Origin of the sequence: Arthrobacter sp. B6 (assembly GCF_001663775.1) — a bacterium.
Classification (GTDB): domain Bacteria; phylum Actinomycetota; class Actinomycetes; order Actinomycetales; family Micrococcaceae; genus Arthrobacter.
The window spans coordinates 140,858-198,528 of record NZ_KV467168.1 but is presented as its reverse complement, the minus strand read 5'-3'; the positions used below and the strand labels follow the sequence as shown (position 1 = coordinate 198,528).

Annotated in this window: 50 protein-coding genes and 1 pseudogene (1 of these 51 cut by a window edge); 15 read left to right on the top strand and 36 right to left on the bottom strand. The window is 63.4% G+C overall.

Features of this window, described 5'->3' with window-relative positions; translation table 11 throughout:
* On the bottom strand, nucleotides 1–1,369 hold the 5' portion of the coding sequence (locus tag AU175_RS00840) for an APC family permease (protein ID WP_331711947.1). It extends 122 nt beyond the left edge of the window; 1,369 of the gene's 1,491 nt are visible here — the first part of the coding sequence; it begins with the start codon at nucleotides 1,367–1,369; its stop codon lies off the left edge, out of view.
* Between the two features lie 290 nt (nucleotides 1,370–1,659).
* Nucleotides 1,660–2,264, bottom strand: a pseudogene (locus tag AU175_RS00835) (TetR/AcrR family transcriptional regulator).
* 121 nt (nucleotides 2,265–2,385) lie between these two features.
* Here AU175_RS00835 and AU175_RS00830 point away from each other — a divergent pair.
* Nucleotides 2,386–4,332 carry a primary-amine oxidase gene (locus tag AU175_RS00830; RefSeq protein ID WP_066285156.1) on the top strand — a complete coding sequence of 649 codons (1,947 nt, stop codon included), beginning with the start codon at nucleotides 2,386–2,388 and terminating at the stop codon, nucleotides 4,330–4,332.
* Entirely contained in the window at nucleotides 4,316–4,789 is a 474-nt protein-coding gene (locus tag AU175_RS00825; protein ID WP_231938408.1) for a hypothetical protein, read from the top strand. Before AU175_RS00830 ends, AU175_RS00825 begins: the two co-directional genes overlap by 17 nt.
* Nucleotides 4,790–5,133: 344 nt before the next feature.
* Here the strand turns inward: AU175_RS00825 and AU175_RS00820 are convergent, their stop codons facing one another.
* The 8 genes from AU175_RS00820 to AU175_RS00785 all read right to left on the bottom strand — a co-directional run bounded on the left by AU175_RS00820 (nucleotide 5,134) and on the right by AU175_RS00785 (nucleotide 14,756).
* Entirely contained in the window at nucleotides 5,134–6,543 is a 1,410-nt protein-coding gene (locus AU175_RS00820; protein ID WP_066285155.1) for an aldehyde dehydrogenase family protein, read from the bottom strand.
* A gap of 151 nt (nucleotides 6,544–6,694) precedes the next feature.
* Nucleotides 6,695–8,203, bottom strand: a complete 1,509-nt coding sequence (locus AU175_RS00815; RefSeq protein ID WP_066285153.1) for an NAD-dependent succinate-semialdehyde dehydrogenase — start codon at nucleotides 8,201–8,203, stop codon at nucleotides 6,695–6,697.
* A 22-nt stretch (nucleotides 8,204–8,225) separates the two neighbouring features.
* The gene (locus AU175_RS00810; RefSeq protein ID WP_197496996.1) at nucleotides 8,226–9,041 is read right to left on the bottom strand and encodes an HpcH/HpaI aldolase family protein; all 816 of its coding nucleotides are present in this window, start codon (nucleotides 9,039–9,041) and stop codon (nucleotides 8,226–8,228) included.
* On the bottom strand, nucleotides 9,026–9,811 hold the full coding sequence (gene hpaH / locus AU175_RS00805) for a 2-oxo-hept-4-ene-1,7-dioate hydratase (protein ID WP_066285151.1): 786 nt from the start codon (nucleotides 9,809–9,811) through the stop codon (nucleotides 9,026–9,028). Before hpaH ends, AU175_RS00810 begins: the two co-directional genes overlap by 16 nt.
* Nucleotides 9,812–9,900: 89 nt before the next feature.
* The gene (gene hpaD, locus AU175_RS00800; RefSeq protein WP_066285149.1) at nucleotides 9,901–10,986 is read right to left on the bottom strand and encodes a 3,4-dihydroxyphenylacetate 2,3-dioxygenase; all 1,086 of its coding nucleotides are present in this window, start codon (nucleotides 10,984–10,986) and stop codon (nucleotides 9,901–9,903) included.
* Between the two features lie 39 nt (nucleotides 10,987–11,025).
* Entirely contained in the window at nucleotides 11,026–12,567 is a 1,542-nt protein-coding gene (hpaE, locus tag AU175_RS00795) for a 5-carboxymethyl-2-hydroxymuconate semialdehyde dehydrogenase (RefSeq protein WP_066285148.1), read from the bottom strand.
* A 43-nt stretch (nucleotides 12,568–12,610) separates the two neighbouring features.
* A complete protein-coding gene (locus tag AU175_RS00790) occupies nucleotides 12,611–13,297 on the bottom strand; it encodes a GntR family transcriptional regulator (protein WP_066285146.1) in 687 nt (228 codons plus the stop codon).
* Complete coding sequence (locus AU175_RS00785) at nucleotides 13,290–14,756, bottom strand: fumarylacetoacetate hydrolase family protein (RefSeq protein ID WP_066285145.1); 1,467 nt, start codon at nucleotides 14,754–14,756, stop codon at nucleotides 13,290–13,292. Before AU175_RS00785 ends, AU175_RS00790 begins: the two co-directional genes overlap by 8 nt.
* A gap of 222 nt (nucleotides 14,757–14,978) precedes the next feature.
* On the opposite strand from AU175_RS00785, the gene AU175_RS00780 reads away from it, so the two are divergent.
* Nucleotides 14,979–16,931, top strand: coding sequence for an FAD-binding monooxygenase (locus AU175_RS00780; protein ID WP_066285143.1), 1,953 nt, complete (start codon nucleotides 14,979–14,981; stop codon nucleotides 16,929–16,931).
* A 257-nt stretch (nucleotides 16,932–17,188) separates the two neighbouring features.
* Here AU175_RS00780 and AU175_RS00775 read toward each other — a convergent pair whose 3' ends face one another.
* The 3 genes from AU175_RS00775 to AU175_RS00765 all read right to left on the bottom strand — a co-directional run bounded on the left by AU175_RS00775 (nucleotide 17,189) and on the right by AU175_RS00765 (nucleotide 19,842).
* A complete protein-coding gene (locus AU175_RS00775) occupies nucleotides 17,189–18,160 on the bottom strand; it encodes a formylglycine-generating enzyme family protein (RefSeq protein WP_082978933.1) in 972 nt (323 codons plus the stop codon).
* A gap of 201 nt (nucleotides 18,161–18,361) precedes the next feature.
* On the bottom strand, nucleotides 18,362–19,156 hold the full coding sequence (locus AU175_RS00770; RefSeq protein WP_066285142.1) for a MoaF C-terminal domain-containing protein: 795 nt from the start codon (nucleotides 19,154–19,156) through the stop codon (nucleotides 18,362–18,364).
* 56 nt (nucleotides 19,157–19,212) lie between these two features.
* Nucleotides 19,213–19,842, bottom strand: coding sequence for a TetR/AcrR family transcriptional regulator (locus AU175_RS00765; protein WP_066290268.1), 630 nt, complete (start codon nucleotides 19,840–19,842; stop codon nucleotides 19,213–19,215).
* A gap of 198 nt (nucleotides 19,843–20,040) precedes the next feature.
* Here AU175_RS00765 and AU175_RS00760 point away from each other — a divergent pair, with 198 nt between their 5' ends.
* From AU175_RS00760 to AU175_RS00730, 7 genes are all read left to right on the top strand, one after another.
* A complete protein-coding gene (locus AU175_RS00760) occupies nucleotides 20,041–21,720 on the top strand; it encodes an amidohydrolase (RefSeq protein ID WP_066285140.1) in 1,680 nt (559 codons plus the stop codon).
* A gap of 26 nt (nucleotides 21,721–21,746) precedes the next feature.
* Entirely contained in the window at nucleotides 21,747–22,733 is a 987-nt protein-coding gene (locus tag AU175_RS00755; RefSeq protein WP_066285139.1) for an ABC transporter substrate-binding protein, read from the top strand.
* A 27-nt stretch (nucleotides 22,734–22,760) separates the two neighbouring features.
* Nucleotides 22,761–23,534: an ABC transporter permease gene (locus tag AU175_RS00750; protein WP_066285137.1), complete on the top strand. Its 774-nt coding sequence runs from the start codon at nucleotides 22,761–22,763 to the stop codon at nucleotides 23,532–23,534.
* Nucleotides 23,535–24,311 (top strand): ABC transporter permease, encoded by a 777-nt coding sequence (locus AU175_RS00745; protein ID WP_066285135.1) that lies wholly within the window; start codon nucleotides 23,535–23,537, stop codon nucleotides 24,309–24,311.
* Between the two features lie 107 nt (nucleotides 24,312–24,418).
* On the top strand, nucleotides 24,419–25,219 hold the full coding sequence (locus tag AU175_RS00740) for an ABC transporter ATP-binding protein (RefSeq protein ID WP_197497118.1): 801 nt from the start codon (nucleotides 24,419–24,421) through the stop codon (nucleotides 25,217–25,219).
* Complete coding sequence (locus tag AU175_RS00735; RefSeq protein WP_066285131.1) at nucleotides 25,216–26,799, top strand: sulfatase family protein; 1,584 nt, start codon at nucleotides 25,216–25,218, stop codon at nucleotides 26,797–26,799. The genes AU175_RS00740 and AU175_RS00735 overlap by 4 nt, the downstream gene beginning before the upstream one ends.
* A 162-nt stretch (nucleotides 26,800–26,961) precedes the next feature.
* The gene (locus AU175_RS00730) at nucleotides 26,962–28,371 is read left to right on the top strand and encodes an aldehyde dehydrogenase family protein (RefSeq protein ID WP_066285129.1); all 1,410 of its coding nucleotides are present in this window, start codon (nucleotides 26,962–26,964) and stop codon (nucleotides 28,369–28,371) included.
* 199 nt (nucleotides 28,372–28,570) lie between these two features.
* Here the strand turns inward: AU175_RS00730 and AU175_RS00725 are convergent, their stop codons facing one another.
* Nucleotides 28,571–28,957, bottom strand: coding sequence for a VOC family protein (locus AU175_RS00725; protein WP_066285126.1), 387 nt, complete (start codon nucleotides 28,955–28,957; stop codon nucleotides 28,571–28,573).
* 594 nt (nucleotides 28,958–29,551) lie between these two features.
* On the opposite strand from AU175_RS00725, the gene AU175_RS00720 reads away from it, so the two are divergent.
* Nucleotides 29,552–30,745 (top strand): Fic family protein, encoded by a 1,194-nt coding sequence (locus AU175_RS00720; protein ID WP_066285125.1) that lies wholly within the window; start codon nucleotides 29,552–29,554, stop codon nucleotides 30,743–30,745.
* An 80-nt stretch (nucleotides 30,746–30,825) separates the two neighbouring features.
* On the opposite strand, the gene AU175_RS00715 is transcribed toward AU175_RS00720, so the two are convergent.
* The 4 genes from AU175_RS00715 to AU175_RS00700 form a co-directional block, all read right to left on the bottom strand.
* On the bottom strand, nucleotides 30,826–31,617 hold the full coding sequence (locus AU175_RS00715) for a PIG-L deacetylase family protein (RefSeq protein ID WP_066285123.1): 792 nt from the start codon (nucleotides 31,615–31,617) through the stop codon (nucleotides 30,826–30,828).
* A gap of 128 nt (nucleotides 31,618–31,745) precedes the next feature.
* Nucleotides 31,746–32,558 (bottom strand): MBL fold metallo-hydrolase, encoded by an 813-nt coding sequence (locus AU175_RS00710; RefSeq protein ID WP_066285122.1) that lies wholly within the window; start codon nucleotides 32,556–32,558, stop codon nucleotides 31,746–31,748.
* Between the two features lie 66 nt (nucleotides 32,559–32,624).
* Nucleotides 32,625–34,256 carry a vWA domain-containing protein gene (locus tag AU175_RS00705; protein ID WP_197496995.1) on the bottom strand — a complete coding sequence of 544 codons (1,632 nt, stop codon included), beginning with the start codon at nucleotides 34,254–34,256 and terminating at the stop codon, nucleotides 32,625–32,627.
* Nucleotides 34,257–34,712: 456 nt separating this feature from the next.
* Nucleotides 34,713–35,375: a GntR family transcriptional regulator gene (locus tag AU175_RS00700; protein WP_066285118.1), complete on the bottom strand. Its 663-nt coding sequence runs from the start codon at nucleotides 35,373–35,375 to the stop codon at nucleotides 34,713–34,715.
* Between the two features lie 379 nt (nucleotides 35,376–35,754).
* Between AU175_RS00700 and AU175_RS22120 the strand changes: the two genes are divergently transcribed.
* On the top strand, nucleotides 35,755–35,997 hold the full coding sequence (locus tag AU175_RS22120) for a hypothetical protein (protein ID WP_231938621.1): 243 nt from the start codon (nucleotides 35,755–35,757) through the stop codon (nucleotides 35,995–35,997).
* A gap of 268 nt (nucleotides 35,998–36,265) precedes the next feature.
* Here the strand turns inward: AU175_RS22120 and AU175_RS00685 are convergent, their stop codons facing one another.
* The 6 genes from AU175_RS00685 to AU175_RS00660 all read right to left on the bottom strand — a co-directional run bounded on the left by AU175_RS00685 (nucleotide 36,266) and on the right by AU175_RS00660 (nucleotide 42,207).
* Entirely contained in the window at nucleotides 36,266–37,399 is a 1,134-nt protein-coding gene (locus AU175_RS00685) for an FAD-dependent oxidoreductase (protein WP_066285112.1), read from the bottom strand.
* 103 nt (nucleotides 37,400–37,502) lie between these two features.
* Nucleotides 37,503–38,909 carry an NAD(P)/FAD-dependent oxidoreductase gene (locus AU175_RS00680; RefSeq protein ID WP_197496994.1) on the bottom strand — a complete coding sequence of 469 codons (1,407 nt, stop codon included), beginning with the start codon at nucleotides 38,907–38,909 and terminating at the stop codon, nucleotides 37,503–37,505.
* Between the two features lie 38 nt (nucleotides 38,910–38,947).
* On the bottom strand, nucleotides 38,948–39,682 hold the full coding sequence (locus AU175_RS00675) for an SDR family NAD(P)-dependent oxidoreductase (protein ID WP_066285108.1): 735 nt from the start codon (nucleotides 39,680–39,682) through the stop codon (nucleotides 38,948–38,950).
* Nucleotides 39,683–39,766: 84 nt separating this feature from the next.
* Entirely contained in the window at nucleotides 39,767–40,870 is a 1,104-nt protein-coding gene (locus AU175_RS00670) for an alanine racemase (protein WP_082978931.1), read from the bottom strand.
* A 138-nt stretch (nucleotides 40,871–41,008) separates the two neighbouring features.
* Nucleotides 41,009–41,494, bottom strand: a complete 486-nt coding sequence (locus tag AU175_RS00665; protein ID WP_066285106.1) for a RidA family protein — start codon at nucleotides 41,492–41,494, stop codon at nucleotides 41,009–41,011.
* Nucleotides 41,495–41,511: 17 nt separating this feature from the next.
* Nucleotides 41,512–42,207 (bottom strand): haloacid dehalogenase type II, encoded by a 696-nt coding sequence (locus AU175_RS00660; RefSeq protein ID WP_066285104.1) that lies wholly within the window; start codon nucleotides 42,205–42,207, stop codon nucleotides 41,512–41,514.
* A 695-nt stretch (nucleotides 42,208–42,902) separates the two neighbouring features.
* Between AU175_RS00660 and AU175_RS21555 the strand changes: the two genes are divergently transcribed.
* Entirely contained in the window at nucleotides 42,903–43,292 is a 390-nt protein-coding gene (locus tag AU175_RS21555) for a hypothetical protein (RefSeq protein ID WP_156642099.1), read from the top strand.
* 75 nt (nucleotides 43,293–43,367) lie between these two features.
* Here AU175_RS21555 and AU175_RS22110 read toward each other — a convergent pair whose 3' ends face one another.
* The 10 genes from AU175_RS22110 to aztB form a co-directional block, all read right to left on the bottom strand.
* Nucleotides 43,368–43,787 carry an aminotransferase class III-fold pyridoxal phosphate-dependent enzyme gene (locus AU175_RS22110; protein ID WP_231938588.1) on the bottom strand — a complete coding sequence of 140 codons (420 nt, stop codon included), beginning with the start codon at nucleotides 43,785–43,787 and terminating at the stop codon, nucleotides 43,368–43,370.
* A gap of 58 nt (nucleotides 43,788–43,845) precedes the next feature.
* Nucleotides 43,846–44,034 carry a hypothetical protein gene (locus AU175_RS22105; protein ID WP_231938620.1) on the bottom strand — a complete coding sequence of 63 codons (189 nt, stop codon included), beginning with the start codon at nucleotides 44,032–44,034 and terminating at the stop codon, nucleotides 43,846–43,848.
* Between the two features lie 775 nt (nucleotides 44,035–44,809).
* The gene (locus tag AU175_RS21550) at nucleotides 44,810–44,998 is read right to left on the bottom strand and encodes a hypothetical protein (RefSeq protein WP_156642097.1); all 189 of its coding nucleotides are present in this window, start codon (nucleotides 44,996–44,998) and stop codon (nucleotides 44,810–44,812) included.
* Nucleotides 44,999–45,325: 327 nt separating this feature from the next.
* A complete protein-coding gene (locus tag AU175_RS00640) occupies nucleotides 45,326–46,813 on the bottom strand; it encodes an NAD-dependent succinate-semialdehyde dehydrogenase (RefSeq protein ID WP_082978930.1) in 1,488 nt (495 codons plus the stop codon).
* A gap of 16 nt (nucleotides 46,814–46,829) precedes the next feature.
* A complete protein-coding gene (locus AU175_RS00635) occupies nucleotides 46,830–49,742 on the bottom strand; it encodes an FAD-binding and (Fe-S)-binding domain-containing protein (protein WP_066285096.1) in 2,913 nt (970 codons plus the stop codon).
* A 115-nt stretch (nucleotides 49,743–49,857) separates the two neighbouring features.
* Nucleotides 49,858–50,514: a GntR family transcriptional regulator gene (locus tag AU175_RS00630; protein WP_082978929.1), complete on the bottom strand. Its 657-nt coding sequence runs from the start codon at nucleotides 50,512–50,514 to the stop codon at nucleotides 49,858–49,860.
* A 151-nt stretch (nucleotides 50,515–50,665) separates the two neighbouring features.
* Entirely contained in the window at nucleotides 50,666–51,883 is a 1,218-nt protein-coding gene (gene aztD, locus AU175_RS00625; protein WP_066285093.1) for a zinc metallochaperone AztD, read from the bottom strand.
* A gap of 30 nt (nucleotides 51,884–51,913) precedes the next feature.
* Nucleotides 51,914–52,807, bottom strand: coding sequence for a zinc ABC transporter substrate-binding protein AztC (gene aztC / locus AU175_RS00620; protein WP_066285092.1), 894 nt, complete (start codon nucleotides 52,805–52,807; stop codon nucleotides 51,914–51,916).
* A 20-nt stretch (nucleotides 52,808–52,827) separates the two neighbouring features.
* Entirely contained in the window at nucleotides 52,828–54,048 is a 1,221-nt protein-coding gene (locus AU175_RS00615; protein ID WP_066285091.1) for a hypothetical protein, read from the bottom strand.
* Nucleotides 54,029–54,973 (bottom strand): zinc ABC transporter permease AztB, encoded by a 945-nt coding sequence (gene aztB / locus AU175_RS00610; protein WP_066285089.1) that lies wholly within the window; start codon nucleotides 54,971–54,973, stop codon nucleotides 54,029–54,031. The genes AU175_RS00615 and aztB overlap by 20 nt, the downstream gene beginning before the upstream one ends.
* A gap of 56 nt (nucleotides 54,974–55,029) precedes the next feature.
* Between aztB and aztA the strand changes: the two genes are divergently transcribed.
* Complete coding sequence (aztA, locus tag AU175_RS00605; protein WP_231938407.1) at nucleotides 55,030–55,746, top strand: zinc ABC transporter ATP-binding protein AztA; 717 nt, start codon at nucleotides 55,030–55,032, stop codon at nucleotides 55,744–55,746.
* A gap of 55 nt (nucleotides 55,747–55,801) precedes the next feature.
* On the opposite strand, the gene AU175_RS22100 is transcribed toward aztA, so the two are convergent.
* Nucleotides 55,802–56,077: a thermonuclease family protein gene (locus tag AU175_RS22100; protein WP_156642094.1), complete on the bottom strand. Its 276-nt coding sequence runs from the start codon at nucleotides 56,075–56,077 to the stop codon at nucleotides 55,802–55,804.
* Between the two features lie 551 nt (nucleotides 56,078–56,628).
* On the opposite strand from AU175_RS22100, the gene AU175_RS00595 reads away from it, so the two are divergent.
* Entirely contained in the window at nucleotides 56,629–56,976 is a 348-nt protein-coding gene (locus AU175_RS00595; RefSeq protein WP_066285085.1) for a cupin domain-containing protein, read from the top strand.
* 160 nt (nucleotides 56,977–57,136) lie between these two features.
* Here AU175_RS00595 and AU175_RS00590 read toward each other — a convergent pair.
* Nucleotides 57,137–57,671, bottom strand: a 535-nt coding sequence (locus AU175_RS00590) for a glucose-6-phosphate dehydrogenase assembly protein OpcA (protein WP_197496993.1), incomplete at its 5' end; no start/stop codon positions are given.

The window sequence follows — 57,671 nt, the reverse complement described above, 5'->3', positions numbered from 1 at the left end:
CCAGGCCGGCAAGGCCCGGCATAAGTATCAGCGCTGGCAAAATCCAGGACAGAGCAGAATCACCTTCGGCGCCGATCAGAACGTCAAAGTTGGCCAGGATTACGGCGAAAACTGCTCCAAGGAGGACTGCCGACAGTGCCGGCGCCACTGCTCGTGTCCATGCAGTGTGCTGCCGGACGTGACGGCGGAAGTACCCGATCACGGCGACGGAAGTCATCACGAGCAGAAGCACGAGTCCCACCGCCCCTGCGTTGGTGAGCCAGGTGAAGAGGGTCAGGACGGGGAAGAGCGGACCCAGGTCAGAGCCTGACCCCGCAAGAGCGAAACAGACCAGAACAACCAGGGCGAAGACGGACTGTGCGAGGGAGCCGGCCACGGGGGCATGGGTCCGGGGATTCACCCCGGCCAGCCACTGGGGCAAAACGCTCTCCCGCCCCAAGGAAAAGGAATAACGGGCAACAGCATTATGGAAGGCAATCAGGGCAGCAAGAAGACTGGTTATGAACAGCAGCTGGGTGATGTCGGTGATTACCGGGCCGGCGTGCTCTGCCAAAAAGATAAAAATGAGGTCAGGCCCTGCTTCCTGTGCACTGGCTACGATCTGGGTCGGGCCGGTCGCCACAGTCATGGCCCATGATGACACTGCGTAAAAGCTGGCGACAAGGCCGACTGCCACGTAGGTCGCCCGCCCGATAGCGCGTTTGGGGTCCTTGACTTCTTCGCTGTAAATGGCTGCCGACTCGAATCCCATGAACGCGGCGATGCTGAATGCCAGGACTGCTCCCAGTCCGGGAACCAACAGGTTGGATGGATCCAGGCCAGCTCCGGTGACACCCACAGGTGCTACCGAAAAGGCGAGTGCATCGAAAATCACCACGGCCAGGAATTCAAGCCCCACAAGCACGGCAATGACCTTCACTGACAGATCAACTTTGTTTATTCCCAGCCACCCGACAATGAGAAACCCAATCAGCGCTGCCGCCCACCAAGGTAGGTCTACGCCGGTCTTGCTGGCGACGAAGGATGCGGTGGCAAACCCGAAAAGCCCGTATATACCTACCTGCATCGCGTTGTAGGAGACAAGGGCAATCCATGACGCTCCCACACCGACCGCGCGCCCGAGTCCTTGCGCTATATAGGCGTAGAACGCGCCTGCGTTACGAATGTGGGCACTCATGGCCGCGTAGCCCACCGTAAACAAGGCAAGCACTCCTCCGAGGAGGAGAAACGAAAGGGGCACACCCACGTTCCCAGTTACAGCAAAGTTACTGGGAACGCCGCCTGCGATAACTGTAAGGGGCGCCGAAGCAGCGACGATCATGAAGATCAGCCCCGGAACACCTATGGTCTGGCGGTCGAGGGTGGGCAACGCATCGGCCGTCAGCGGTGACGAAATTTTAGGTTGCAAGTAAAGCTCCAAAAAGAAGAGCAGGGGAGGTGGCCCTGCGAACGGGGTGGGACCTAACGCGTTCTGCACGCATCAAGCGCGGGCAACTACAGGTATGAAAGGAATCGGCTTGCTATTCCCGGCCCTGGGTTTCTCAGTGGCCTACCAACCAACCTGTGTCGCGCAACACATCCACCTCAGGCTAAACCCGGGAACACCCATCTGTCATCTTTTTTCCACATGCGTCGAAAAAACCTGGCATGTGAGCTGGATTATGCGTCGCAGGCGTGCGGGCGCAGCAGGGCGAGATAGCCCTCCAGCTGGGGATGTGTTGAGATTCGCTGTTGCCGGCAGGTGTCAGGGCGGCCTCAATCTGTGCGCCGAGAAGCATGTTCAGCAACTGGACGGCGAGGATGGCGTCGTCGACGGTGGTGCTGACGTCGCCGGCTTGCCTTGCCTCGCTCAAGCACCGCCGGATGGCGCCGAGCCATTCGGTCATGGAGTCATGGTGAATCAGCGCCTTTCGAGGGTCGTTGACTGCCTTCTGCCAGAAGGCAATAACAATCCGCGCTTCGTTAACACGCTCCTCGTCTAAAGGGAGAATCTCAAGGCACAACGCCCGCAGGGCGGCGACGCCGGACTTGCCGGCGGTCACGTCGGAAATTCGCTGGTTGGTGCGGTTGAAGACGTGACCGAACGCGAATTCCAGGAGCGTCTCCTTCGTTGGAAAGTAGGGTTTCAGTGCTCCGTTGGCGAAGCCCGCCTCCATCGCTATTTCCCGCATGGTGGCACCCTCAAGGCCGCTGCGCGCGATGATCCGCCATGTGGCATCCAGCAGCTCCAAGCGCCGCTCATCGTGGTCAACAATCTTCGGCATGGCTCCCCTTCCAGGAATCAGCTTGTTTTTAGGTCTTGTGAGTAATCTAACCTTACGTTTATTATCTACAACTAGAGAAAAACAAAATTCCGGCCGGAAACGGTCTTGAGGAAGGTCGACGATGACACTCGCACATGCAGACGCAAGCACCCAGTACCGCCTCACAACTGGCGGCGAAATCACACAGGTCCAAACCATCCTCCGGGCAGCCGGCCACCTCGAACCCCATCACCGCATCGCCTATCTGGGCCTCCTGGAACCTCCCCGCGGGACCGCTCCGCACGAAGCCGACCGGCGCTTCCGCATCTTCATCCACGATATTTCCGGCGGCGCTCCGCACGACGTCGTCGTCTCACTCACCAAGCAGGCAGTGGAGTCAGCCACCATTTTGGACACTGCCCGCACCGGCGAACTGCCGGTGCTCGAAGAGGAGTTCGAGGTCGTGGAGACCCTGCTGGCAGGCGATCAGCGCTGGCTGGCCGCGCTGGCGGCACGGGACCTGGACGTCAACAAGGTCCGCGTTGCGCCGCTTTCGGCTGGCGTATTCGAGTACGCCGAAGAAAAGGGGCGCCGCATCCTGCGTGGCCTGGCATTCGTCCAGGAATTTCCGGAGGACAGCGCCTGGGCGCATCCGGTGGATGGACTCGTGGCCTATGTGGACGTGGTCAACAAGGAAGTCACCCAGGTGCTGGACCTCGGTCCCATGCCGATCCCGGCCGAGCACGGCAACTACACCGATCCGGAACTGACCGGACCGTTGCGGACCACACAGAAGCCCATCAGCATTACCCAGCCGGAGGGGCCAAGCTTCACTGTCACCGGCGGCAATCACGTGGAGTGGGAGAAGTGGAGCGTGGACGTCGGGTTTGATGTCCGCGAAGGGGTTGTCCTGCACAACCTCGCCTTCCGGGACGGGGACCGGCTGCGGCCCATCATCAACCGTGCCTCCATCGCCGAGATGGTGGTCCCGTACGGGGACCCCTCGCCCGTCCGGTCCTGGCAGAACTACTTCGACACCGGCGAATACCTGGTGGGCCAGTACGCCAACTCCCTGGAACTCGGCTGCGACTGCCTGGGCGAGATCACCTACCTGAGCCCGGTCATCTCGGACCCTTTCGGCAACCCCCGGGAGATCCGCAACGGCATCTGCATGCACGAGGAGGACTGGGGCATCCTGGCCAAGCACTCCGACCTCTGGACCGGCATCAACTACACCCGCCGCAACCGCCGCCTGGTGATCTCCTTCTTCACCACCATCGGCAACTACGACTACGGCTTCTACTGGTACCTCTACCTGGACGGCACCATCGAATTCGAAGCCAAGGCCACCGGCGTCGTCTTCACCTCTGCCTTCCCCGAAGGCGGCTCGGACAACATCTCCCAGCTCGCCCCCGGTTTAGGCGCCCCCTACCACCAGCACCTGTTCAGCGCCCGCCTGGACATGGCAATCGACGGCTTCACCAACCGTGTCGAGGAAGAAGACGTCGTCCGCCAGCCCATGGGCGAAGGGAACGAGCGCGGCAACGCCTTCTCCCGCAAGCGCACAGTGCTCACCCGCGAATCCGAGGCCGTCCGCGAGGGCGACGCCCGGGCAGGCCGGACCTGGATCATCTCCAACCCCGAATCCCGCAACCGCCTCGGCGAGCCCGTCGGCTACAAGCTCCACGCCCAAAACCAGCCCACCCTGCTGGCCGACCCGGACTCATCCATTGCACGGCGCGCCGCCTTCGCCACCAAGGATGTCTGGGTCACGCGCTACTCGGGCGACGAGGAGCGCTACCCCACGGGCGACTTCGTCAACCAGCATTCCGGCGGTGCAGGTTTGCCGGCATATGTTGCCCAGGACCGCGACATCGATGGCCAGGACATCGTGGTCTGGCACACCTTCGGCCTGACCCACTTTCCCCGGGTGGAGGACTGGCCCATCATGCCGGTGGACACCGTGGGCTTCAAGCTGCGGCCTGAGGGCTTCTTCGACCGCAGCCCGGTCCTGGACGTTCCGGCCAACCCGAACATGCAGGCCTCCGCCTGCCATAGCGAGGGAACCACCGGTGGCTCCTGCCACTAGCTCGCCACCGACGTGGAAACTGGCTACTGCAGGACGGGACCGCGCCACCGGTCCCGTCCTGCACCCCAGGCTCTGCGCGGTTATCACCTCGGTCTCCTGCGCGGTGCACCTGTGGTTGGCAGTCTTCGGTCAGCACGGCGCGTGGCTGAGCGTCCTCATGTTCGCGCTTGCCGCCGTCTGCGTCCCTTGCAGCGTGCATATCTGGCAACACAGCCGGGTGGGCGCTCTCCATCAGGTGACTCTGTCGGCCCTCGCCATGGTTGCCCTGCATGCCGCTTTACTGCTGGGAGCAGGAGGTGCCGGGCACGCCCACCGCGGGGTCCCGCCAGCAGCCATGGCGGTGACCTCCGGCAGCACGCAGTTGCTGCTCGTCATCGCGCTGGAACTGACGACCGGGCTGCTGGCCGCCACTCTGATTGCCCGGCTGCGAAGTTATGACACACGCACGTCAGCTTGAAGCCGGCTAAGGAACACGAGTGCGGAGACACCGGAAAACGCCTCCGGCGCATCAGGACTTTTCCAGTCAAGGGGGCCGTTCGGAACGCTTGGCGGGTTTCCGTTTGCACTGGGCACCGCCGGGGCGGACTCTAGACGGTGCGCATCAGGGATAGGAGGCGCGTGGAAGACGCGAGCGCCAGGAGTAGCCTCCGCGGTGGCCCTCAAGGTGTCCTGTGGGGACATGGCCAAGGCCAAGACGGTAGATTCAGCCATACCTATGCCCGGGGCTGATGGACCGGCCACCTAGACAAATCAGGGGTACTGCACGCCGTTGCGTCCAGTACCCCTGAGCTACAGGAAGCTTCAGCCGTTGATGACTTGCGGAATGCCGAGAGCCTTGAGGCCTTCAACGCCGAACTCGAGGCCGTAACCGGACTGCTTCGCTCCGCCGAACGGGATGCGTGGATCTACTACGCCGTGTTTGTTGATCCACACAGAACCGGCCTGAATCCGTGTTGCCACCTCACGGGCGGCGGGGAGGTCCGAGGACCAGACCGAGGCGCCGAGTCCGACGTCGAGGGCGTTGGCCATTTCCACGGCGTCATCGACGCTGCTGTACTTGATGATGGGCAGTGCGGGGCCGAACTGTTCTTCGGCCACGAGCGGGTTGTCGTTGTCGATGTCCGCGACCAGGGTAGTGGGGTAGAAGTAGCCGGGCTGGCTGGTGTCGGGGTTTCCGCCGAGAAGGATGCGGGCGCCGGAGTCCTTCGCTGCCTGCACGAGGTTGGCCACGATGTCGTACTGGGACTTGTTCTGCAGGGGGCCCAGGACGTTGTTCTCGTCCAGGCCGTTGCCCATGGGCATCGCGGCAGCCACGGCCGTGAGTTCCCCGCAAACGGCGTCGTAAATGTCTTCGTGGACGTAGAGGCGTTTGAGGGCGGCGCAGGTTTGGCCGGTATTGATGAAGGCGCCCCAGAACAGATCCTCGGCAATTGCTTTCGGGTCGGCGTCGGGAAGGACGATACCGGCGTCGTTCCCGCCGAGCTCCAGGGTGAGCCGCTTGACCGTGTCGGCGGAGGACTTGATGATGGCCTTGCCCGCAGCAGTGGAGCCGGTGAACATGATCTTGCCGATGGCCGGGTGGTTGGTCAGTCGGGCGCCGACCTCGCGGCCGCACGAGACCACTGACAGCAGACCTTCGGGCAGTTCTTCGTTGATCACCTTGATCAGGGCCAGGACGCTCAGCGGGGTGTTGCCGGAGGGTTTGACCACAGCCGCGTTGCCCATGCGGAGGGCGGGTGCAATCTGCCAGACGGTGATCATCATCGGCCAGTTCCACGGACCGATGGCCCCGACGACGCCGATGGGCTTGTAATGCAGTTCGGCGCGGGTCTGGCCGTCATCCACGATGGTTTCCGCCTCCAGCGGGATGGTGGCGGCTGCGCGGAGCCAAGCAGCGCAGGCCCCGACTTCGAAGCGGGCGTTGGGCCCGTTCAGCGGTTTGCCCTGCTCGCGGGAGAGCAGCTGCGCGAGCTCTTCGGCGGAGCGTTCGACGGCGTCGGCTGCCTTCAGAAGCGCAGCGGAGCGGCCTTCGTGTCCCAACGCAGCCCATGCCGGCTGGGCCGCGACAGCAGCGGCAACAGCGTTCTCCAGGTATTCGAGATCATGAAGGGGAGCTTCGCCCACCGTCTCGCCCGTTGCCGGGTTAAGGATGGTTTTCGTGGGGCCGAACGACGGGGTGATGGACGCGAGAAGCGCATCATAAGATTCCAAGAGATACTCCACTTCGAGTAGTCGTTTGAGTGCAGCCGGAATGGCTGGACGGATTATCCGCAGTTTCGTTGACTGCGAGTTGCTTGCCTTGCGAAGGCCTCTTGTCGCAGGAGGGAGAACGACAAGACCCCGGATGATCGAGGTGATTAGGTCAGCGGGCGTAGGGGTCGGCGATGCCGATGTATTGGGTGGTGGTGTATTCGGCGATGCCTTCGGTTCCGCCTTCGCGGCCGAGGCCTGATTGCTTGACCCCGCCGAAGGGGGCGGCGGCGTTGGAGATGACGCCGGCGTTGAAGCCGACCAGGCCGAATTCGATCTGTTCGGCCATCCGCAAGAGCCGGTTGAAGTCGCGGCTGTAGATGTAGGACGCGAGGCCGTATTCGCTGGCATTGGCGAGGCGGATGGCGTCAGCCTCGGTAGCGAACGTCGTGACCGGGGCGACGGGTCCGAAGATTTCCTGGCCCAGGATCTCGGCACCGTTTGGCACATTGCCGAGCACCGTCGGCTGGTAGAAGTAGCCGGGCCCATCCACCGGTTTGCCGCCGGTCACGGCAACTGCTCCGGCGGCGACGGCGGCGCTCACCAGGGCGTGCACGTCCTCGCGGGCACCGCCATCGATCAACGGCCCTACCTGGGTGGCGGGGTCGGTGCCGCGGCCAGTGGTCAGGGCGGCCATGGCGCTGGCGAACTTTTGGGTGAACTCCTGTGCCACGGATTCGTGGACAAGGAAGCGGTTGGCGGCGGTGCAGGCTTCGCCCATGTTCCGCATTTTGGCGGCCATGGCACCTTCGACGGCGGCATCGAGGTCGGCGTCCTCGAACACGATGAAGGGTGCGTTGCCGCCGAGCTCCATCGAGGTCCGCAGCACGTTCTGCGCCGCGTCGGCCATGAGGCGTTTGCCGACCGGGGTGGAGCCGGTGAAGGAGACCTTCCGCAGCCGGGAGTCCTTCAGCAGCGGTCCGGAGATCCCGGACGCGCTGGAGGAGGAGACGACGTTCAGGACTCCGGCGGGCAGCCCGGCCTCCAGCATGGTCTGCGCAAACAGCTGCGAAGTCAGGGGAGTCAGCTTCGCGGGTTTGAGGACCATGGTGCAGCCGGCCGCCACTGCTGGCGCTACCTTGCGGGTGGCCATCGCCAGCGGGAAGTTCCACGGCGTGATGAGCAGGCACGGGCCCACGGGCTTGTGCTGGACCAGGATCTTGTTCTTTCCCTCAGGGGAGGTGAGGTAGCGGCCGTAGTCCCGGGCGGTTTCTTCGGAGAACCAGCGCAGGAACTCCGCGCCGTAGGCGACTTCGCCGCGGGCTTCGGCGAGGGGTTTGCCCATCTCCAGGGTCATCAGCAGGGCAAAGTCCTCGGCCCGTTCGGTCACCAGGTCAAACGCCCGGCGCAGGATCTCCGCCCGCACACGCGGGGCGGTCCTGGCCCAGGAGGCCTGCACGGCGTCGGCGGCGTCGAGCGCCGCGACGGCGTCTTCGCTGGTGGCTGAGGCGAGGGTGGCGATCACCTTCCCGGTGGCGGGGTCATGAACGTCGAATGTGCCGCCGTCGGACGCTTCGCGCCACTGCCCGCCGATCAGCAGGCCGGTAGGCACGGACGCAAGCAGCGCCGCTTCACGCTGGGGGGAGGCGGAAGAGGTGGTCACAGCAGATATAGCAGTCATAAGAGAAGTCCTAAAAAGAATGTCAGTAGCTGGCGGGGGCTTCGCCGTCGGACGGTTTGATGTACTGTGCGGCGAGGGCTTCGGAGCCGCGGGCCAGCAACGAGACGTCGGCGCCCACCAGGATGAAGTTGGCACCGTTGTCCAGGTAGTGGCGTGCGGTGTCCGGGTTGAAGGCGTTGACCCCTGCCGGTTTGCCAGCTTTCCTGGCGGCAGTGAGGCAATGTTCGACGGCGGCGCGCACCTCGGGGTGTTCCTGCTGTCCCAGCAGGCCCATGGACGCGGCGAGGTCGGAGGGGCCGATGAAGACGGCGTCGACGCCGTCCACCTTAAGGATGTCCTCGACGGCGTCCACGGCCGCCGTCGATTCGATCTGGACGGTGACGCTGATAGTCTCGCTGGCCCGGGCCAGGTAGTCCGGGACCCGGTTCCAGCGGGCCGCGCGGGCCAGGGCAGACCCCACCCCGCGGACGCCGTGGGGCGGGTAGCGCGTCGCCGCCACCGCGGCCTCAGCCTCCGCCGAGGAGTTGACCATGGGGATGAGCAGGTTCTGCACGCCCAGGTCCAGGTACTGCTTGATCACCACTGTGTCGTTCACCGGCGGCCGCACCAGGGTGTGGACCGGGTAACCGTGGATGGCCTGCAGCTGGGCAAGGATGGACTCAAGCCCGTTGGGGCTGTGCTCGGCGTCGACCAGGAGCCAGTCCAGGCCGGAGCCGGCACAGAGTTCGGCGACGAGCGGGCTGCCGGAGCACACCCACATCCCGGCCAGCGGACGGCCTGCTTTACCGTTTTGATTGCGGAGCGCGTCGCGGAAGGTGTCGTCTATTCGAAGCGGCATGTGACACTCCCGAGGGGTCCGTAGTCGGCATGGACGGTGTCACCCTTGTAGACCCACATGGGCCGGGTGAAGGATCCGGCGAGGATGATGTCGCCGGCTTTCATGCCGTCTCCGTGGGCGGCGATCTTGTTGGCCAGCCAGTGGACGCCGTTGGCGGGGTGGTCCAGGACGCCGGCGGCTACACCGGTTTCCTCAACGGTCTGGTTCTTGTAGAGGATGGCGGAGACCCAGCGGAGGTCCACGGCGTCGGGCTTTACCGGGTTGCCGCCGATCACCATGGCGCCCATTGCCGCGTTGTCCGCGATGGTATCCACGATGGTCCGGCCCTCCATCTCGATCCGCGAGTCCAGGATCTCCAGGGCCGGAACCACGTAGTCGGTGGCCTTCAGGACATCGAAGATGCTGCAGCCCGGGCCTTTGAGCGCGTCCTTCAACACAAACGCAAGCTCCACCTCAACCCGCGGATGCGTGTACTTGTCCCAGTCCACGGAACAGCCGGTTTCGAGCACCATGTCATCGAAGATGGCACCGTAGTCCGGTTCGGTGATGCCGGTGGCGGCCTGCATCGCCTTGGACGTGAGGCCGATCTTCCGGCCCACCAGGGTCCGCCCGGCCTCCTCGTTCCGCCGCCGCCACAACTGCTGCACGGCATAGGAGTCCTCCACCGTCATCTCCGGGTACCGGGAAGTCAGGCGCGGCACCGGCGTGCGGGAACGCCCGGCTTCCACCAATTCATCGGCGATGGCCTCAATCGTCTTCGGGTCAAGCATGCGTAGCGCTCCTCAAGGGGATGGGGCGGTCAGTTCGTGATGAAAGCGGCCGGCCACGCAAAGTAGTGCGGGACCGGCCGCTGCCTTGCCTAGAGTTGAGCGCCGAGCTTGAAGCCGGTCCGGTCCTCTTCGGGGGCTCCGTCCTTGCGGGTGTAGGAGAATCCGTCGGCGCCGACGGTGACGGCCATTTCGCTCTTTTCCTCGCGCTCGATGACGGGCTGCGGGTTGCCGTCGAGGTCCAGGACGAGGGAGGCTTCGGTGTACCAGGAGGGGACCACGGGGTTGCCCCACCAGTCGCGGCGCTGGTTGTCGTGGACGTCCCAGGTGATGGTGGGGTTGTCGGGGTCCCCGGTGTAGTAGTCCTGGGTGTAGATCTCGATGCGGTGGCCGTCGGGGTCCAGGATGTAGAGGTAGAAGGCGTTGGACACGCCGTGCCGGCCGGGGCCGCGTTCGATCCGGTCACTGATCCGCAGGGCGCCCATCTTGTCGCAGATCTGGATGATGTTGTGCTTCTCGTGGGTAGCGAACGCGACATGGTGCATGCGCGGGCCGTTCCCGCCGGTGAGGGCGGTGTCGTGGACGGTCTGCTTGCGGTGCATCCACGCGGCGTACGTGACGCCGTCGGAGTCCTGGATGTCCTCGGAGACGCGGAAGCCGAGGTCCTCGAGGTATTTGCGGCCGCGGGGGACATCCGGGGTGACCTGGTTGAAGTGGTCCAGGCGGACCAGTTCGCCGGCGGAGTAGAGGTCGTAGCGCTGTGTGAGGCGCTCCACGTGCTCCACGTCGTAGAAGAACTCGTAGGGGAAGCCCAGCGGGTCCTCGACCCGGACGGAGTCGCCGATGCCCTTGGTGAAGCCTTCCTTGCGGCGCTCCACCCGGCAGCCGAGCTCCTTGTAATAGGCCTCGGCGGCGTCCACTTCGGCGGGGGACTTCACCCGGTACGCGAACGCGGCGACGGCGGCGACGGGTCCTTTGCGAAGCACCAGGTTGTGGTGGATGAACTCCTCGAGGGAGCGCAGGTAGATGTTGTTCTCGTCTTCCTCGGTGACGTGCAGGCCCAGCAGGTCTACATAGAACGCGCGGGATTTGGCGAGGTCGGTGACCACGATTTCCATGTAGGCGCAGCGGACGATGTCCGGGGCGGGGACGGTGGGGGTGGGGACAAAGTTGGTCATGATGTTCTCTCTTCTTTGAGCAGGTAAGGGGAGTACTTCTTAGCCCTCGTTGGCCGCAGAGTCTTCGATGCTGCCGAACTTGGGAGTGTGGACGCTGCCGAGGGTAATGTGCACGGCCTGCTGGTCGGTATAGAAATCGATGGAGCGGTAGCCGCCTTCGTGGCCCAGGCCCGATGCTTTGACGCCGCCGAACGGGGTGCGCAGGTCACGGACGTTGTGGCTGTTCAGCCACACCATCCCGGCCTCCACGTTCTGGGAGAAGTTGTGCGCCCTGGTCAGGTTCTGGGTCCATATGTAGGCCGCCAGACCGTAACGGGTGTTGTTCGCCAGGGCCAGGGCCTCGTCGTCGTTCTCGAACGGCGTGATCGCAACCACGGGGCCGAAGATCTCCTCCTGGAAGATCCGGGCGTCGGGGGAGACGTCGGCAAACACCGTGGGTGCGATGTAGTTGCCTTCCGGGAGTCCCTCGGGCCGTCCGCCGCCAGCCAGGAGCCGGCCTTCGGACTTGCCGATCTCCACGTACGAGGCCACTTTCTCGTAGTGCTCTGGGTGGACCAGGGCACCCACTTCGGTCTTGGGATCGTGCGGGTCACCGACCACGATGCTCTTTGCCCGGGCGGCGTACTTTTCGCAGAACTCGTCGTAGATGCCGCGCTCTACGAGGATGCGGGAACCGGCCGTGCAGCGTTCGCCGTTGAGGGAGAACACGCCGAACAGGGCCGAGTCGATCGCGGCGTCCAGGTCGGCATCGGCGAACACCACGCAGGGTGACTTGCCGCCAAGCTCCATGGACAGGCCCTTGAGGTTCGCGGCCGCGTTGCGGAAGATCGTCTGCCCGGTGGTGGTCTCGCCGGTGAAGGAGATCAGCGGCACGTCCGGGTGCTTGACCAGCGCGTCACCGGCTTCCTCGCCCAGGCCGTTGACCAGGTTGAACACGCCGTCGGGCAGGCCGGCGTCCTTGAAGATGGTGGCCCACAGCGAAGCGGAGAGCGGGGTGAACTCGGCGGGCTTGAGGACCACGGTGTTGCCCGTGGCCAGGGCCGGGGCGAGCTTCCATGACTCCAGCATGAACGGGGTGTTCCACGGTGTGATGAGGCCGGCGACGCCGATCGGCTTGCGGTTCACGTAGTTGATCTGCGAGCCCGGGACCTTCATGGCGTCATCGAACTGCGCCACGATCAGGTCCGCGAAGAACCGGAAGTTCTCCGCGGCGCGCAGCGCCTGGCCCTTGGCCTGGGTGATGGGCAGGCCGGTGTCGAAGGTTTCCAGCTCGGCGAGCCGGGCCTCCTGCGCTTCGACGGCGTCGGCGATTTTGTTCAGGACGCGGGCGCGTTCGCGGGGCTTCATCTTCGGCCACGGACCGCTGGTAAACGCTTCGCGGGCGGCAGCGACGGCGAGGTCGATGTCTTCCTTCTGACCGGCCGCGGCGGTGGCGTAGTTGCTGTTGGAGACAGGGTCCAGAACGTCGAAGGTCTTGCCGCCGACGGAGTCAACGAACTGGCCGTTGATGTAGTGCTGGATATGGGTGGGCAGGTCCTGCGGGATGTAATGCGTCTTGGTTTCCGGGGCAGTGAACGTCATTGTTGTTTCCTTTACTGCTTGGTGTGGCTACTTGGGGGATCGGTCAGACAGTTTTGGCTTGGCTCAGGTAGGCATCCAGGGTCGCGGACCGGTGCCTCCGTGCAGCCTTCTCGATCTCATCGGCGTCCGCACTGGCTTCGATGAGCTGCAGGAGTGCTTCATGCTCGTCCACGGACGCACGGGCCCGGCCGGGGACGAAGCGGAAGGTGGAGGACCGGAGCGAGGCGAGCCGGTTCCAGCCCCGGTGCACCAGGTCCAGGATGTGCGGGTTGGGGCAGTGTTCGAACAGGACGCTGTGGAAGTCCTGGTTCAGCCGGGTGAAGCGCACCGGATCAAAGTGCTCCAGGCACTCGCGCATTTCCTCATTCACGGCACGGGCCCGGGCGATGTCCGCTTCCCCAATGAGCGGTGCGGACAGCGCCGTGGCAGCGCCCTCCACAATGCTCAACGTCTGCATCGTGTAGAGGTACTCGGTGGGGTCGATCCCGGACACGGTGGCTCCGACGTTCCGCTCGAACTTCACCAGTCCTTCGGCTTCGAGCCGGCGGATGGCTTCCCTGACTGGAACCACGCTGAACCCCAAGTCCTTGGCAATAGCGGCCAGGACAAGCCGGTACCCGGGGGAGTAGGACCCCTCCACGATCCTGGCTTTCACAGCCTGGTATGCCTGCTCAGACTTACTCCCGGCAGTGGTCAAACCCGGGAGGTCGGTAACCGCTGTTTCAGTCATTGGCTTGGCCTGCTTCCCATTCCTTGTAGCGGGCCTGCCAGTCAGCATTCATGGGGTAGAGGCCGTCCACGCTGTTGCCCTGCTTGACCATTTCGAAGATGAAGACTTCTTCCTGCTCCTGCTGGATGCAGTCATCCACGAGTTCCTCGGCGATGGCCGGGGGGATCACCAGGATGCCGTCAGAGTCCGCCACGATAATGTCGCCTGGCTGGACGGTGGCACCCCCGCAGGCGATGGTGATGTCCGTGTCCCACGGGATGTGCCGGCGGCCCAGGACTGCGGGATGCGGGTTCGCAAAATAGGTGGGCATCTCCAATCCGGCCACGGCTGTGTAGTCGCGGACGCCGCCGTCGGTGATGATGGCTGCGGCGCCGCGCACCTGGGCGCGCAGGGCAAGGATGTCACCCACCGTCCCGGTGCCTTTCTCGCCGCGGGCTTCCATGACCAGGATCTCGCCCTCGTTGACGGAGTCGATGGCGCGCTTTTGCGCGTTGAACCCGCCGCCGTGGGTCTTGAACAGGTCCTCACGGTTGGGCACGTAGCGCAGGGTCCGGGCCAGGCCAACAACGCGGCGGTCCGGCCGGGTGGCCTGTAGGCCGTCGATGCTGACGTTATTAAGGCCCCGTTTGCGCAGCTGTGAGGACAGGGTTGCCGTGGCGACGCTCTCCAGCTTGGCTTTGAGCTCGGGGGACAGCGCGGGTGCGGGTGCGGGGATGCCGGCGGCTTCGCTTGAACCGTATGCCTCCTCACGCTGCAGGTCATCAACCTTGGGGCCGGCACCAAAGTCAGCGAACGGCGTCGTGCCTTCCTCCACCCGGGTGACCAGGCGGCCCGTTGACAGGGTGCCGTCAATGGTGCCCACCTCCACTTCCAGCACGTCCCCCGGTTTGGCCACGGAGGCGCCGGCGGGGGTGCCTGTGAGGATGATGTCCCCCTCTTCGAGGGTGAGCAGCTGGGACAGGTCAGCCACCAGCCGCGCGAACGGGAAGAGAAGGTCCTGCGTGGTGTCATCCTGGACGAGCTGCCCATTGTGCCAGGTGCGGATCTGCAGCCGGGCGGGGTTGACGGCGTCTGCCGGGATCAGTGCCGGGCCCACCGGGGTAAACCCGTCGCCGCCCTTGGACCGGAGGTTGGAACCCTTGTCCGCATAGCGGAGGTCGTACACGCCCAGGTCGTTGCTGGCGGTGATGGAAGCTACATGGTTCCAAGCGTCCTCAACAGTCACCCGCCGTGCGGCCTTGCCGATGATCAGTGCGATCTCGCCCTCGTATCCGAGCAGTTCACAGCCTGCCGGCCGTTCCACCGGACTGCCGCTCAGTGCGAGCGATGACGACGGTTTGAGGAAGTAGGACGGCTGGGCAGGGGTGCGCCCCCGCTGCGCTGCACGGCTGGGGTAGTTGATGTGCACCGCGATCACCTTTCGCGCCGCTGCCAAGGTGTGCCCGTTTACCTGCTCCAAAGCCGTCTCCTCATCAAGTACGAAATCGTATACGAACCACTATGAACTGCCGCACTGGATCCGTCAAGCCTCGGGCTTGGCCTTTTTTCTATGCTCTTGTCGTTCCCGCTCCAGGTGCCGTACAGTATTTGCCTAGCCCATACGTTGCGAATATAGAATCGCAAATTCGTATATGGAACACCAGTCGGTGAATTGAAGCCCACAGTGAAGTGAGGAAAGCCCGTGCAGTTCCACCACCACGGTTATGTATCCGGTGACCCTCGGGTGCAGCCCGCCGCCGGGGTCGGTATTAACCGCCCCGCAGAGCTCCCCGATGAAGTAGACGTACTTATCGTCGGCACCGGCCCAGCCGGCATGCTCGCCGCAGCACAACTCTCGCAGTTCCCGAACGTCACTACCCGTATCGTGGAGCGCCGCCCCGGTAGGCTCGCCATTGGCCAGGCCGACGGAATCCAGGCTCGCAGCGTCGAAACCTTCCAGGCCTTCGGATTCGCCGAAAGGATCATCGCCGAGGCGTACGCCATCACCGAAATGGCATTCTGGAAGCCCGACGTCAACGACCCGTCGCGCATTGTCCGCACCGCCCGGGCCCAGGACGACCCCGCAGGTATCAGTGAATTCCCGCACCTGATCGTCAACCAGGCCCGGGTTCTGGACTACTTCGCCGAGTTTATGGCCAACTCACCCACCCGGATGGCGCCCGACTACGGTTACGAGTTCCGTGGCCTTGAGGTGGGGGAGGGGGAGTACCCCGTCACGGTGACGCTTGGCCACACCTCCGGGCCAAAGGAAGGGCGGGAGCGCATCATCAAGGCGAAATACGTTGTCGGAGCAGACGGTGCCCGAAGCAAAGTGCGCGAGTCCATCGGCTGCACCCTCGCCGGCGACCAGGCCAACCACGCATGGGGCGTCATGGACGCACTCGCAGTCACTGATTTCCCCGACATCCGCACAAAGTGCGCCATCCAGTCCGGCTCGGGCGGCAGCATCCTCTTGATTCCACGTGAAGGCGGCCACCTCTTCCGCATGTATGTCGACCTCGGCGAAGTGGACCCCAACGACAAGGGCGCAGTCCGCAACACCACCATCGAGGAAATCATCCAGAAGGCCAACGAGATCCTTCACCCCTACACATTGGATGTGCGCAACGTCGCGTGGCACAGCGTGTACGAGGTCGGCCACCGCCTCACGGACAGGTTCGACGACGTCCTGCCGGAGGACCGCGGCACCCGCACCCCGCGGGTGTTCATTACCGGCGACGCCTGCCACACGCACAGCGCCAAGGCCGGCCAGGGTATGAACGTCTCCATGCAGGACGGGTTCAACATCGCCTGGAAGCTGGGGCACGTCCTTGAGGGCCGCAGCCCGGAAAGCCTGCTGGCCACGTACTCGGCCGAGCGCCAGGTGGTGGCCAAGAACCTCATCGACTTCGACAAAGAGTGGTCCACGCTCATGGCCAAGAAGCCCGAGGAGTTTGAAAACCCCTCCGACCTCGAGGATTTCTACGTGCGAACCGCCGAGTTCCCCGCCGGATTCATGACCGAGTACGCGCCGTCCATGCTGGTGGCCACTGCCGAACACCAGGACCTGGCCGCAGGCTTTCCGGTGGGCAAGCGCTTCAAGTCGGCGCCCGTGGTGCGGGTGGGCGACACCAACCCCCTGCATCTCGGGCATCACGCGACCGCAGACGGCAGGTGGCGGATTTACGTGTTCGCAGACCCCGCGCTTCCGGGCACAGGGTCTGCCACGGACAAGTTCGCCGAGTGGATCGCGAACTCGCCGGCATCACCGCTGGCTGCGACGCCGTCTGACGCTGATCTGGACGCGTGGTTCGACGTGAAGGTGATTTACCAGCATCCCCACGCAGCCCTGGACATCAACGCCGTTCCAGCTGTTTTCAAGCCGCAGGTGGGCCCGTTCAAACTGACCGACTACGAGAAGGTGTACGCCACTGACCCCGCCGCGGATATTTTCCATCTCCGCAGCCTGGACCGTGGCGGCGTGGTTGTAGTGGTGCGCCCCGACCAGTACGTGGCCAATGTCCTGCCGCTGACAGCGACGGCGGAGCTGGGAGAGTTCTTCGCACCCCTACTCACCGCGCTTCACGCGGCACCGTTGACAGAAGTCGTGGGCGGGCCAACCGCGCACTCATCCCTCGTCAGCAGCGAGGCTTAGTGAAGGGCGGTCCGCCGGGGGACAGGCCCCGGCAGACCGCCCTACGTGGGTGCTCGGGCGGCCGGTTGGGCGTCATGCGTTCAGTGCCAGGGGATGAAGACCAGTGCGATGGCGGCGGCGAGTCGGCCGGCTGCGGCCAGCAACGGAGCAACCAGCGGAATCTGAAGGGGCGCCTTATTGCGCATGCTGCGCTCCACCCGTAGCCACCGTAGCTCTTTCCGCGAGGAGGCGGAACGGGAGCGTCGCCCTTCGTGATGTCACCTTGCACGGTCATCCGCGGCCGTTCGGAATCCGCAATTGCTGCTGGAGGAGTCGGGTGTGTTGGAGCTTCTGGCCGCGACCCGGTAGCGGTTGCAGTAGGAGTCGTGGCAGAGGTATGACCCACCGCGCATGACACGGCCTGTGCCGATGGTGGGCCCCTGTGGGTTGGCGACTGGTGAGTTGCGGTAGTACTTGGGCAGGAACCAGTCCGAGCACCATTCCCAGACGTTGCCGCTGACCTCGTATAGCCCGTAGCCATTGGGCGGGAAGCTGCGGACGGGCGCCGTTGACGGGAAACCGTCTTCTTCGGTGTTGACTTCGGGGAACTTGCCTTGCCAGATGTTGCACCTGTGGGTCCCGTCAGCGGCCAGCAGTTCGTTTCCCCAAGGGTAGCGCTGTTGTTTGAGCCCTCCCCGGGCGGCGTATTCCCACTCGGCCTCGGTGGGCAGCCGCCGGCCTGCCCACCGGCAATAGGCCATTGCGTCATCATGGGAAACCTGAACGACAGGGTGGTCAGGGATATCTGACCAGTGGTGTCCCGGGCCAGCCGGGTGGGCCCAGTCAGCTCCCTTGACGGTGAGCCACCACGGGGAACCGGAGGCGACACCAACAATGTCGCCCGTCTGGGCTTGCACTACCAGGTGGAACACTGCCGACGTTCCGTATTTCTCGGCTTCCGTACGGTATCCCGTGGCATCCACGAAAGCTGCGAACTGTTCATTGGTCACAGCCGTCGTGTCCATCCTGAACGCTTCGAGTTCAACGGTATGGACCGGGGCTTCGCCGTCCGCTGGGTAACCTTCGTCGAAGCTGTCGCCCATCTGGAAACTCCCGGCCGGAATCAGCACGTCCTCGTGTAACGGAGGATGTTCTGCGATGGATCCGAGAGCCTCGTCCGGTTCCGGCGGCGTCGCTGCCGTGCGCGTGGGGGCGCAACAGCTTTCTGGCAGGTGGTCCGGCTTCTTCATGGTTACGTAGTCATCCTCATATCGACTTTGATTGCCTGTGCTTTACGCTGTCAACGCCCGCCCTTTTGATTCAAGTGCGTGCTCTGTTTCCAGCGCTGCGCTTGCGGCCGGGCAACCTCGGTCATGTTCGTCCCGTACTGTTGCGCGAAAGCTCATCGTCCAGGGGGAGGGCCTGACCCGCCGCCCGTGACCCAAGGGGGCTTAGTAGGTAGTCATGTTTAGTACGTCGGCGACGGCGCCTACTGGGAAGTTGGTGTAGGTTGAGAAGTCGAAGCCGCTGTATCCGAAGATTTTTCCGTCTGTTTTCATGCGTTTCAGGTCGATGAGGATGACGCCGAGTGTGGGGACGATTTTTTCTCGCCAGATGAACAGGTATAGCTGTTCGGATATTGCGATGTAGTGGCAGCGATCCGTGTCTGCCAGGCCGGATTCTGAGCCCTTTATACAGTGCCAGGTGTAGAAGTTTTCATTCAGGTAAAGGTGTTCGTACGCCTCTTCCGGGCTGTAGTGGTAGCGGTTCCGAAGGCCGATCAGCTCCTTTGTGGGAGCGTGTGCCATCCCGCCCTGTACCCCGTTGAGGGATCCGTGAAGAATGGTTGCATCCACTCCGGTCAGTTCCATGCCTTGGCGTGCCCGGTCGTAGGCGCTGGCGGACGCGGTCTCTTCGTTCGGCAGTGATCCTCCCACCAAAGTCACTTGCCCGTTGGCGTCGTCCAGTACAACGCTCAATGACTCCTTTGCCTTCTCACCCGTAAGGAAGTCCACAAAGTAGATGCCTTCCCTTATCGACGTGACGCGGGCTTCGTAGGTACTGCCGTCCCAGATCAGACTGGTGCTGCCCAGGATCCGGCAATCATGCGTTTCTCCGTCGGCGAAGGTGAGGGTGAAGCTGCGGCCGTTCAGGCCCTCGTGCACGTCGAGTACGTTGCTGTTGGCGGCGAATCCTTCTCCCAGAGCCCCGACGGAGATGAAATTGGGTGTTTTGGTGTTCTTCAAGCTGGAATTCCTTTTGCAGTTTCGTTTGGGAACGGCTCTGGCACCAGGCGTGAGACCTATTGGGCCGAGACCGTGGAGTCTCGAATAATGAGGGATGCCAGGCCTTCAGACAGGAGATCCACCAGGGCGGCGGAACGTTCCGGGTCGGGATCGGCAAGATGCTGCATGCTGATGCCGTCGATCCCGGAGATGAAGAGTCTGGTGATCAGCTCGAGGTTTTCGGGGATGTCCTCGCCGGCGACGGCCGCTGCCTCGCGGAAGAGTTCGATCGTGGACTGGATCCAGCCTTCGTACATGATCCTGTTCTGCGCCCGGACGGCGGCCTCGCTCTCGGGCTTTTCCCGGAAGCGGCGAAGCAGCAGTTCGAACGTGGTCACCTGTTCGTGCGGATTCAGCAGCATGCGCTCCCAGATGCGGTGTGCATGGGCCCGCATCACGTCCGTTAGCCCACCGCCGGCCACGTTCACCGGCGGAAGGGCTTTGGCGTAATCGCGGCTTAGGAACGCGTAGACCTCTTGGAGCAGTTCGTCCTTGTTCCGAAAACAGTAGTGCAGGGCAGCAAGATTGGCGCCGGCCTCGGTCGCAATCCTCCGGGTGGTTGCGGCGGCAAGACCGTCATTGGCTATGACTCGTGCAGCTGCCTCAACGAATTGCAGCCGCCGGGCGTCTGCAGAAACTCTGGCCATTTTCACCGCTCTCCCTTCTCTTGTTGATCCTAGTGCTCCCCACCAGCTGAGGTCCCAAGCGGCCGGGATGCACACGCTTTAGAAACTCCAAGAAAAATTTTACGGCAAAACCTAGTCAAATGACCCAGTCAGGCGACATACTTTTTTCATGGCGTTATCCGGATCACACTTTGTGGCCGCGAATTGGAAGGAGTGCCGGTGCAGGACACGGCAGATTTGGTGATCATCAGGGCGCAGGTCCTGACGATGGACCCGGCGAACCAACGGCGGATGACTGACGCCATCGCAGTCCGCGGCGATAAGGTGTTGGCCCTGGGAAGCGAGCCCGTCGGTGCGGTCACCGGCCCTGGAACCAAGGTCATCGACGCCGGGGGAGCCGCTGTCATTCCCGGCATCAATGATGCCCACCTGCATTTCGTCTCGGCCTCCATGGCTGCCTTTGGCTACCTCAAACTTGACCGGGCATCAACCCCGGACCGGGCGGCAGTAGTTGCCCGTGTGGAGCAGGCCCCGGTGGGAGAAGACGGTTGGATTCGTGCCCATGGCTGGGACGACACCGCCGTTGGCTCGGGTGCCGGTCTGTTACTGGACTGCAGGCCCGACGTGCCTGTCGTGGCCTTCGACAGCACCGGCCATCAACTTGCTGTGAACCGCGAGGCGCTTCGCCGGGCCGGTATCTCCACAACTACAACCGATCCAGCGGGGGGAGCCATCAGCCGTTCCGCGGACGGTGAACCGAACGGGCTTCTGCAGGATGGTGCCATGGAGCTGCTCTCGCGTTCCTTGCCGCCGCTCCCGGAGGAGATGCTGCGCGGCTCGCTGCTGTCCCTGCAGCAGCGCCTGCACGGCGAGGGCATCACGTCATTGACCGAACCCGGTCTTGGTCCTGCCAGTCCCGGCCTCCTTGATGGGGCTGGGTCAACCGCCGCACTTGAGCTGCTTGGGAAGCTTGCCCTGGAAGCCGAGCTGACCCTGCGGATTAACGTCCTGATGCTGTTCGCAGGCACCGGTGGTGCAAATGCCGCCGCGGTCCAGCACGGCCTGGGCAGTGGCCTGGCTGCTACCTACAGAAACCGGGGGATAGATGACCAGCAGCTGCGGATAGCGGGTGTGAAAGTCTTCGCCGACGGCATTCCGCGAAGTGGAACGGCCTGGATGTCGGAACCCTATGGTGCTGCCTGCTCGCACGGCAGCCTCGTCATTAAGGGCATGAACGATGCCGATAAAGTTGCCGAATTGAACCGGATCCTGGCGTTGATTGACGACGCCGGACTTCAGGCCGGAATCCACGCCACCGGAGATGCGGCCACCGACGCAGCCGTGAACGCCCTGGCCACCAGGAACGGCTCCTCCAGGAACCGCCACTACATCATTCACGGCTCCTTCACTGGCACCGGAACGCTCAAGAAGATGGCAGCCCATGGCATCGGTTACAGCACCAATCCCTTGATCCGGGCCGAGGCAGGTGACGCGATGCGCCGCTTGCTGGGTGAAGAACGCTTCGCGAACCATCAACCCCTTCGTTCAGCCCTGGATGCCGGTGTCCACTTCAATATTGCATCAGATGCGCCGGTTACCAGCACCGATTGGCGGCGCACGGTGCTCGCCGCCGTCCGCCGGCCCACCCGGACCACGCCCGGTTCACCCACTGACCCCCAGCGGCTGGGCGGCCTGGAAGCCCTCGCCGCGATGACCGTTCAACCGGCGTGGCAGGACCGGGCCGAACACTATAAAGGAGCGCTGATCCCCGGCATGAAAGCCGATCTTTGCCTCCTCTCCGATCCCTGGCCCGATGACAGGGACATCGAAAAAATCCTGCACAACACTGCCGTCCTCACCCTCAGCGGCGGCCGCATAGTCCACAACGTCACTTCCTGACCATCCGCTAGACCTAGGAGTATTCCATGCGACGCAGTATTCCCCTTGCATTCGCCGCCGTCATTTCCCTCGGGCTCACCGCTTGCGGCGGTGGACAAAGTTCCGCGCCGGAAGCCGGCGGCGAAGCCACCCTCAAAGTAGGCACCATTGGCATTGGTTCCGACGCGGCTATCCGTCTCGCAAGCGATAAGGGTTATTTCAAGGAACAGGGCCTCAACGTCGAGTTCAGCGTTATCGCCAACCCGCCGGCGGGAATTGCGGCGGCCCAGAGCGGCCAGCTTGACCTGACCTACGCCCCGTCCATTCCCGTCCTTAATGCCCTGAGTCAAAATGTCCCGTTGAAGATTGTTGCTGCGGCAGACGGCTACGAAGAGGGTGCAGCCAATAGCGCCGACCTTAATCGTGTTGATGATACCGGGCTCCTTGTTCCGAAAGGTTCGGATGTTACCCGGCCCAAGGACCTTGAAGGCAAGTCAGTCAGTGTGCCGGCTCGCAAAGCGCAGATGGAGGTCACCGTCACCAAGCTCATCAAGGACGACGGCGGCGATCCCGCCAAGGTCAACTGGATGGTCCTGGATCCTTCCTCGGCGCTGCAGTCCCTGAACTCATCCCGCGTCGACGCCGCATCACTGATAGCCCCCTTCACCTCCCAGGCAGTTTCTGACGGTAACCGGCTGCTGGCATCACCCGGAATCAACTTCTTCAAGGAAGGAGCTGTCGGACTCTGGGTGGCAGGAGCCAACACCGTCAATTCCAAGCAGGATCAGATGAAAAAGTTCCAGGAAGCCATCTATAAGGCCAACGCCTATGCTAACGCCAACCTTGAAGAAGCCCAGCAGCTGAGTGCTGAAATCACCAAGACCCCGCTGGAAACCGTCAAAGCGGGTGCCGAGAACTACTGGCCGGAAAGTGTCGAGCAGGAAGACATCGAGCGCACTAACCAGGCGTTGGCCGAACTGGGATTCCTCAAGGAGCCGGTCAAGCTCCCAGCGGACCTCATCCTCGAAGACTGACCCGGCAACCGTGATGGGAACTTTACGATGAATCAGTCAACCAAGCCGATGCTGCTGAGCGCCGCCGGTGTTGCGGCCGCCTTGCTCGTGTGGCAGCTCATGGCAGTAGGAAAAGTGGCGGGCGAGGCACTTCCGCCGGTCACGACAGTCTTCGCAGCGCTTTTCACCACCCTCGGAACAGGAGCGTTCTGGTCATCGCTGGGCGCCACTGTAGGTATCTCGCTCCTGGCCCTGGCCCTGTCGGCGGTGGCTGGCGTGGTGCTGGGCATCCTGATCGGTAGCTTCGACCCGGTCCGGTACGCCACCTTGGCGGTGCTTGAGTTCCTCAAGCCCGTGCCGCCTATCGTTATCCTGCCGCTGGCTGTTCTGGTCTTCGGTCCAACCCAGGAAATGTCACTGTTCCTGGTGGCGTTCGGATGCCTGCTTCCGATAGTGATGCAAACGGTAGACGGCGTCCACGGCACCGACCCCGTAGCCCGCGACACAGCACGCTCCTATGGGCTCAAATCACCCGAAATCCTGTTCCGGGTTGTTCTGCCAAGTGCCATGCCCTACATCGGAACCGCGATGCGGGTTGCCGCCCCGGCCGCCCTCGTCATCACGGTCGTCGCAGGACTCCTCGGAGGCGGCCCAGGCCTGGGCCAAAGCATCTACCAAGCGCAGTCCGGCGGGGACTACGCCTCGCTATACGCCCTGGTTATCGTGCTCGGGGTACTTGGCCTGATCTTCCAGGGAGCCACCCGGGCCGCCGAACGCCGGGCCCTGCATTGGCATCAATCATTCCGGGAAGTGGTGCACTAAATGAACCGCACAGCACGTAACTCACTCATCGGCGCCGGAACCCCCGTGGTCCTGCTGGCGCTCTGGTGGGTCCTGTCCGACCAGTCAACGAATGCATTCTTCCCGCCGCTGCGGATCATTCTTGAACGTTTCCAGCAACTGTGGCTGTTCCAGCACTTCCAGTCGGACATCCTGCTGAGCCTGGCCAACCTCTTCACGGGATTCGCGATCGCAGCCGTCCTAGGCATCACCATCGGTTTTGTAACCGCCCTCGTTCCAACCGTCCGCTGGCTCATCGACCCGTTGATTCACTTCCTCCGCGGCATCCCACCGGTCGCGCTGGTACCGATCTTCATCTCGCTGATCGGCTTCGGTACGGAGATGCGCGTGACCAGCATCGCGCTGGCGGCACTGTTTCCCGTCCTGATCGCCACGGTCGATGGAATCCGAAGCGTAGACCAGGACATCCTGGACGTGTCCCGGGTGTACCGGCTGTCCCGCCGTGAACGGATAACGAACGTGATACTGCCCTCAGCCGGCCCGCAGATCTTCTCAGGGTTGCAGGTAAGCCTCCAGGTCGCGTTCATCGTGATGATCGCGAGCGAAATGCTGGGTTCTTCCCAAGGCATCGGGGCCATGACACTGCTGGCCCAGCAGAGCTTCATGATCGCGGACATGTGGGCCGGGATCCTGCTGCTCGGAGTCATTGGCTTCGCCGTCAACATGATCTTCAACCTGGTCCGACGCAGAGTCCTGGCCTGGTACATCGGCTCCCGACGATTGGCTAAATCAGCATGAAAACTACACCCTCCACCCCGAAGCAGGACCCCACGATGCAAACCACCAATGCCCCGGATGCTTCCGTCCCGGACAAGAACGTCCCTCCCCAGTCCAGGAAAAAAGCCATGGCACAGCAACCAGACAGCCCCGAACAGTCCGTTCCGCGCCTCAATGTGGTGCACCTGGCGAAGACCTACGGATCCGGCGAGAACGCCAAGACAGTGATCGAGGACCTGACCTTCAGCGTCGAGGCCGGTGAAGTCGTCTGCATCGTCGGCCCTTCCGGCGTCGGCAAGACCACCCTGCTTAAATGCCTGGCCGGCCTTCATCCCGTTTCCAGCGGCAGCGCTGCAATTGACGGCCGGACCATCAGCGGACCGCCGCCCGAGATGGCCCTGGTCTTCCAGGACTACAACCGTTCCCTGATGCCATGGCTCACGGTGCGGAAAAACCTCGTCCTCCCGCTGCGGCATATGCGCTTGCCCGCCGCCGAAGTCAAGGAACGCTGCGACAGCGCACTGGAAGCTGTCGGGCTAACGCACGCCGAGCATCAGTATCCATGGCAGCTCTCCGGCGGGATGCAGCAGCGCGTCGCCATCGCCCGCGCCCTGGCCTACCGGCCCGAGATCCTCATCATGGATGAACCCTTTGCCTCGGTTGACGCCCAGACCCGGTTCGACCTGGAGGATCTGTGCCTGAAAATCCGCCGTGACTTCAACATGACTATCCTGGTGGTCACCCATGACATCGACGAAGCCGTGTACCTGGCCGACCGCGTCGTCGTCCTGGGCTCCAAACCCGCACGGGTCCTGAAAGTGATCGACATTGATCTGCCGGCCCCCAGGGACCAGATCACGACGCGCTCCCTGCCGGACTTTGCCCACCAGCGCACCGACGTCCTGTCCCTGATCAAGAGGCCGGCATGACCACCAGGCGTCCCAACGTCCTGTTCATCATCGCTGACCAGCTGCGTGCAGACCATTTGGGCTTCGGCGGCAACAGCATTGTCCAGACCCCGAACCTGGACGCGCTGGCCGCGCGGGGCACAGTGTTCAGCAACGCCACCGTGGCCAACCCCACCTGCATGCCGAACCGGGCCAGCCTCATTACAGGGCGCTGGCCCTCAACCCACGGGACGCGCTGCAACGGGATCCCTTTGGATCCCCAGTCGCGGACCCTGGTCCGTTCACTCGGTGAAGTGGGCTATCACGCGATCGGCGTGGGGAAGCTACACCACCAGAACATGGGGTGGGACTTCGAGCCGGAGCAACAGCAGGAGATCAACGCCACCGATCCGCTGCTGCTGGACCCCGCCGCCGGCAATGCCCGGCGGGAAACATCCGGATGGGACGGCTGGGAGGACCGGGCCGCACACGAAGAACGTTTCATCGAGTTGCCCCCGGATTACTACGGGTACGACCACGTCGACCTCGTAGTGGGTCACGGCGACCACCCGGGCGGCCATTACCTGCACTGGGCCCGCGAACGCGGCGTCGATCCCGACGTCATCGGCGGACCTGAACATTCCGAGAACCTCTACCCCGGCTGGGACCAGGTATACAGGACAGCAGTCCCCGCCGAGCTCCATCCCAGCACCTACATCGGCGAGAAGGCAGTGGAGCACCTTAAGGACGCCGGGGGCAAAGACCGCCCCTTCTTCATGTTCGTCTCCTTCCCCGACCCGCACCACCCCTTCTCACCGCCCGCCGGCTACGACACCATGTACGACCCCGCCCTGCTCGAGTTGCCGATCGGCTTCGAGCAGGACCACACCAAGTCACCGGCACACATCCAGCACATGATCGGGCACCGAGGCGAGCCGGGCACCGATCCCACGATGACCTGGGCGCCCACTGAACAGCAGTACCGGCACGCCGCCGCGGCGCAGTACGGGCTGATCACGCTCATGGACGAACAAATCGGCAGGATTCTGACCGAACTCGAAACCCAGGGCCTGTCCGAAGACACAATCGTGGTGTTCACCAGCGACCACGGAGATCTGTTCGGCGATCACGGACTGATGCTGAAACATTTCTGCCACTACCGGGCGGTGACCAACGTGCCGCTGGTCATCGCGGTGCCCGGCGGCACTCATCGGCGCAGCGACGCGCTCGTGTCCAGCCCGGACCTGGTGCCCACCCTGTTGGAGCTCAGCGGCGCACCCGCCTTCCGCGGAATTCAGGGCCGTTCATTGATCCCGCTGTTGCGGGGCGAAACCGGCGAACACCGCCACGCCTTGCTGGTGGAAGAGGAACAACCCTTCGGCCTGCCTGGACTCCCCGGGCCGGTACGGATGAGGACAGTCATCACTCCGGAAGGGCGCCTGACCCGCTTCTTCGGAACGGAAAACGCCGAGCTCTACGACCACCGGACCGATCCGCATGAACTCCACAACCTGGCCGGCTCGGCACAACACGCCGACCTGGAGAACAGGCTCACATCGGTCATGCTGGAGGAAATGGCAGCCCTGGCCGACGAAGGGACCGCTCCCACAGCCGCGGCCTAAGACAGCAGAAGGAATGCTGCCGTTGATGCACGAGGACCAGGTCGCGGCATTCCCACTAACGAACTGGTACTCGCTCTTTGCCACTAGCAAGCCCGGTACCGAGTAGGCACAGAATCATCAGACATATTCCCCGGGCAACCAACTACCTGATGTGGAGTGATCATGGAAAGCTACGATGCACTGTTGGCCGCGGTTAGCGGCGGCACTGGTGAGACCAGGACGATGCTCGATCCTGCGACCGGTGGTGTTGTCGGTGAGGCGCCCGTTCATAGTGTTGCGGACCTGGACCGCGCTGTCGCTGCCGCTCTCGCGGCGCAGCCGGCGTGGGCGGGGCTGGGGCATGAGGGCCGGTCCGCTGCTCTGTTGCGGGCGGCAGATGCCGTGGAACGTTCCGCTGAGGACCTCGCGCGGTTGCTTTCCCGTGAGCAGGGCAAACCGCTGAACGGGCCCAACGCCCGCTTCGAAGTGGGTTCCTGTGTGGCCTGGCTCCGCGCAGCCGCCACCATCCCGCTGGAGGCCGAAACCATCGTGGATGACGGCCAGACCCGTGCCGAGCTGCATTACAGGCCTATTGGTGTTGTGGGCGCCATTGGCCCGTGGAACTGGCCGATGATGATCACCGTCTGGCAGATCGCCCCCGCCCTGCGGATGGGTAACTCCGTGGTGGTCAAACCTTCCGAATACACTCCACTGAGCGTGCTGGCCCTGGCAAAGGTCATCAACGAGGAACTGCCTGAAGGTCTCCTGAGCGTCATCTCCGGCGGCCGTGACGTCGGCGAACGGCTGGCCGGGCACCCCGCGGTCGGGAAGATCATGTTCACCGGCTCCACCGCCACGGGCAAGGCGATCATCAAATCCTCCGCTGACACGGTCAAGCGGCTGACCCTGGAACTGGGCGGCAACGACGCCGGCATCGTCTTGCCCGACGCCGACCCCAAGGCCATCGCCCAGGATCTGTTCTGGGGTGCGTTCATCAACTCCGGCCAGACCTGCGCGGCCCTCAAACGCCTCTACGTCCACGAAGACATCTACGACGCCGTCTGTGAAGAACTCGGTGCGGTCGCGGCAGCTGCGCCGATGGGCAACGGCCTGGACGAGACCAGCGTGCTGGGCCCGCTGCAGAACAAGCAGCAGTTCGACATCGTCAACCGCCTCGTTGACTCAGCCAAACACTCCGGAGCGCGCATCCTGACGGGAGGCAACCCTCCGCAGGAACAGCCCGGCTACTTCTACCCCACCACCCTGGTCGCGGACATCGACAACGACAACCCCCTCGTCGCCGAAGAACAGTTCGGCCCCGCACTGCCCATCATCAAATACAGCACCGTCAATGAAGCAGTCGCCATGGCCAACGGACTCGATGTAGGACTCGGAGCCTCCGTCTGGTCATCCGACCCCGCAGCAGCCCGGAAAGTCGCAGCCCGGATCCAGGCCGGCACCGTCTGGATCAACAAACACGGAGCCGTGGACCCGCGGGTTCCCTTCGGCGGAGCCAAACAATCCGGCTACGGCCTCGAATTCGGCGTCGAAGGCCTCAAAGCCCTCGGCACCCCACAAATCATCAACGGCTAAGCCGCCAGCCCCGGGCCCCTTCAAAAACGTCGATAATGGAGCTTTCGTTAAGCAAACGCGCTGCCGACGGCACGTCACGAAGTCCGCACGTTAGCTCCGTGGGCGGGATTGTCCCGTTTTTGCTCGCAATGGAGCAGGCCAATCGCGGTGCGCCAAGCTGACGACCAACAGCAACTCAACCGCCAGCGAACCGAGGACTTCATCCAGCGTCCGATCCGTACGGACGCGTGATCGCCTCGAGGAAATGCCCGTCAGGATCCGCGAAGTAGACGCCACGTCCGCCGTCGTTGTGGTTAATTTGCTGCGGGCGGGACCGTCCCGGGTCCGCCCAGTAGGGGATGCCCTGGGCCTGGATTCTTGCGAGGATTCCGTCGAAGTCCTCCTCGCTGACCAGGAAGGCGTAGTGCTGCGGAGAGATGGGCCGATCTGCCGTGGCGAAATCGAGGGTCACTCCTTGGTCGAGGGGCACGGTCATGAAAGACCACATGGCTTGGGGTTCAGGCAGTCCGAGCACGTTCGCCAGGAACTCCGCCGAACGGCGCTTGTCCGTTGCGTAGACGATGGTGTGGTTGAAAGTGACCGTCATGGCGACCTCCTCGGGTGTTTGTCCAGCAGTCGGGAAGCTCTCGCTGCTGATGGCAAACACTCGGTTGTGAGTACCCGTCAACGGATGCTTGCCACAACTTAACCGTAGCGCTCGGGCCTTCGACCGACCTGCAGGACCTGGCGACCCGCACCTCGGGAGAACCTTCAACTATGACGAGGTGACATCGCCAAGGCGTCAGGAAAGACCTGCGGGGCTTGGCGAAGCGTGATTTACCGAAGCTAATGTCTGGTAGACGCAGGACTTGCCGACGCAAGGACGGTCCACACAACCCTGCTCACGCTGTTGAACTCAAACTGGGCGGCTGTCAGCACTACCGACGTTTGGGCCGATGCCCTCCAAGTTCAGCAGGCGCTCAGCAAGAGTGATCTTGGCAGCTCCGCAGTAGCCGGGATCCAACGCCTCACCAGGGCATAACTCGCTACCTCGGCTCGTCCTGTACGTTGCCGCTCCTTGTGGTTTCGACCGGACCGTTCGGTACGCTGCCACAGGGACAACCAGCAACAAGGACTCCATTATTTAGGTTTTAGGCGTAAAATCTAAATAAGACTACCGCTGTTGGAGCTTTGGAGGATCATGACTGAGCCCTGGCCTGTCCACGGAAGCAGGAGCGTTCCGTGGAAGTCGTCCGGGCGGCCGCCGCGCGAGGACCGTGAATTCAGGGAGGTTACCGTCTCGCTGCCGCCGATGATCGCGGAATGCTGGTACGACCCGGGCCGCGAGACCATCGTGGCTCTCGAGGAGGCGGCCGTGGCGGTTGCCTCCCTGGACGTCACAGCAGGGACGCGGATGGCGGCCATCAGCGGCTTCCTGCTGCGCAGCGAAGCGGTGTCCTCGTCCAAGATAGAACACGTCCACGCGAACCGGGACGACTACGCTCGGGCAATGATCGGTCTTAAGGCCAGCGACAACGCCCGCTCCATGGTGGCCGCGGCCGACGCGGTCCAGGGCATGATCGACGCCGCCGGGCACGCCAGCGAGATCCGGCTGGTGGACCTGCTCGCGGCCCACCACACGCTCATGAAAGATGATCCGGTGGACGCTCCTTACGCCGGAAAACTCCGTGACGTGCAGAACTGGATTGGCGGTAGCGACTACTCGCCCCGCGGAGCAATTCATGTCCCGCCACCGCCGGAGTTGGTCCCGGACCTCATGGACGATCTGATGGTTTATTGCAACCGCAGGGACGTCCCCATCATGGCCCAGGCCGCGATCGCCCACGCCCAGTTCGAATCCATCCACCCGTTCACCGACGGCAACGGCCGCATCGGCCGGGCTCTGATAGGTGCCATCTCCCGCCGCCGCGGACTCACCCGGAACACGGTCACTCCCATCGCTTCGGCAATGGTGGCCGACGTGGACAGATACTTCAGGCTCGTCAATAATTACCGCGCCGGTGAGGCTGATGCATTCGTGCTGTACCTGGCGCGTTCCGCCCTTCACGCTGCCAATGCCGCGCGGGAAAGTGTCACCGCCCTGGATGCCCTTCCAGCCCTGTGGTTTGAGCTGGCCAGGCCGAGGAAGGGCTCGGCCGACGAAAAGATCATTCCTTGGCTGCTCGAACGCCCGGTGTTCGAGGCGAACAGCGCCGCGCACATCGCCGGCGTTGCAGAAAGCTCCGTCTACGCTGCCCTGGACAGGCTCACTACTGCCGGGGTCATCTCCAAAGTCGGCCAGTCCAAGCGTCGTCAGGCATGGGCGGCCACTGAAGTGCTGGATGAGGTGGATCGGCTCAACCAGCGTCTCGCCGACATCGAAAAAGCGGTATAGTCCTGCCGGTGTCGGGTGTGCATGGCCTGTTCGCTGCGCTGCTCGCACAGCGGCTGTCACCCCCGCCTCCGTCAATGGATTCACAGTCCCTCAAACAGGTCGGTGAGGAGTGGGCTGTTGGGCGGCCTTACCGGCCACGCCATGACAGATGATTCCCGGGACACAATTCTGGCCCATCGGCGCTCGTCCACCCCGGGGTCCACGAGGACATGCCGCTGGGATTTGTGCTCCAACAGGCCTGCGACTATCCGGTGCGCTACCTGCTTTGTGTCCACGTCAATATCGATCCGTTCATCGGGAACCGGGCGCAGGTGATACTCACGGGCAGGGTCCCAGGGTTCCATGCCCTGTTGTCGACGCGTCTGGTTCCAGCGTTCAAAGGTCGACGCCCGCAAGGCGCCGTGAACGAGCCGCTTCAAGCCAGGGCCAGGCACCTGCCGTGCCCGTGTGAAGGCCTCATCGGTGGCTCTGCCCACTGCTATGTGGTCCCGGTGTCCGGTGATCCCATCGGGTCCGAAAGTTACCACTACCTGCGGGCGCTCCTGGAGGAGGATCTCCAGGATTCTGCCGACCAGCTCGTCGAAATCAACTTCCGCCACGTGCCCGTCCGCGTAGTCCAGCCATACGTGCCGGTCCGGAATGGTGCCGTGGGCCCGCCAAGCATTGACACTTTCCCTTCGCCGCCATGTTCCCAGCTCCTGAGGCGTAGTCGGGACGCCCGCAGCGATCTGCCCCGCCCCGCCGTCGGTCGCAAGCACCAGGCAGAAGCGGAACCCAGGGTCGTTCTCGTGCAGGGCAATGGAGCCCGCACAACCGTAGGCATCATCGTCCGGATGGGCAACCACAACCGCCAGTGAATGTGGTTCGTCCATACAACAGAGGCTAAACCCTGGTGAATCGGAAATACAGACCATGAGGAATCGCCGTAGCCCCGCACGTGGGGTCCCGGAAGTGGTGACAGGGTGGGCCCTATCGAAAGAGAACGGGGAAATCGGCAGGTTCAGGTCAAATGGTCGAAGTCTCCCCGCGCCCAGGCAGCGTGCCTTTGCGCGGAATCGTGCAGAATGGCTTTGGCCCCGGACGCGATGACATTGTTGAAGTTGCCGTAGATCCGGTCGAATTTGAGGTCTCCCAGCTGTGCGGCGATTCGCAACGCCACGGCGCCGGATAGCGGCAAATGATTCGGGTAGCTGCGCATGAAGGAGATGGAGCGGCGGTCTGGATTCGGATACACGCTGTCACCGGTCAGCAGCACTCCTCTTCCGCCCGCCCCGGCCGCCCAGTGCGCCACCGCGCTGCCGGGGAAGTGGCCCCCGGTCTGGTGCAGCGTCAATCCTTCGGCGATAGTATGACTGCCGGACCAGTATTTGATGATCGGATCTTCGCGTCCCAGCCATCGCCGGTCTGCGTCCGCCACAAGTACGGGGACGCCACCGAGTCGGTGCGACCATTCGACCTGTACACCAAACATGTGTGGATGGCTGGCGGCGATCGCCAGGACAGGGCCTCGCTCCAACGCTGCGTTCGCCGCACTGTCATCGACATATCCGACCGGATCCCACAGCAGCGAACCCTCGTGGGTCACCACAAGCTGCGCTGTCTGGCCGATCCCGACTTTTGGCTCCGTCCTTATCCCGATAAGTCCCGGCTCGTTTTCCTTCAACGCTGTCTGCTGGCCATTCTGCACCAGCCCGTCCAGTGTGAGCCACTTCTGTCCGTCCTCGGGCACATACTGCCGCTCATCGGTGCAGATTGGGCAGAGCTCCGGGGTCGGTTCGTCGCGTTCGACGGCGCAGGCTGCACATATCAGCATGGTTAGTCCCTTCCAGTCGTTTGGGGCAGGGCATTAAGCCGTTGAAACCGCACCTGCCTCATGGTCCTAGAAACTGGTCACCAATTCGCCAAGCACCTCTTCGAGCCTGTTCGGATCGGTGGCGTCATAGTAGTGCGCTCCGCTGGACCTGGCGATTTCCAGCAGAGTGGGGACATCGGCGTCGGGCCCGTAAGCGAGCGTAAAGACGAGCACCGGCGTTGAGTGGTTCTGATGGCTTAACTGTTCGGAGAGCCCGCTCAGGTCTCCCGGATGGGTGGAATCGTTTTTGCCGTCACTCAAAAGCACGATGGTGTTGATGAAGGTGTCTTTATAGTCTTTGGCTTGGTCGCCCGCGAAGCGGCTCACCGCTTCAAAAAGGGGCGTCGCGTCCACCGCCTGGAGCCCGTTGAGTTGGGCGATGAGGTCTTCTTTATTGGTCTTGAACGGGGCCACCGGGCTGACGATGCCCGGCTGCAGGGGGCCATCGTTGACATGGGAGAAAGCGGCCAGTCCAACCTCATCCTCACCCGTGAAATGGTCCAGTGCCTTGAGGACGGCATCCTTAGCCCGTTGCAGCTTGGTCACTCCGGGTTCCTGCACCATGGACTCAGAGACGTCCAGCAGGAATAATGCCCTGGCCCGCTTGCGGACGTCGGGGAAGCTGTCCTGCATGGCAACAAGAGCCTCCGCCCTGGGCAGTGGCAGCGGCTGGAGCGTCTCGGCGTACCGTCCTGTCCCCGCAACGCCACTATCCAGCTTGCCCTGGATGGATCGGTACCCGGAGGCCTTGACGACGTTTTGCCCCTGTTCCGTCACTGCGAACGCGAGGAAATCCTGAGCCGCGAGTCGCTGCTGGCTCCCTACCCAATCTCCGTCGAGGATTACTGCCGGGTTGTCCGCCACATGTACACCGTCGTGGGGATAGATGGCAATGAGGGGCTCCCTGGGGGCGGGACCGGTTTGCTTCGTTATTCCGTCCTCGCTGACCACTCCCCGGTTGTAGTCCCAGACAGATTTTTCGTCCACGATCACTGCGGAGAGGAATTCCGAGACGTTCCCGGCGTCGTCAGCCTCCCTGGCATGCCACAGAAAATGCTCGGGGGTGGCCATATAGTGGCTGGTGCCCAGTTCCACGGCTTGCACTTTCTCCAGCAGGGACGGCGCGTCCAGGTCCATGTCGTCCAAACCCGACACGCTGCCGCCGGCGGCACCGTAGGAAGCGGCAAGGGCCATCAGGCCCGACGTCGAGACGAGCGGACTGGCCTTGCCAAACTTGAACTTGCCCCAGTCGGCGTGCCCGAGGCGCTCCCAGACGTCCTGGTCCTCGGCCATCCTGAACACCTCAGACCACGACGGCGGTTTGCTGTCCCAGCCGAGGGCACCGGCCATCGTCTCCGGCATGGCCACGACGACCGCACTCCGGGCGAGGCTGATTCCCTCCTGGGGGACAGGGCTTCCGCCGGCACCTTCCCCTCCGGTTCGTAACCACGCGGAGGAGTCCGGCAGCCATATGACGGGCCTGTCGCCGGCCGGAACGCCTGGGAATTGCCCAGCAACCTTGCCGGCGGCGAGGCCCGATTTTTCCTGGGTCACTTCCGGCGTCACGCATTTGCCGTCCACGCTGCGGGGTTTCGCCGTGTACTCGGCCGCCAGGGCACGGACCATCTCCGCGTTCTCCAGCGAAGTGAGGATTTTCAAGGAAATGCAGGGAGAGGCGCCGGCGGCCGGGGCCGGACTGTCCTGCGCCAAGGGTTCGCCGGCTGATGGTGTGTTGCCATTCCCCGCTGAAGTCCCTCCCTGCCCTGAACCCTCGGGGTATATCAGCGTTCGCAGTGCGAATGCGCCGCCAACAATAAGAAGTGCCACGGTGGCCGCCGCAGCGATCCAAATCCAGCGTGGATACCTGGGGTCAGTTGCTGCGCGTCGACGGCCCATGCTTGCTTCCCTTTAATCCGCCGGTTTTCCCCGGTGTGGATGCAAAATGAAACTGGCCCGCGGCAGTCAACCGCGGGTGCGCCTAGCCCCCGCCCGGATGCCCCCCGCAACTGGATACGCACTTTGAGAATAACCCCGACGGCCGCAATGCGAGAGACCGGATTTACATTCTTGATTAAATTTTTTGTTGGGTCTTTGCTGCTGCACCGGGGCGTGTAGTTACGTTTGGTTGAGATCTTCCCCGCTGAGCGCATTGTGGAATTGGCTCTCCATCTCCCGACGGAAGGCATCGATGTCACCTTCCAAAGCAAGCTCGGCCAGTCTCTCGTGCTCAACGGCGATTTCATGGAGGTCGCTGTACGTAGGATGGTCGGCCGCGAAGTAGAGCCGCAGCTTGTTCTCCCAACCGTTCCACAGAGCCTGCAAGGCGGCGTTTCCCGAGAATTGGTAGAAGAGCCTGTGGAAGCGAAGGTGAGCGTCGACGCTTGCCGGGATGTCGTTGGTGTCCGTGGCCCGGTAAAGTTCCTCGATGGTCTGCTTCAACCGAAGCCGCTCAGGACCGCGCAACGTCGGGGCCGAGAGCTCAGCAGCGTAAGGCTCGACAAGCATTCGGATTGATGCGATGTCGGCGACGTCGCGAGCACTCACCTCCACAACAAACGATCCCTTGAAGGGGATCTTCACAACCAGCCCCTCCTCTTCAAGCTTGGTCAGCGCCTCACGCAGCGGGGACCGGCTTATCCCGAGATCGGCAGCAATGTGCGTCTCGCGCAACTGTTCCCCGGGAGGCACCGTTCCGTCCAGGATCGCTGTACGCAGCACGCGGTACACACCGTCCGGCGTCGTGGTCCGCTGTTCCTGCCACTTGAACTTGTTGTCCATCGTGCCGCCCCTCTTGTCGATTGTCGATTATATCGCGTACGTGGGCGTCCTAGGGGCCCTCGCCAACAGGTCCGCCCTCCCGGGACGTTGGAGCTGGGGCAGGAGAACTCCTGAGGAGCGGATGGGTTTGTCCACCTGAGTCGCAGTGAGGTCCTCGACGGCTTTTTGCATGTGCCGCTCGATGGCCTGGAGGAGACCTTTCCTGTCGCCCGCCTCCAACAGATCCAGGATGTTCTGTGTTCCTGAACCAGCACGTCGATCCTGGGGTAGGAGACTTCCAGGTCGAGGATGCACATCCTCGATTCAGCCGCGAGTGTCTTGTATATCCTGATGAAACGGGAATTTACCCGTGCCGGCAACAAGGGCTGAGTGGAACTGCATGTCGAGCCGCGCGATGGCCGGCGTCGGAAGTGGGCATCTGCTTCGCCATTTCGCCCACAATTTTCCTGAGCACTTCGCAGGTGTCTTTGACCTGCTGCCGGCTGCCGTCCAACAGCCTGTTGGCGGCGGCGGATTCGACGGACTCGCGAACCTCGTAGATCTCTTTGAGGTCACGCGTTTTTACTTCCAAAACGAACACTCCGTAGTTACGCCTACTGACGAGGATTCCTTCCTGGCATAACCGCTGCAGTGCTTCCCGAAGAGGACCTCGGGACATGTTGAGCTGGCGCGCCAGAAGGGATTCGTTGGTCTGCGATCATCTGCGCAGTGGTTCTTCCCTCCACTGCAAAGAGTCCTTCTGATGCCGCCATTGACATCCCACTGATCTCCCGACTCGCCATGCTGCATATTTTCTAGATTGCTGTTGCGGTGTACTTGTACTAGATGAACTCCTCGATGCCGATCTTGCCGCCTGCTGGCGGAACCGCGGGGAGCTTGCCCAGGTTTGGTTAGCTCGTCTTGAACCTTTCCGGGCGTACAAATTCCAGGCCTTCGAGTGACTGGTTGCCTAACGCTTCGTATGCAGCAATATGGCCGTACCCGGTGGCATTCTTGAATCCGCCTCCCGAGAAGCCTGTGGCACAGTAGATCCTGCTTGACTCGCCGAGCCAGCCCAGCAGCGGGTTCCGATCCCTGGTGTAGAGGTCCGGGAAAGCGTCCGAGCGAACGATCGTCGGATTGAGACCGGGGATGAATTCCGAGACCGTTTCGAAGGTCTCGGCGATTTCGGCTGCTGAGAGTTCTCTGGGGAAACCGTCGGGGTCGGGTGTTACTGTGCCCCTGCCGTCGAGGGTGGCTTTGACTGTGACCCCGTCGACGGCGGGCGCCCCGTACATGGAGCGGTCCTCGTACATCCGGTTGAAAGTGGGGAACTTTTCCGGGATGAACTGGGTCGCGTCACGGGCAACGAACCACGACAGGAAGACCCTGCGTGTTTCCGTGTGTGCCCTTAGATAGTCCGGCATGAGCCGCCGGGACCAGCCCCCAGCGGAGACAATGACGTTCTCGAAGGTCCAGGAGATGTCTCCGGAGGTGACGACAACGCCGTCGTCGGTTTCAGTGATGCGGTCGATCGGGGTATTCGTGTGGACGGTTGCGCCGTTGCCCTGGGCAGCGGCGACAGCGGCAGTGACGGCGCGGTCGGTGCGTAGGACACCGGCATTCGGATCGTAGACAGCGCAGTCATCCGGACGGAGGTTGTGCTGCGGGTAGCGCTCGGCCATCTCTTCGCGGCTGAGGATCTCGTGGGTAGCCCTATTGGTTCGGGTGGTTTCCAGGAGGCTGCGGATGTAAGGTCCGTCGACGGTGCCGATGGACAGTCCACCGCAGCGGGTGAGGATGTTCTGTCCGGTTTCGGCTTCGAGTTCGGCCCAGAGATCGCGTGAGCGTTCCAGGATGGGGTAGAGGTTGGGGTTGCCGAGGTAGATCATGCGGAACAGGCGGGTGTCGCCGCCGACGGCGCTTCTGCCGTGAGCAGGTGACTGTGCCTCGAATCCGGTGACCGAGCCGGTCAGGTGCGATGCCTGCCACAACGCCATGCTTCCGATGCTGCCCAGGCCTATAACCGCCAGTTTTCCATTCATGGCCTACAGCGCCGGTTTCAGGAAAGGCGCAGCGGCAGTCCGAACTATATTTATGGTCTTCATGGTGTTCCTCCAAGGGTTCATGAGAGTTTTGGTGGACGGACTATTCGTGTAGTCCGGCGAGTCTGCTGCCGAATTTGGCCAGGAGTGAGGTCTTTGTGGAGTCCCTGCGTTCTTCCCATTGGTCGGCAATGCCGAAGAGCCGGTACATGCCGTGGACACCGAGCCAGCGGAGGGGTTCGGGTTCCCACTTCCGTGCGCGGTAGCCGACCCAGGGAAGCGTCGTCCGTTCGGTTTCCTTCTCGAAGGCCAGTTCCGCGAGGGTTCGGCCGCCGACGTAGGCTGCGGTGACGCCGTGTCCTGCATAGCCGGTGGACGATCCGATCCCGGCTGCGTGGTCCCAGTGCACGCCGCCGTTCCAGTCACGGGTGACGCCCAGGACTCCGGACCAGGCGTGCTCCACTTCGAAGGGGATGCCGGGGAAGAAGGAGCGGAGCTTTGTGGAGATCAGGTCAATGGTGGACTGGGGTGTTGACCCCGCGCCTCCTGTGCCGGAGCCGTAGCGGTAGGGCTTACCTCGGCCGCCTATGGCGATGCGGCCGTCCGCTGTTCGCTGCGAATAGATGAAGGTGTGTGCGGAGTCGTTAAGGCACTGGGGCCCGTTCCAGCCGATCTCCTCCCATGCTTCTTCGGACAGCGGCTTGGTCACGATCATCGAGGAATTGATCGGTATCAGGGTCCTGCTGCCAAGCAGCTGTCCGGAATACCCTTCGGTGCAGACGAACGTTTTGGCAGCGGTTACTTGTCCGTTGGCCAGTTTTAGGGTCTTGCCGTCGATGCGGTCCACCCGGCTGCCGTCGTAGATGCTGACCCCCATGGAGACCAGGGTGTCGGCGAGGCCGTAGACGAGTTTCGCCGGATGAATGCGGGCGCAGTGTTTGTAGAACAGCCCGCCGTGGACGGTGGAGATGCTGATCTTGCTCTGGAACTCGTCCCGGTCCAGCAGGTGGACATCGTCTTCGCTCAGCCCGTACTTCCAGTCGGCGTCACACCTGCTCACCAGCCGGCCCAGCCCCGACCTGGTGTGGGCGGCGACGAGTGCGCCGCCCTTGTTCTGATCCGCGTCAATGCCCTCGGCCTGGAGAATATCCAGGACCGAATCAACGCTGGCGACAAACTCCTGCTGCAAGGCCCGGCTCGCATCCAGCCCTCCGCCGGACGCGCGGGCGAACGTGGCACGGTTTCCCGCAGGCATCGCAGAAAGCCAACCGCCGTTCCGGCCGGATGCGCCGTAGCCAATCTGTTCTGCTTCAAAAACCGCGACCGAGAGTGAGGGCTCGAGCTTCTTTGCGAAGTACGCTGCCCACAGGCCTGTGTAGCCACCACCGATAATGGCCAGGTCTACTGAGCCGTCGCCGGTGAAGCGGGGGTACGAGGGCCTCTTGTCCGCGAGTCCGGCCATCCAGAAGCCGAGCTCTCCGTTTCGGGGTGTTGCCGCAAGGGCTGTCATGACTTGTCCTTCGTTGTGTATGGGAACCGGTGTGGTGTTCAGGCGGCGGTGTATCCGCCGTCGACGGGAAGGACCGCTCCTGTGATGTAGGAGGATTCCGACGACGCCATGAAGAGAACGGCGTTTGCGACCTCTTCGGGAGTGGCCAAACGCTGGAGCGGGATCTGGCCCTCGCGTTGGCGGCGGTAGGCCTCGGGGTCTTCCCTGCGCTGGAACGATGCTTCGATGATGGGGGTGGCTGTGAGGCCTGGTGCGACGACGTTCACGCGGATGTTCCGCTCGGCCCACTCGATGGCTGCGCCCTTCGCGAGCATTATCAGGCCGCCCTTGGCCGCGGAGTACAGGACTTCATCGGGCTTGCCGACCATGCCCAGCCTGGAACTGACGAGGACGAACGAGCCGCCCGCAGCCGGCATCAGCGGAGCGAAGTGCTTCAACACCAGAAAGGAGCTGAGCAGGTTGCTGTGCAGCACGTTCTTCGCGTCCTCGTAGGACATCTCGGTCAGCGGACCGCTGACCTGCAGGCCGTGGTTGAGGACGACGACGTCGACGGTGCCGTAGGCTTCGGCGGCCTCGTGCGCGAGCCTTTCAACGAAAGCTTCGTTGTTGAGGTCTCCCGGAACATACAGGTCCCCGGGCTGCGCGCTGTCGATCTGCTCCTTGCGGCCGGTCAGCAGCAGGCGTGCCCCTTCGCGGCGGAACTGGGAGCACACTGCCTGCCCGATTCCGCTGTTGGCGCCGGTGATCAGGGCTGTGGTCTTATCAAGTCTCATGTCAGTCACTCCATCGTGGGTAAGGTGCTTGGGTTTCGGGCTCGGGGACGGAAGTCCCGTCCGGGGGTGACCGGCCCGGTCTGGTTAGTTGAGGAAGCCGCGGGCGTCGACGGGCCAGCGTTCCAGGGTGGTGCCGGTGCTGTCGGTGACGATGTATTCCTCGAAGTTGACCACTACCGGGCAGACGTGGTTTGGCACGACCGGGAGTACGGTACCGACGCTGGGGCGGAAACCCTCGGGCAGCGGGAGGAATCCGTGGTACTCGTTGAGTTTGGAGAGGGTGGCCGTCGTGCCGGCGATTCCACCGAAGCCGCGCTCGGGGCTGCCCTCGCGGCCGAGGACCTTCGTGCCGACATCGAGGATGACCTGGTCGGAAACCCAGTCGCTGACTACGGTGCCGGCGACGAACAGGGCGATCTGGTCCTCGGTGCAGGCGCCGAGCCGGGTGTTGTTCAGATCGTTGAACACATACTCGCCTGGCCGGATCTCGGTGATCACACCGCTGGTGGAGAACTCCACGGTAGGCGTGGAGCCCGCGCTGACCACCTCCGGGGTGATGCCTACAGCGGCGAGACTGCGCACCGCGGTGGTGAGCGCTGTTTCCTGGTCCAGAGCGGCACGTTGCCGGGCGTCCGGGCCGGCGCTGCCGTGGCCGGGGTAGGTGAACACACCCGCCGGCACGAGGCCGCGGTTGCGTGCGGCGGCGGCGAGTTCGCCGGCTGCATCCGCCGGCGCACCCGAGCGGCGGGCTCCGCAGTCGACCTCGACCACGACCTCCAGCCGTCCAGCGTCCTCTCCCATCGCGTCGGCGAGGGCGTCGATGGCCGCGAGGTTGTCGACGCCGACCCGCAGCCGGGTGGTTCCGGCCAGTTTGCGGATCCGCGGCCCTTTCGTTCCGGCGGCCCAGATCGGGTAGGCGATAAAGATGTCGGCGAACCCGGCCGCGGCGAAGACCTCGGCCTCACCGACGTTACCTGCGGTGATTCCGACCGCCCCGGCCTTGACCTGGCGCCGGCCGATTTCGACGCACTTGTGCGTCTTGACGTGGGGCCTGACGTCCAGGTTCTGGTCGACGGCGAAGGCCTGCATGCGGTCGATGTTCTCCTGCATGACGTCGGTCAGCACGATCGGTGCCGGGGTGTCGATTCGCCCGAGGAGAGCCTCGAGTGCTGATTGAATGCGGTTCACGCTGTACTCCTCATGATTCTGTCTATGAACGTCGAGGGGCAGCCAGTGCTGATGTCCTCGAATGCTGAAAGTGCGGGACCCGCATCAGCGGGCCCCGCACACCGCCACCTTGGGACAGCACCGCCGTCGTGCCCGTCGCTAAACGGCCGTGCAGATCATCTGGATCTCTACAGGAGTGTTCAGCGGCAGCCCGGCCACACCGATCGCAGTGCGGGCGTGCCGTCCGTTCTCACCCAACACTTCGATGAGCAACGCGCTGGCCGCGTTAGCCACCCGCGACTGGAGGCCGAAGTCCGGCGCGCTGGCCACGAAGACCAGCATTTGCACAATCCGGACCCGGTCCAGATTGCCCACCGCCTGCACAGCGGCGGCGAGGCAATTGAGCACGCAATGACGGGCGAGGTCCCGGGCCGTCTCCAGATCGACATCCCGACCGACTACGCCCTGGCGCAGCAGCTCACCGTCCTTGTAAGGCAGCTGGCCGGAGATGTGGATGCTGGAGTCCACCGCCCGGTGTTGGACGTAGTACGCGTTATCAGCGAGGACGGGCAGCTTCATTCCGAGGGCTTGGAGCCGATGTGATGCCGAGTCGCCCTTCACGGTTTGCGGCAGTGGCTGACTCATCTTTTACTCAGTTTTCTCTAGGAGGCTGCAGGACGCGGCAGGCCGAAGAGGACGGGGAGATCGGCGATGTCGGTGATTCGCTCGTAGCCAAGCCAGTGCTCGTCGTGCTCGAAGCCGCGGTCGACATACACCTTGTTTTTGATGCCCATGATGGCCGCGGAGCGGTGGTCGTACATCGGGCTCGCGGAGACGTGCACGATCTCATCCGGTGTCACGCCCAGCTTGTCGAACATGTACTCAAACGCACCGAGCCGCGGCTTGTAGGTGCCCATTTCCTCGGCGCTGATGACAACGTCGAAGGGGGCCTTCAGGTTCGCTGAAAGGCGCGCAGCATCCGCGGTGTCGCTGTTGGTGATGATGACCAGCGGGAATTCCTCGGCCAGGCGGTTCAGTGCCTCAGTCACACCCGGGTACGGGCCCCAGGTGGGAAGAATCTCGTAGACCGCCTGGGCGTCGGCTTCACGGTACTCCAAGCCGAGCCTGCGCGAGGCGCGTTCCATGGAGTTGGCGATGATCTGGCGGAACGGCTTGTAATCGCCCATGCACTCGTCGATCCGGTAGGCCTTGGTGGCCTGCAGGTACTCATCGGCGATCTCGGGCGGCAGCCTGTCGCCCAGGACTTCACGGGTCGCGTCGGCAATGGCGAACTTGATCAGTGTTCCGTTCATGTCGAACGTCACGAACTTGGGCTTGGTTTCGAATTCGAATGCCATTTGATCCTCCAACTCTTGATTCTCGTCGATTGTCGACGAAACTTGGTGACTTGCTGTCGATTGTCGACAATACTCTGGTGCCAGGTAAGTTGTCAACGGTTCTTTGGATGTTGCAGCCGCCGAATCCCGGGACCTCGGGGTGTGCTCAGAGGTGTCCTTCCAGCCGTCCCTAGTATCAACCTCGGGATTCCGCAAGAAACCGATGTCCACGGGTGAAGGTTCGTTTAGGCCAGATTGTTGCCGATTTCTCCGATGCCCGGGCACATTTAATCCGTGTCCGGAGGATCCTGCAAGCACGATGACGTTGTCCATGGCCGGATGGGGTCCGCTCCACTCCCGGCGGGTTGCTGTGTAGGTCTCCAGGTACGTTTCGGTGCGCATGGGGTCCAGGTCAAGGCCAGGAAGATAGCGGGAAAGGGAGAATCCCGGATAGATATTCAGGATCTGCGCCAAAGTGCCAGGTGGATATCGGCTTCGTGTTTCAACGATCCGGCAAACCGCGGCAAAAGCTCTGCCGTCCATCTGCCGGCGCACTCAACGGCCCGGTCGAAATGCTGTTCCCCGGAGTCGGTGGCGACGATGGCCCCCGTGGGCGTTCCCCGCACATCGAGCACGGCGCCGTTAGGCACTAGCTTCGCGCCGCACCTTTGCGCCAGTCGCGCCGCAGCGCCGAAGAGACGGGCGTCGACTAGGAGGTGTTTGACGCTGAGCAGCTTGCTATCCGTTTTCCGCAGTTCAGGATGTACGACGGCGACGTCGCGATCCTCGACGTCCGTGGAGGTTTCATCCGCCCGGAATTAACGGTGGCGACTACCGGTGTATTCAAGCTCGATGTTCCGGAAGAGCCGGTTCCCGCCTCCGGCTGCGCCACGGGGATGGCCATACGTTTCGAATCCGGTCACATCCACGCCGCGGCGGCTGAGCTGCCACAGAACCTGTGCGCCCATCGTCCCGACGCCGATCACTGCTACTTTCAGGTGAGACTCCCCGGCGGCCAGCCTTCCCTCAGAAATTCGGGCGTTTGCAATCCTGCTCAGCAGCAACAGTATGGGGACGTCTCCAGGGAGCCACAGCTTGTTCCATAGCCACCCAATGCCTTCCGCGCAGGGACAGAGTTCTGCCCACGCGCGGAAGGCTGCTGGCTTACCGTGACCTCGACTTCAAACTCGTAGTCCCGCGCGAGGCTTGCGACACCCACAGTGGCACGCACGGAGGGAATTTACGATGCCGGTGGCGGCTTGCCCGTCGGGTGTGAGTGTGGCCCGGTCGGTGACGAGGTCGACACCGATGAAGAAGCCGCTTCCGCGGACTTCTGCGACCTGCTCCAGGCCCTGGGCGAGGTCTTTGAGTCCGGTGATGATTTTGTCGCCGACCTTGTGGGCGTTTTCCATCAGCGATTCCTCGCGGATCACGTCCAGGACGGCCTGGGCGGCGGCGATGGCTACGGAGTTTCCGCCGAAGGTGTTGACGTAGCGGATGTTCTTTCCAAACTCGACCAGCAGTTCGGGTTTGAAGATGGATGCCGCAACAGGAATGCCGTTGCCCATCGGCTTGCCGCTGGTGACGATGTCCGGAACGATTCCGTGGCGTTGGAAGCCCCACCATTCCGCTCCAGTGCGGCCAAAGCCGGGCTGGACTTCAAGATGCTGTCGGCAATGAAGGCCGCCAGTCCGATGCCGTGCCGGTGCAGGTCGGCGATCGCTGCGCGTACCTGGTTCCGGAGGTGTGGTAAGCGCCGGAGGTGACGATGATGCCCTGGTTTCCGGTGACATATTTGGCCACGCGCATGGCGAGGTCATTGGCTTCGGACCCGGTGCAGGTGAACATGATATGGCCAAGTTCGGCCGGGAACGCGGAGCCGGAACGTCTCGTCCTTCTCCGTGGGAATCCGGACAAGTGCACCCCTCAGGCCATAAGACCCTTTAAGCAGCTCCAAAACAGTCGAATCGGCGAGCTGGGACTGTTCTTCCAGGAGCCCACTCTCCGAAGCGACGGCATCAATAAATTCGGAGTCGGTACTGACATCCATGTGCAGGCTCCTGCCGCTACGTCGGGAATTCAATTGAGCAATAGCCGTCGTTGAGGCTGTTCATCTGTTCGCGCGGGAGGGCTGGCCGTCGTCCTGGGGAACGCCGCACTGGCACCCCTCTACGAACTCGCCTACACGCCAACAATCACCGCGTTCGATCCTTGGCTCCTCCTGTCCATCTTGGGGGCGACAACGGCAATCGTCATTCGCCGTTTCGTTCCCACCGGTGCAGCCAGCGTCCGTCAAAAGATAGAACGTCAAACCGCGTAACCCCCACCTCACCATTCCGAATGATGGGGCGGGGTTTATGGGAGTCGACGGACGGAAACTAGTCCGCCGAGATTCCTTTGCTGAGAGCAAGGAGTTTGAGCTCCCGCGAAACAGCTTCTATCGCGGCGGCTCGGGCGGCAGGTTGTCTCCTGCCTGCATGTTTCCGCTCCGCGCGATGTGGTTTGGGTGAATTATGAAAAGGGATGCCTGCAAGACTTTTGGGCACGTCATGGGCGAAGGGGTCGTGGAACACCATCTCAGGCCCCCTCGGTGATGGGGCTGCGCCAGGAATTTTCGCATCAGTCATTGCAACGCACCCACTTGAACATGAATTGCGAGAAGGATCGAACCCAGGGCAACAATGCCGACAATTAGCAGCGGCACGTTGGATTTTGTGCGGTTGCCTGTTCGTGACGCGGGCCATTGCACAGGCAAGACAGCACTTGCGCTGGTCATCATTGCAGCGGCAATAAGGACGATCAGGGTGAGCACGGCACCCTGCCTACAGAGAAGCGACGACTTTGTCGCATTTTGTTTGCCTTTCTTGCGCCCGCCCACCCGGGCGCCATATCCCGGGCCCTTCGGGCGTCGGTACCGGCGGTGTGTGGTCATGACCACAAATCTGGAACTCCAGCCTATCGTAAACTGTCAACAATTTACAGCCGACGGCGCCACCGGACTTCCGCTGCTCCCGCACCTTTCTTGAGGTGGCCAGCTTTGGTGGGCGACGGCGTCGGACTCTGAGTTCCTGCCATCCAGCAGCCCATAGTTGAGGCCGGCACCAATACTGGCACCGGCCTCAACGAGGGGAGGTGAATACTAGGCAGTGGCGCGGCGCGCTACGTTGTAGAAACGGATGTTTTCGTATTCTTCGAGGCCTTCGGCGCTTCCTTCGCGTCCGAGGCCTGACTGCTTGATGCCTCCGAAGGGGGCGCCGGCGTTGGAAGGAACGCCCTGGTTGATTCCGACGATTCCGGTCTCGAGGCGATCGGCGACATTCAGGGCACGGTCGAGGTTTTCGGTAAAGACGTAGCCGGCGAGGCCGAATTCTGTCGCGTTGGCCCGGGTGACCGCTTCGTCTTCTGCGCTGAACCGCTGGATCGCGGCGATGGGACCGAAAATTTCGGACGTGGCAACGTCGGAATCTTCGGTGACGTGGTCCAGGACGGTCGCGGCGAAGAAGTTGCCTGCCGAGTCGTATCCGTGGCCGCCGGTCAGCAGGCTGGCGCCCAGGCTCACGGCGTTGTCGGTGTAGGCCTGCATTTGGGCTACTGCACGGTCATCGATCAGTGCACCGAGTCCGGTCTGCTGTCCGAGGCCGCTTCCGACGGCCACCTGGGCGAAGCGTTCGGTGAGCGCCGCGACGAAATCATCGGCGATGCCGTCCTGGACGTAGATGCGGTTGGCTCCGATGCAGGACTGTCCGCCGTTGCGCAGCTTCGCGGCGAACGTCCCGTCCACGGCGCGCTGGAGATCGGCGTCGTTGAAGACGATGAGCGGTGCGTTGCCGCCGAGCTCCATGGAGCTGCGGAGCACGTTCTGGGAGGCGAGCTTCAGGAGCTGGCGGCCCACCGGCGTTGACCCGGTGAACGAAACCTTCCGGACCCTGGGGTCGAGCAGGACGGCTTCGCTGAAGGCCCCCGACTTGGAGGTGGTGATGACCTGGATCAGTTCTTCGGGCACGCCGGCTTCGATGGCGAGCTGGACGGCGAAGTACGTCGTCAGGGGAGTAAGGGTTGCAGGCTTGATGACGACGGGGCATCCTGCCGCCAGCGCCGGTGCGATTTTCCGGGTGGCCATGGCCAACGGGAAGTTCCAGGGCGTGATCAGTACCGCCAGGCCCACGGGGGAGCGGCGGGTCAGCAGGCTCGCGCCGCCGTCCGGGGTGTCGCGGAAGTTTCCTGCGGGGCGCACTGCCTCCTCGGCGTACCAGCGCACGAAGTCGGTGCCGTACTTGACCTCGCCGCGGGCCTCGGCCAGGGGCTTGCCCATTTCGCGCGAGATCAGGTGTGCGAGGTCTTCGGTGTGGGCGACCAGCTTGTCGTACCATGCGTGCAGCACGTCCGCGCGCTGACGAAGGGAAGTGTTTGACCAGGCAGCTCCTGCCGCGTCGGCCTTGCCTACAGCTTCAAGTGCAGACTCAACATCAGCGTCGGGCACGTGGGCGATCGTTTCGGCCGTGGCAGGGTCCTGCACCGCGATGCCCTGGCCCGGCAGCTTGATGGACTGGATGACGGCATCCGCGTGACGCAGGCTGTCAGCGTCCGCAGTAATCAGCGGCGTAGTGACGTTGGTTGTGAGGCTCATTGGTTCTCTCTTTCGGTTATGGCTTGCTCTGAGGGACGGTGTTGCGGGGATCAAGGAGTTCGGCGAGGTGAAGGCTTTTGCGCTCCGGTTCCAATTGCTTGACCTGCATTACACAGCTGAAGCCGTCGGCGAGGACCGGGGTGTCCCGGGCGGTGCGGGCAAGGGCCGGAGCCAGCGCCTGTTCAGCGACCTTCATGGAGATGTCGTAGTGGTTGGCTTCGAAGCCGAAGTTCCCGGCGACCCCGCAGCAGCCGGTCGCCTCGGTGACGTTGGCGACGCCGAGGGCGGCGAGAGCCTTGCGCTGGACGGTGGCCCCGAAGGTTGAGTACTCGTGGCAGTGTGTCTGCACAGTCACGTCCGTGGGTACGGCCGGTGGCGTCCACCCTGCGTCGACCCATTCATTCACGGCTTCGGCGAAGCTGCGGATCCGGTGGGATACGCGTTCGGCCGCCTCGGTGCCGAGCAGTTCGGGCGCATCCTTTTTCAAGGCGGCGGCGCAGCTCGGTTCGATAACGACGATCGGTGCATCGCTGCCGTCGTCGAGCTTCGCGACGGCCTTGCCCATGAGCTTCTTTGCGGTGTCGAGTTGACCGGTGGAGATCCAGGTCAGGCCGCAGCAGGCGTCGGATTCGCAGCCGACCTGCCGTCCCGTGCTTTCCATGACCCGGGCTGCTGCCCCGGCCACTTCGGGCCTGAAACCCTTGGTGAACGAATCAACGAACAGCACGGCGTCGGCTGCCTTCGTCGGTGTGCTGTGGGGGGCGAGGGCGTCGCGAAGCATCTTCCGGGAAGCAAACTTCGGCATCTTCCGCTCGGTGGTGAGGCCACCGGCAGCGGCCACGAGGTTCCCGAGCGGGCTGGCCAGCACGAGGTTCACCAAGGGGCTGATCAATGTGGTGATTTTGAGCCACCGTGGCAACCAGCCAAGGGAAAAGTGCGACATGGGCCGCAATTTCCCCTCGTAGTAGTGCGAGAAGAACTCCGATTTGTAGCTGGCCATGTCCACGCCTGCAGGACAGTCGTTGGAGCAGGCCTTGCACGCCAGGCACAGGTCCAGTGCCTCGCGTACGTCCTCAGACTTCCAGCCTTCGTCGACGGTCCGGGCACCCCGGACCATGTCCTGGAGCACCCTGGAGCGTCCACGTGTTGAGTCTTTCTCGTCCCCTGTGGCGCGGAAGCTGGGGCACATCACTCCACCGGAGTCTGAACGGCATCTCCCGACGCCGATGCACGCCTGGACGGCATGTACCCAGGGGTCGGCTCCGGCTGCGGCTGCCTCGACGGGCCGGAGTTCGAAGTGTGTCCTCCACTCACGCTCGGGGACACCGTCGAGGGCCAGGTTGGCGTCAAACGGATCGGCATCGGTGATCGATCCCGGATTCAGGATCCCAGCCCCATCCCACAGTCTGCGGTACTCCTCGAATGCGGCGAGCATGGCGGGGGAGTACATCTGCGAAAGCAGCGCTGAGCGGGCACGTCCGTCACCGTGTTCTCCGGACAGGGAACCTCCGTGGCGGACAACAAGTTCGGCGGCGGCATGCGTGAACTTGCGGAACACGCTGCGGCCTTCTTCCGTGCGCAGATCGTATGTGATGCGGATGTGCATACATCCCGCACCAAAGTGTCCGTACATGATCCCGGTGAGCCCATACTCGTCCAGGAGCGTCCGAAAATCGGCCAGGTAGGCTGCCAGGTTCTCCGGGGCAACAGCGGAATCCTCCCAGCCGGCCAGGGACTCCCCGCCACTGGCGGGCCTGGACGACAGGCCTGCGCCGTCCTCCCGGACCCGCCACAACGTAGCGCGTTCAGTGGAATCCGGAACAGCGCACCCGTCCACCAGGCGGCCGTTTCCGGCCAGCCTTTCCAATAGCAGGGCGGCCTGGCGGGCCACTTCGTCCGGGTCGTCGCCGTCGAGGTCCACATACAGGAACGCCCTGCCGCGGGGAAGCCCCAGGACGGAGTCGTCTCCGCGGCGCAGCCGCATGGTATCCACAATGGCCTCATCGATGCCCTCGACGGCTGCCGGTGAGAAGTCAAGAATGGTCTCGATGTCCTTGGCGGCATCGACGACGTCGGCGTAGCCGAGGCAGACCAGCAGCGCACTGGATGGCTTGGGGACAAGTTTCATGCGGGCGCGGACGACGACGGCGCAGGTTCCTTCGGTGCCAACCAGTGCCCTCGCAACGTTGAGGCCGTTCTCCGGCAGCAGGTTGGCAAGGTGGTAGCCGGAGACCTGGCGCTGGATGCGGCCAAGTTCACGGCGGAAAGCAGCCAGGTTGTCCTGGGCGAGCTTTTTGAAGTCCTCGCCCAACTGGAACGCGCGGGAAACGGAGTAAGCGTCGGACGGGTTGGTGGCCCTGACGCCTTTGCCTGATGCGGTAAGAAGGGCGCCATCGGAGGTGACGACGTCAATCTCGTGGACGTGGTCGGACGTCCGTCCGTAGCGGACCGAGTGATTGCCGCAGGCGTCATTGCCAATGGCGCCGCCGATGGTGGCACGGTTCTTTGAGGACGGGTCGGGGGCGAACGTGAGGCTCCCGCCAGTTGCGAGTTCGGTTTCGCGGGTGAGCTGGGCCAGCACAACTCCGGCTTCGACGTCTGCGGTTCCTGCCGCCTCATCGATGGTGATGATGCGGTTCATGTGCCGCGAGAAGTCCAGCACGATTCCCGGGCCAATGGCGTTGCCAGCCATGGACGTCCCTCCGCCCCGGCTGATCAGGGCCGTTTCGGTTTCCCGGCACAACGCAATGACGGCGACGACGTCGTCGACACTGCGCGGAAATACGACGCCGACAGGCGGAATCCGGTAGTTGGACGCATCGTAGGAGTAGGCGGCCAGCCTGTGACCCGAGGCTTCCACGGGCACACCCGCGGCCCGCAGCCTATCCAGGATCGGTGCGTGTTCCGGGGCGGTGAACGTTGAATGCATGGTGCGCTTTCCACTGGGTTTTTATGGAACGGTCTTGATGAAAATCGAGAAGCCATTGACCGGCGAGTGAGGGCGGAACGACCGCCGATCATTGCGAGCCGGTGGCAGGGGCGACCTAGTGCCCCTGGGCCGGTTCTTCCTGGATTCTGGTGCTCAGGAACGCTTCGGCGTCGTCCAAATGGGCCGCCCAAAGCTGCAATGCCTCTTCCGGGACGCCGGCGAGGAGGGCTTGCAGCAGCACGGTGTGTTCATCATGCAGCGTGGATACCTGGAGATACCGGGGGCGAAGAAGTGCCATCAGGAGGCGGATCTCGGTGGAAATCGACTGAAAGAGCCTGCTCAGCCGTGGCGAGTCGGCAGCTGCCACGACTGCCGCATGAAAGCCCATGTCAGCTTGTGCCGCAGTTTCCCAATCCTGATCATCCCGGACCTCTGAAAACTTCGCCAAGGATTTCCGGATACGCTCCGTGTCCGCTCCCTGGCAAACCGAGCGGACCGCCTCAAATTCGATGAGTCGGCGCACACGGAAGATGTCTGCCACGTCCTGGACGGAGAAACGGCGGACCCTTGCGCTCCGCCCGGTTTCACGTTCCAGGAAGCCGTCAGCGATGAGGCCCTGAACCGCAACGCGGGCAGTGGGCCTCGCCACGCCCAACGTCTCGGCCACGTGACTGTCTTTGATCTGCGCTCCGGCTGAGTAGTCTCCGGCCAGGAGGCTGCGCTCAAGCCGGGTACGGACAGCGTCGGCAACTGTCACCGCTTCATGTATCACGTAAAAACTGTATAACAGCTATACAGCTTGGGCGAAAAGCGGCGAAACTCAAGGTAACGCTGGCTTCCGCAAGAAAACGCAAGGGAGCTGCGCACTGTTGCGGCGCAGTTCCCTTGCGTTCAGACCCGCGACGTCAGTAGCGGGCCAGCTACTATCCGGTGACGCCGGTGAGTTCGTTTGGCGTGGTGTCCAGGGTCCCGGTGCTGGTGATCTTCCCGGCTTCGAAATCCACGGCGTGGATGGTCTTGGTGGACGGGTCGGTGATGTAGGCCGTGTGGTCGTTGACGAAGATCGTGGGCCGGGCTTCCTGCCACTTCAGCGGCTCCTCCCACGGGGCAACCACCGGGATGCTCTTCGTAACGGCCGCCTTGTCCGGGTCAATCACGTGCAGGGCGCCGTCCGTGCCCAGCACCAGCCCTTCACCGTGGGGGCCGCGGGCCAGCGAGCGGAAGCTGTAGCTGGTTCCCAGGTTCACCAGGGTGAGTTCCTTGGTCCTGGTGTTGATCAGGGAAATCTGCTCCGGGCGTTCCAGTTCGGCGTCCTTGTCCTGCTTGTAGTCACCAAGCGTGATTTCGGATTCTTCAGAACCAGCCTGGTTGCCGATTCGGCCGTAGTCCGTGGGGCTCTCGAGTTTGGTGATCTCGCCGTTCGCGTAGATCAGGACGCCGGTCTGGCATCCGATGACCACGGCTTCCCCTGCGGCGGTCGCCTCGCCGTGCACACCTGGGCAGTCCTCGTTCCGCGCAATTTCCTTGCCGTCCTTGTCGAAGACAACGATGCCGGGGCGTTCCTCCTCGTTGCCCACGGTGAGGACCAGTTCGCCGTTGGAAAGCTCGACGGCGACACCGTGGTGGGCTTCTGCGGCCTTGTGGGTTTCGGTCTTGGGCTGGCCGTCGCCGAGGTCCTCGGATTCGAAGACGGTCACTTCGCCGGTTCCGTCGCTGAAGAGGATGGTCTTGCCGTCGTGGCGGACCACGTGGCCGGGCTTGGTGGTGGGGAAGGAAATGTCCGTCATAGCGGGTTCCTGGGCGTAGTGCTTCCCGCCGTCGCTCCAGACGCCGGTGTCCAGCACTTTGAAGCCCTCGGTGGTGGAAATGATGACGTGCCGCCCGTCCCCGGCGGGGTTCACGCGATTGAAGCCTTCCATCGGGTAGTCGCCCAGCACCTCGAAGGAGTCGCCGTCCAAAACTTTGATGCCGCCGTCGTACGTGGTGACGAGGCGTGGGGTAGCCTCGGCCACCGTGGAGGCGCTGGCCGGCTCGGCGGTGGTGTTGCCGGCCGGGGTTGCGTTGGAGCCGCAGCCGGTCAACATCAGGCCGGAGACGGCCAGGGCCGCAAGCAGGCGCGCGGGGATAGTGCGGTGATGCATGGGTGTTTCCTTTTCTTGGTGGGTGATGGTTCAGGACAGTGCTTTGGTGATGCGGTCGGTGTTTGAACGCATCATTTCGAGGTAGGTGTGGGCACCGGACCCTCGTGCTCCCAGGGATTCGGTGAAGAGGGGTACCACTTCGATGCCTTGGCCCGCTTCGGCGGCTAGCACGTCAGCCAGGCGTTCCGGCTGGGAGGAGTCCGCGAAGATCGCCACGACGCCTGCGGCCCGGATCTTGGACGTGAGGTCGTGGAGGTCTGCCGAACTGGGCGAGGCGAGTGTGGTGCCACTGGGAATGACAGCGCCGATGACGTCGAAACCGAACCGGTGTGCCAGGTAGCCGAAGACGTGGTGGTTGGTGATGAGCTTGCGCCTGGAGGGGGCGATGGCGGCGAAGCTTTCCTCCATGGAGGCGTCAAGTTTGTCCAACTCGGCCACGTAGCCGACAGCCTGGGACCGCACGACAGAACTGTCTACTCCGCCCACGTGCTCAATGACGTTTTCTGCGATCTTCTCTGCGGCCAGCCCCACTAGGGAGGGGTCGGTCCAGAAATGCGGGTCGTCTGCGCTGTCGCCGTCGTCGTGGGTGAACTTCAGGGGCTCGACGGCGTCCATCGCCGCCAGTGTGGGGACGCCTTCTGCTGCGGCGGCCTCTATGTGGTTTAGGACGCCCTCTTCCAGGCCCGCGCCGTTGTGGATGACAAGATCCGCGTTCTCGATGACCGCGGCTTGTTTGGCTGAGATGCCGAAGGAGTGCGGATCGGCGTTGGATTCCATCAGCACCACGACGTCGGCTTCCTCGCCCACCAGGTTGCTGGTGATGTCGCCCAGGATGTTAGTAGTGACGACGACGGTGGGCCGCTGCGCCGCTGCCGCCGAACAGCCGCTCAGCGCGAGGCCAAGCGTCAGGAGGGCCGCGGCCATCTTCGCTCTTGTGCCGCGCCTCACAGTCCGGTCTCCAGCATCATGTCGGCAGCCGGAACGTCGAAGGTCCTGGCAACCCGGAGCCCGTCCGCATAGTCGATTTCGCGGATCGCCGATCCATCAGGATCACTGAGGTAGGCCCGCGCGGTATCGATGCGGAGCTCCGGTACGGCATCGGCCTGTGCCGAAAGGGGTGCCAGCATTGTCACCTGGGCGGCCACTTCTCCGGAGGACGGATTGAGGGTCATCAGAGAACCGTCGACGCCGAGGGCCAGCACCCGTTTTGTATCCCCTACAGCGGAGGCAGTGACCACCGGAACGGGGGTCTTCAGGTATGTCCAGGATCGTTTTGACACATTCAGGTGCCAGATGCCGCCGTCGCCCGCTGGTGCGGCGAGTTCGTTGGAGCTCTTGCGGTGCTCAAGGCTTGTGGCGGGCGGAATTCCGGCGGCGTCGGCCGGATAGGGGATCTTCTCGGCGGCGAACTGGCCGTCATCCTCGGTAATGAGCAGGGCCCCGTCCGCGCAGGCCAGCACCACGCCCACCCGGGTCGTGGCGTGGGCCGAGGAACCGGCGCACGGCTGTTCAGCGAGCACCGTGTGATTCTCGGCGTCGCGGACCTCCACCGCTACGGGAGCGGGGCCGTCGCCGGCAATACTTGCGATGAAGTGCCCCTCGTAGGGGATCACACTGCCCTGGTGCGGTGTAGTGGTGATTCGCGCGGACTCGACAACGTGGCGTTCGTCCAGGTCTTTGTGCCTGTAGATGGATGCGTAACCGCCGGATTCGGAGAACACCGCTATGGACTTGCCGTCGCCGGCCACAGCGCCAGCGTCAGGAATGGTGATGGCGCCAACCGGACCGGGCGTTGAGCTGTAGTAGTGCACGTGGTCACCGTGGTCCACTGTCCATGCACCGGCGTCGAACACCGTGACGCCATCCTGCGTGGTGACCAGGGCGTAGCGGCCATCCAGCCGGACTGCGTCGACGGGTCCGAACGTGCCGGCGTCGGTCGTCTCGTCTGTCAGGAGGGAGAGCAGCTGCGATTCCCCGGTCTCCCGGTCAAAGGTGAGCAGGCCGTTTTGCGGCTCCGGGTTCTCCTGCGCGCCGGCGACATAGCCATGGGGCGTGGTGCCTGCGCCCGGAGCGGCTGGGTTGCCAGTACCGGATGCCGCGCAGGCGGAGAGCAGTAGCGGAAGGCAAAGCAGAAGGAAAGGGAGTTTAGGGGTGGTGCGATGCATTGGAATGCGGCTCCAATTCTGGCTGTGATGCGGGCGTGCGGATTGGCGCGGGTTCGACGGCGGGTGCGGCCTGGCCCTCTTTGCTGACGGTGGCGCGGTGGAGCATGGCATCTTTGCGGACCATGGCGCGGGCAAGGGCGGAGACGAAGTAGGACAGAGCGGCAGTGAGGGCGATGGTGGCGCCGGCGGCCGTGGACGCATACCAGGAGATCCAGAGACCGATGACCACGCTGGCGACGCCGATCAGAGAGCCGAGGATCATGACAGCCCGGATCGACTTTGCCCACACCAGGGCAGCCGCGGGTGGGGCGATGAGCAGGCCAAAAACCAGGAGTGTTCCGACCACCTGGAACGACGAAGCCACAGCAAGGGTGATCAGGCACAGCAAGACAAAGTGGGCCAGACGGGGCCGCAGCCCGAGGGTCGCCGCTTTCTGCTGGTTAAACGCTGCCCCCATGAAGGCGCGGTGGAAGATCGCAGCTGCCGCAAGGACGACGACGCCGACGACGCACAACACGAAGATGTCCTTCGTTTCGACGGCCAGGACGTCGCCGAACAAGGTGCCCGTAAGGTCCACGGCGAACGACCCCGAGGCGGACACGATGATGACGCCGAGCGACAACATGACGACGAACAGCAGCCCGATGGCGGTGTCCTGGGAGACCCGACGGTTCCGGGTGATGGCCGAGACCCCGGCCGCCGTCACCGCAGCGCTCAGCGCTGCACCGACGATGAGGTTGCCGCCCAGCAGCGACGCGATGGCAATTCCGGGCAGCAGCCCGTGCGACATTGCGTCGCCAAGGAACGCCATTCCCCGCACCACCACCCAGGTTCCGACTATGCCGCAGACAATTGCGACAAGGCCGCCGCCGAGCACGGCACGTTGGACGAACGAAGCGCTTAGGGGATCAAGTAACCATTCCATCGTGGATCATCGTACAGTAGATAATGATACTTGTTCGCAATAAGGAAAGAGATGCAGTGTCTTCGGTGATCTTCAGGAATGCTGGATATGCCTACCCTGACAGGCAGGCGTTAGCGGACGTTTCGCTGAGCTTCGAGCCGGGCATGCACACAGTGCTGACGGGCAAGAACGGCTCCGGGAAGTCGACGCTGCTCGCCCTCGCGGCAGGCGTACTGCGGCCGACGCAGGGGGCAGTATCCGTCACTGCCAGCCGCCGCCCCGCTTTCGTCATCCAGCAAACCCGGACACCTGAGTCCATGCCGTGCACTGTCCGCATGGCGGTGGAGATGGGCAGGTGGCCGCACCGGCGGGGATTGCTGCCGCTGCGGGCCCTGGACCGGCGGGTGGTCGCGGCGGCGATGATGAGGATGGGGATTGAGGACCTTGCCGGCCGCCAGCTCAGCGAACTCTCCGGCGGTCAGCACCAGCGCACACTCGTAGCGCAAGGGCTGGCGCAGGAGTCGGACATCCTGATCCTGGACGAGCCCACGGCCGGCCTGGATGGGGCAGCACACCAGCTGATTCGGTCAGCGGTTGAAGAAGAACTGCGGCGCGGTGTGGCAGTCATCGAGTCAACCCATGACCTGAGGGATATCGAACGTGCAGACCGTGTAATCACGCTCGAACGGGGACGCGTCAGTTCGGACACCCGGCAGGCGCCCGCCGCGCCGAGGCTGGACCGTGACGAAAGCCTGTCAGGTGGTGTTGCCGGCACAGGTGGCTGGGCTCCATAGCCCACGTTCGGCAGTGCGGGCCGCCTGTTCGGCGTCGCGGAAGGTGTCCCTGTATTTATAGGACGTCTCGTACGTGTATTCCGAAGCATTGGACTGGTTTGTGGGGATCGGCCTCCGGGGTGTCGATGCCGATGAGTCTGACGCGGGTCGAGTTGCCCTCGATGGTGACCCTGATAGTGTCCCCGTCGGTGACGGAGGTCACCGGGAAGGGTCCTTCGGCGCTGGTCGGGCGGGATGCGTTGATTGGGTCAGCGTCCGTCGGGTTGGCTGCCGGGCCATTCCCAAGGAGCGAGCACTCGGCCAGCAGGATGGCGCAGGGGATGGTTGTCATCGTGGTGTGCCAAGCTGCACGCCTTAATGGGGTCATGGGGCAGGTTTTCAGTCGCGGCAGTCGGGCCAGAGGTCTCCGTCGTGAAAGCAGCCGGAGGTCCATGTCTGCGGAACAGGAGATGGGGTCCGCCGTCCTGTGGTGGCGGCAATGATTCCGCTTGAAACTCTAACGTTCGTGCCGGTGCATGAGGACTGGCCGAGGGCCCGGGGTGGTGTTATCCGTTTCATGGCTCATCCTGCTCCGCGCTTGCCGCTTATTGTCTTCGCCGCCAGTGGTTTGTATCACTGGGGTGCTGCTGGATTAACCATCCCGCCGCCGGATCAAGACTTCCCATGGTTTTCCATAGCTCGCGTGCAATTCTTGGGCAGGGAAGCGCAAGCATCTGCGCACGCGATGAACGGGGTGGGGTGCGGCCTGGCCACGGCTCCTACGGGTTTTCCTGGTGATGCGTTGGGACCTTCGATTCACCGTGGTGGTGCTGCCAGATGACATCCACTGCGGCATCGGCTACGATTGTCAACAATTGACAGCACAACAGAAGGAGAAGTTTTATGCGTCCGTACGTGTATGTACCTGCCGCCAAGATCACCGGGGAGCTCGAGCCCAACGGCCACCGTCCCAACTACGACTCGGGTGACCCCAAGACGGCGATCCTGAAGTTCGACACCGCCATCAAGACCGGTGTCTGGGAGTGCCAGCCCGGCGGCTGGGAAGTGACCCCCCGCGAGGACACCGAGGTGTGCTACATCGTGAGCGGCCGCGCGACCGTTACCGACTACGCCACCGGCAACAGCTACGACATCACCGGCGGAGACGTGATCGTGCAGCCCAAGGACTGGACGGGCCGCTGGGAAGTCACCGAGACCATCCGCAAGGTCTACTGCCACGGCTTCGACTGAGCGCCGTCTCATCTGGCACGCAGGTGACGAACGGGCCGCACCCCGCAACGAGGGGTGCGGCCCGCTCGCGCTGGGAGCCTTTGTTTCAGAGGGTCTGGGGCACTTTGATGGCCCGCATGACACGGTCGTTAACTGCCCAGAAGTCGTATGACCTCCCTGTTCAGGCGAATTGAACCTCGGCCAGCTTAGGCTGGGTCCGACTGGCGCCCAGCCCCTTCCGCAGGGCTTCTCCGAAGACTTCGTCGGGGTCGAGGCGGCGGAGTTCTTCGGCGAGGCAGTCTTTGAGGCTGCGGCGTGGGAGGGAGATGCGTTGGGCGGGTTGTCCTGGTTGGGTGAGTTCGGCGATGGACAGTCCTGGGCGGAAGAGTTGGACGTCGCCGCCGGGGCGGGTGAGCCGGACGCGGCGGATGCCGGTTCCGGCGGGGTCCGCGACGATGGTGACGGGGGCGTCCAGGGCCAGGGTGAGCCAGGCGGCGAGCAGGATGGTGGAGGGGGAGTCGGAGGCTCCTTCGACGGCGACGGCGGTCACGGGGGAGGAATCGACCTGGTCCAGGACTGCTGCGAGTTGGATCCGCCAGTTGGTCAGCCGGGTCCAGGCGAGGTCGGTGTCGCCGGCTTTGTAGGTGGTGCGGATGTTTTCCAGGGCCCGTTGGGGGTCGGGTTCGTTCGCGGAGTCGGTGATCCAGAGGCCGGTG

Coding starts and splice junctions, on each gene's coding strand:
- AU175_RS00595 (WP_066285085.1), top strand. CDS start 56,629: ATGCGTCCGTACGTGTATGTACCTGCCGCCAAGATCACCGGGGAGCTC.
- hpaE (WP_066285148.1), bottom strand. CDS start 12,567: ATGACGTTCACTGCCCCGGAAACCAAGACGCATTACATCCCGCAGGAC.
- AU175_RS00665 (WP_066285106.1), bottom strand. CDS start 41,494: ATGAGTCAGCCACTGCCGCAAACCGTGAAGGGCGACTCGGCATCACAT.
- AU175_RS00810 (WP_197496996.1), bottom strand. CDS start 9,041: ATGCCGCTTCGAATAGACGACACCTTCCGCGACGCGCTCCGCAATCAA.
- aztC (WP_066285092.1), bottom strand. CDS start 52,807: ATGGCCGCGGCCCTCCTGACGCTTGGCCTCGCGCTGAGCGGCTGTTCG.
- AU175_RS00680 (WP_197496994.1), bottom strand. CDS start 38,909: ATGACAGCCCTTGCGGCAACACCCCGAAACGGAGAGCTCGGCTTCTGG.
- aztD (WP_066285093.1), bottom strand. CDS start 51,883: ATGCATCACCGCACTATCCCCGCGCGCCTGCTTGCGGCCCTGGCCGTC.
- AU175_RS22120 (WP_231938621.1), top strand. CDS start 35,755: ATGTCGAGCCGCGCGATGGCCGGCGTCGGAAGTGGGCATCTGCTTCGC.
- AU175_RS00730 (WP_066285129.1), top strand. CDS start 26,962: ATGGAAAGCTACGATGCACTGTTGGCCGCGGTTAGCGGCGGCACTGGT.
- AU175_RS22100 (WP_156642094.1), bottom strand. CDS start 56,077: ATGACAACCATCCCCTGCGCCATCCTGCTGGCCGAGTGCTCGCTCCTT.
- AU175_RS00755 (WP_066285139.1), top strand. CDS start 21,747: ATGCGACGCAGTATTCCCCTTGCATTCGCCGCCGTCATTTCCCTCGGG.
- AU175_RS22105 (WP_231938620.1), bottom strand. CDS start 44,034: ATGTTCACCTGCACCGGGTCCGAAGCCAATGACCTCGCCATGCGCGTG.
- AU175_RS00740 (WP_197497118.1), top strand. CDS start 24,419: ATGGCACAGCAACCAGACAGCCCCGAACAGTCCGTTCCGCGCCTCAAT.
- AU175_RS00700 (WP_066285118.1), bottom strand. CDS start 35,375: ATGGACAACAAGTTCAAGTGGCAGGAACAGCGGACCACGACGCCGGAC.
- AU175_RS00830 (WP_066285156.1), top strand. CDS start 2,386: ATGACACTCGCACATGCAGACGCAAGCACCCAGTACCGCCTCACAACT.
- AU175_RS00735 (WP_066285131.1), top strand. CDS start 25,216: ATGACCACCAGGCGTCCCAACGTCCTGTTCATCATCGCTGACCAGCTG.
- AU175_RS00745 (WP_066285135.1), top strand. CDS start 23,535: ATGAACCGCACAGCACGTAACTCACTCATCGGCGCCGGAACCCCCGTG.
- AU175_RS00715 (WP_066285123.1), bottom strand. CDS start 31,617: ATGGACGAACCACATTCACTGGCGGTTGTGGTTGCCCATCCGGACGAT.
- AU175_RS00635 (WP_066285096.1), bottom strand. CDS start 49,742: ATGCATTCAACGTTCACCGCCCCGGAACACGCACCGATCCTGGATAGG.
- AU175_RS00675 (WP_066285108.1), bottom strand. CDS start 39,682: ATGAGACTTGATAAGACCACAGCCCTGATCACCGGCGCCAACAGCGGA.
- hpaH (WP_066285151.1), bottom strand. CDS start 9,811: ATGCTTGACCCGAAGACGATTGAGGCCATCGCCGATGAATTGGTGGAA.
- AU175_RS00685 (WP_066285112.1), bottom strand. CDS start 37,399: ATGAATGGAAAACTGGCGGTTATAGGCCTGGGCAGCATCGGAAGCATG.
- AU175_RS00765 (WP_066290268.1), bottom strand. CDS start 19,842: ATGGCCAGAGTTTCTGCAGACGCCCGGCGGCTGCAATTCGTTGAGGCA.
- hpaD (WP_066285149.1), bottom strand. CDS start 10,986: ATGACCAACTTTGTCCCCACCCCCACCGTCCCCGCCCCGGACATCGTC.
- AU175_RS00720 (WP_066285125.1), top strand. CDS start 29,552: ATGACTGAGCCCTGGCCTGTCCACGGAAGCAGGAGCGTTCCGTGGAAG.
- AU175_RS00815 (WP_066285153.1), bottom strand. CDS start 8,203: ATGACTGCTATATCTGCTGTGACCACCTCTTCCGCCTCCCCCCAGCGT.
- AU175_RS00710 (WP_066285122.1), bottom strand. CDS start 32,558: ATGCTGATATGTGCAGCCTGCGCCGTCGAACGCGACGAACCGACCCCG.
- AU175_RS00750 (WP_066285137.1), top strand. CDS start 22,761: ATGAATCAGTCAACCAAGCCGATGCTGCTGAGCGCCGCCGGTGTTGCG.
- AU175_RS00615 (WP_066285091.1), bottom strand. CDS start 54,048: ATGCATCGCACCACCCCTAAACTCCCTTTCCTTCTGCTTTGCCTTCCG.
- AU175_RS00660 (WP_066285104.1), bottom strand. CDS start 42,207: ATGGCATTCGAATTCGAAACCAAGCCCAAGTTCGTGACGTTCGACATG.
- AU175_RS00775 (WP_082978933.1), bottom strand. CDS start 18,160: ATGAAGAAGCCGGACCACCTGCCAGAAAGCTGTTGCGCCCCCACGCGC.
- AU175_RS00640 (WP_082978930.1), bottom strand. CDS start 46,813: ATGAGCCTCACAACCAACGTCACTACGCCGCTGATTACTGCGGACGCT.
- AU175_RS00790 (WP_066285146.1), bottom strand. CDS start 13,297: ATGACTGAAACAGCGGTTACCGACCTCCCGGGTTTGACCACTGCCGGG.
- aztB (WP_066285089.1), bottom strand. CDS start 54,973: ATGGAATGGTTACTTGATCCCCTAAGCGCTTCGTTCGTCCAACGTGCC.
- AU175_RS00725 (WP_066285126.1), bottom strand. CDS start 28,957: ATGACGGTCACTTTCAACCACACCATCGTCTACGCAACGGACAAGCGC.